The sequence below is a fragment of the Odoribacter lunatus genome, assembly GCF_943193135.1.
Classification (GTDB): Bacteria; Bacteroidota; Bacteroidia; order Bacteroidales; family Marinifilaceae; genus Culturomica; species Culturomica lunata.
Genome location: NZ_CALPCZ010000020.1, coordinates 1 through 45,301, shown reverse-complemented (window position 1 = coordinate 45,301; position 45,301 = coordinate 1). Strand labels below are relative to the sequence as shown.

The window sequence follows — 45,301 nt, the reverse complement described above, 5'->3', positions numbered from 1 at the left end:
AATGGAGGAGGGACACGCTCCAATAAATCTAATGGAAGGAATGGCGGGGGAGCTACGGATATTCGTTTAATAAAAGGAGAATGGAATGATTTTAATAGTCTAAAATCAAGGATTATGGTAGCAGGAGGAGGGGGAGGAAGCGATTATTTTGCTAGCTATGGTTCTAATGGTGGAGCTGCTGGTGGCTTAAATGGGTATGATGGTAATTATTACAGAAATAAAGGTAGTAACTCATACACGATTGCAAGAGGAGGAAGTCAAACAAGTGGAGGAAAAGGTGGCATTGGTGTTAGTAAGGGAAAAAGTGGGAGTTTTGGCATGGGAGGCTGTAGAACAGAATATTCCAATAATGGTTCATATGGTAGTGGTGGTGGAAGTGGTTACTATGGTGGTGGATACGGGCATTATAACCATTATGTTGCTGGTTCTGGAGCAGGCGGTTCGTCGTTTATTTCCGGACACAATGGGTGTGATGCGATAAACAGTGCGGGCAGTCATACCGGTCAATCTGTTCATTATTCCGGTTTATCTTTCACAAATACAGTGATGATTGATGGTACCGGTTATCAGTGGACAACAGTAAAAGGTAGTTATGTCGGGATGCCTAATTTCTCGGGAACAGGCACGATGACGGGAAATACCGGACACGGTCAGGTACGGATTACACCGTTGAATTAAGAGTGAAGAAATGGGATAATGGAGCAGTGGAAAAAATGATTTTTCCACTGTTCTATTTTAACCCATTTTTTTACTCCAAAAAATAAAGGATATGTTTTCTACTAAAAAAGAGGCTCTTTTTGCATCAAAAACATACTCTTTTTGTACTGAAAAGAGCCTCTTTTTTTCAAACGGAGTATCCATTTTCAATGAACGCCTGCAAAAGAACAAATAAGTATCTGATATTAAAAATATTAGCAATCACATTTAGATACATCCGGCTTAAAGACCAAATCCGTTATTTTTAAACCTATCGTTTTGCTACCGAAAACCTATCGTTTTTGTCTCAAAAACGATAGGTTTTTAACATGAAAATGATAGGTTTTTAAAAAAGGCGTATTTATTGACCGAAAAAACACACGATTTCATGATGAGAAATCAAAAAAGTCTGTTCGATGGTATTTAGAATACTTGTTTGTTTAACCACTCTGCCATAAAGCGGTCGTAAATAATATACCCGTCCGGAGATTTGTATATCAATTCGTTTTTTATCAGTTTTTTCAAAGCGCTGTTTACACTGCTCGCTGCTTTGAGATTGTATTTCGCGATAAAGTCTCCGGAATTAATTGCTTTGACACATTTTTCTGTTGCAATGGCTTTGAGGAGTTTGGTGTATCCGATGGGATATGCATTTAGCAGGTTTTCATAGGTATAGGCTGATTCTGCAATAATTTGTTCGATGGCATATCGGAGCATGGATGTGTCAATCGTACCGCTGTATCCGTAAATTCGGTTTAAAATAACTTGTATGTACCAGGTGTGCCCGCCAAATTGTGTATATAAAGTGTCAAAAATAGATGGAGATAGCGGTCTCCCTTGTTTTTCAAAAAACGAGTTGGCGAATTGATAATATTTTTCCTGGTCGATTGGGTTGATGGAAAGAATTTGTGTGCTTTGATAAAAAGGTTTCTTGGCGAAAAGAAACATTTCCTGCATGACATGTTGTTGGCTGCCGGCGAATATGAAGTTTACATTGGGAATAAACTGTATATATGAACGCAATAAAGCCTCAATGCCTTTTTCCGGGTATTCCGTGATTTGTTGAAATTCATCGATAGCAATGTAACAATGCTTGTCTGATGATTTTAAATAGTCAAAGATTTCTTTCAATGTGGCCTCTTCTGCTGAAGGCGAGAGGTGTTCAAGAATAACTTTGGGTATTCCGGTTACTTCGTCGAATGTGAATACCGGACGGCAGCTTTTAATAAATTGTGTGATACGGGAGAGTGCTTTTTGCGGTACGGAGTCTAATTGCCCTAAAACAGTGTTGGCAAGCAGACGGACAAATTCCCCTAAAGTTTGTGTCGGGTAAATGTCCATGTAAAGCGTGACAGTGTTTTCCTGTAGTTTATGTAGCTGGTGGAAAACATGTTTGATAAGCCCGGTTTTTCCGATACGCCTCGGAGCGATTAACGTGATATTGCGTCCGTTGTGAAGGGCGTCTACGATTGTTTTTGTTTCTTGTTCCCGGTCACAAAAATAGTCAGGGCTATAATATCCCGATATTAAAAAGGGATTATTCGGTTTCATTGTTATTGCGATTTATGCGTTACGTAAATTACGTAACGCAAATTTCGCAATAAAATATCAGACGACCAAATTAAATAAATTTGAATCCGAGCGTGAAGTTAAATGAGCGGGGAGCTTTGATAGTTCCGGCTTTATTGTCCTGAAATTTCTTCAAGCCTTTTTCATAGTCGATGTCAAATGTCAGTTTCCATGCGTCTACGCCGACACCGATTTTTCCGTTCCACATCATTTTGTCGTTGTCGATGTTCGTACCGAATTTACCGTTGTCCCATTTCAATTTTCCGCTGAAAGAGGCGACCGGTCCGAGATAAGCACGAAGTTTTACAATCGGAAGGTCCAATACATGCAATCCCACCATAACGGGAATGTCAAAAGAGTTGTATTTCAGATTGGTATTGCCTGATGCGTTGGTAACTTCTCCCTCTTTGTGGGCGTAGTTTAACGACGGTTCCAAGTATATCGGCCCCAGGTTCACGCGCACAAAGGCACCGACCATCCAGCCGGTATTGGAGCCGCTTTTCAGCACATGTCCGATGTCTTTTACTTTGATTTTTGTATTGGAGATACCGCCGTGGATACCGACATTAACAGGGGATTGTGCCATCAGGGCATAGCCTCCGATACAGAGTAAAATTGAGATAAGGATTCTTTTCATGTTTTATGATTTTAAATATATTTATTTGTTATTCGTTTTTGAAGCTGCAAAGTTATGTATTTCTTTTAAATTCGGAGAGAATAATTCCGGTTGCTACGCCTACATTGAGAGATTCGGTGGAAAAAGTGCTGTCGGCGAAGCTCGGAATGGTCAGTTTCTTGTCGATAAGAGCTTCAATATCAGCCCGGATACCTTTTCCTTCGTTGCCCATGACAATAAAGCCCCGGGAGGCAAGGGGCGTCCGGTAAATGTTGTCTCCGTGAAGAAAGGTTCCGTAACAGTGGAAGCTGTCGGAACGGTATGTTTGAATCAATGCGTTTAAATCCGTGTAGTGTACTTTCACTCTGAACACAGCGCCCATACTGGCTTGTACGCATTTGGGATTGTGGAAACTGGCGCAATCTTCGTCGCAAAAGACATGGCGGATGCCGAACCAGTCGGACACACGCAATATTGTACCCAGGTTGCCGGGGTCCTGTATGCCGTTCAAAAGCAGGGAAAGGCTCTGTTTTATCTCATCGGCGTTGTGGCGGTATTGCGGAATTTCGGCTAACGCCAGAACTTCCGGCAGGGATTGGAAATTGGAAATGGAGGCCATCTCCTTTTCGTCTACTTCCGTTACCTCCCGGTTGCCAAGAAGGTCGGAATGCTGCTCTGCCCAGTGGCGGTAAGCAAACAAAGAGTGGATTTTGAAATCGGATTGCAATAGTTCCCGCACTAATTTATCGCCTTCGATTTTGAATAGATTATATTTTTCTCTGAATTTCTTTTTTTCAAGGTTTTGGACTATTTTTGTTACATGTTTGCTAAGCATATTGTGAGTTTGAATCGTGTGAGGAGCTACAAATTTATAATAATTTCTGATAACTTGGAGAAGCGCGGCCTATATAAGGTGTTGCTGTTTGTTTTGGGAGTAGTGGCCTTGTATTCCTGTTCCCCTGTAAAGTATGTGCCTGAAAATGATTATCTGCTTGATAAGGTGACGGTGGAAACGGACATGAAAGAGCTAAACAAGGCGGATATAAAGAAAAATATTCGCCAGCGGCCCAACACCCGCATCCTCGGGGTCGCCCGTTTCCATTTGGGACTGTATAATTTAAGCGGGCGCAACGGGGAGAAGAAGTTTAACAAATGGTTGCGTAACATTGGGGAAGCCCCCGTTATCTATAATGATTTTCTGACGGAAAGAAGCAAGGTGCAGATAGAGCAATATCTTCACAACAAAGGCTATTACGAGGCAAAGGTTCGGGATACGGTAACCTTTAAAAAGAAAAAAGCAGCGGTATCTTATTTTGTCACTCCCGGCAGGCCGATGACAGTAGCGGAATTTGATTATAAGGACAAGTATAAGTACAATGAACAGGGATTGCGGGACACGGCAGCCGTGATGAAAGAGGTGCTTGCCGGAATGGAAAAGACATTGATAGAGAAAGGGAAACCGTTGGATGTCGATGTGCTGGAAATGGAGCGGGAGCGGATTACCCGGATGCTGCGGGAAAAGGGATATTTTAATTTTTCAAAGAACTATATTCAGTTTTACGCGGATACGAGTTTTGGTGTCTCCGAACAGGCAAGGGTGTCAATGAACCTGGTCGGCACGCCTGTAGACACGAATGCGTACAAAAAGTATAAAATCGGGAGGATTAACATTCACTTGGATTACGACCCGCTGGTATTTATGAAAGGGCGTGATTCGTCATATCTGGATACGACAATCGGGACGTACGGGATTACGTATAAGGAAAGATTGAAGATAAAGCCCCGTCTGATTGCAGAGACCATACAGTTTACGGCAGGAGAGGAATACAATGTGCGGAAAGTCATGGATTCGTATGCCCGTTTGCAGGCATTGAACCTCTTTAAATTTATTAACATCGTCTTTCGGGAAGGGCCGGACGACGAAGACGGAAAGACCTTATTGTGTGACGTACAATTGACCCCGATGAAACGGCAATCCTACAATATCTTCTTGGAAGGAACGCATAACTCCGGAAATATAGGGGTGGGGGGAAATTTGACGTACAATCACCTCAATCTCTTCCGGAGCGGTGAGAATTTAAGCCTTAGTTTCTGGGGTGCCTTGAAAAAAGAACGCTTTAATGAGGGAAAGATATTCAGTACGAAAGAAGTGGGCGTGGAGCTTGGATTGGTGTCGCCCCAGTTTTGGCTTCCCTTCCTGCGATTGGAAGATTTCCGCCGTAATTTTGCGCCTAAAACCTCCCTTTCCTTTTCTTTCAGTTATGAACATACGCCTTTTTACGACCGGAAAATTGCAGGAGCAAAATTCGGTTATCTGTGGCGGGAAACATACGGACGGTGGCGTTATAACTTTGATTTGGCGGATTTCAACTATGTGTTGATGGAGCGGGTTGATGCCGGATTTATTGACAGCCTTAGAAATGAATATGTGAAAAGTGCTTACAAAAGCCACTTGATTTTGTCTGCCGGATTTACGGGTGTCTATACGGACCAGGTGCTGAACTCGCCGGGGAGTTATAACTATTTTCGCAGTAGTATAGAAACTTCCGGTAATTTTTTGTGGGTATTGGATAAAGCATTTGGCGGACGCAAGATACAGAACGACGGGGAACGGTATTATGAGACTCTGGGTGTGCGGTATGCGCAATATGTGAAAGCGGACGGCGAATATCGTTTTAATCACTATATCAATCGTGCCAACACGATGGTATACCGTGTGTTTTTGGGATGCGGTTATCCTTATGGCAACATGAAAGTATTGCCGTTTGAAGAGGCCTTTTACGGGGGGGGCGCCAACGGTATTCGAGCCTGGCAGGCGCGTACGCTTGGACCGGGTTCGTATGTGGCGGAGAATAATTATCCGAATAGTGTGGGGGACTTCAAACTGGAGGCGAATATGGAGTATCGTTTTAAACTATTCTGGTTATTGGAAGGGGCTTTCTTTTTGGATATGGGAAACATTTGGAATATCAATAAATATGAAGACCGTAAGGGAACAGTGCTGGGAAGTGATTTCTACAAACAAATTGCTATGGGAACGGGTGCCGGGTTGAGGCTGGACGCTAATTTTTTCCTTTTGCGTTTCGATTGGGGCATCAAAATGCGTGACCCTTCCAAACCGGAACATCAGCGTTTTGTTTTGGTGAATAACGGAAAATGGATGAAACATACGGTTTTCAATATAGCCATCGGATACCCTTTTTAAACTGTAAGCATTATGTTGTCTACGATTGTTGCATATCTCTCCCTCTTTTTTCAGGTACTGGCTGCGGCCATTGCCATCAGCCTCGTCAAACGGACGAAATTTAACGCTTCCTGGATATTGATATCCATCGGCTTCCTGCTCATGGTAATCGCCCGCATGTTCGAACTCTTCCCGGCCGTATTTCCCGAACTCTATGAAGAACTCACCATCGTTCAGCACTGGCTCGGCTTCGTCATCTCCCTCGTATTGCTGATAGGTGTCTTCTACATCCGGAAAATCTTCCAGTTCCTCAGACGCGTCGAAGCGATACGGCGGGAAGCCGAAAAAAAAGTGCTGTCGGCCGTCATAAAAACCGAGGAACAGGAAAGACAGCGTTTCGCCAAAGAACTCCACGACGGACTCGGCCCCCTGCTGAGCGTGGTGAAAATGCTGGTATCGGGATTCGAAGTAAAAAACACGGCGGAAGTAAACGAGAAAATCAAACAAAACCTCAAACAGGCGGTGGACGAAGCGATTACCAGCGTCCGGGACATATCCGCCAACATCAGTCCCCACATCCTGAACAACTTCGGACTTAGGGAAGCCGTCGGCTCCTTCATAAAAAAACTGCGTCCGGCGGACGGCATCGACATAAAATTCTCCTCCAACCTGGATGACCGGCGCTTCGGTTACAACACGGAAGTTATCATGTACCGCGTCATTTGCGAATTGATAAACAACACTCTCCGCCATGCGGAAGCCGATACCATACGGATCGTGCTCCGCCTCGAAGAAGATATACTCTCTCTGGAATACTCCGACAACGGCATCGGCTTTGACGTAGGTCGCGAAACCGCCCGTCACGGTATGGGGCTGAACAACATGCAATACCGCCTAAAATCCGGAAACGGCGACATAAAAATAGAAAGTGAACGGGGAAAAGGAATGACCGCAAAGGCATTTATAAAATTGACGTAAACACATAAACAGCTGATTTATGCAAAAACTGAAAATCTATTTGGTAGACGACCATAAACTCTTCCGAGAAGGCCTGAAACTCCTCCTGTCCACCCAGGATTTCGTGCATCATATCTACGAGGCATCCAACGGCAGGGAATTTCTGGAAAACCTCTCCCTGGTCGATTGCGACGTCGTACTGATGGACATTGAAATGCCCGAAATCAACGGCATCGACGCCACGCGCGAAGCCTTGAAAATAAAACCCGGTTTGAAAATCATCGTTTTGTCGATGTATGGGGACGAACAATACTACTACCAGATGATTGACGCTGGAGCCAAAGGATTCATGCTGAAAAACACCGGCATAGAAAACGTCATCACCGCCATAAAAAAAGTGGCTTCCGGGGAAAACTTCTTTTCCGAAGAACTCCTGTTCAACATCCTCAACACCATGCGCGGTGCCAAAAACGAACCGGAAAACCGTGACAGCGAACTCTCCGAACGGGAAATGGAAATCCTCTGCCACGTCTGTAAAGGAAAATCCAACCAGGAAATCGCCGACGAACTCTTCATCAGCAAGCGCACCGTCGACAAACATCGCGCCAACCTTCTCAGCAAAACCGGCTGCCGTAACACCGCCGCCCTGGTCATGTACGCCATCAAAAACAAAATGATAGACGTATAAAACCATCCTTCTCTTTTTTTTGTTAAAATTAAGAATTCGTGAAACCGATTAATTGATTATTCGTTAAACATCTCATAAAAATGTTGTAGTAGTAAATTTTTACAAACTAAATACACGAATATGAGAAGATTAATCGGTTTTTTATCTCTCCTGTTTGTCATCGGCATACAGGTGAATGCCCAGACACGCACCTTGACGGGTGTCGTGACGGATAAAAACGACGGACAGCCCCTGCCGGGAGTGTCCATAATGATCAGAGGCACACAATTGGGTACATCGACGGATGCCCAGGGAAAATACAGCCTGGAAGTAAGGAATTCGGACGTGCTGGTATTCTCCTTTGTGGGGATGAGACCGCAGACAATACATGTGGGCGACCGCAGAACACTGGACGTCGCTTTGGAAAACGATGCGCAGAACCTCGATGAGGTAATCGTCACGGGATACGGCGTCACCCGCCGGAAAGCCTTTACCGGTGCCGCAACCACCGTCGGGACGGAAAACATCGCACAGAAAACCGATGCCAACCCCATCAAAGCGCTGGAAGGAACGGTGCCCGGCGTACAGTTGAACGTCGCTTCCGGACAGCCGGGGTCGCCCGCCACGATTTTCATCCGCGGACGTAACTCTTTGAACTCGGGCACACAGCCCTTGTACGTCATTGACGGAGTGCCGGTCACCGCCTCTTCCATGGGAATGCGCTCCTCGGAAGACCAGTCGCTGTCGCCTTTGTCCACCCTGAGCCCCTCGGACATCGAGTCCATGACCGTATTGAAAGACGCCACGGCTACATCCATCTATGGAGCCCGCGCCGCCAACGGGGTCATCGTCATTACGACCAAAAAGGGAAAAGCCGGCAAACTGCAGGCCAACCTGACAGCTAAATGGGGAATGGAAATGAAACCGGCCATCCCCAGCCGTTACAAACCCCTGAACGCGAAAAAATATACCGAATTGCTGACGGAAGGCATGCTGAACGATTACGACATGTACGGAGACTATGGCAACACGGCGCTCTACAACGAATACTTCTTCGGAGGCTACTTCCCCTACACGCAGGAAGGAATGACAGACATGCTCTATGCTTATCTCGACTACGACGGGAAAACGAAAACCAACTGGCTGGACGAAGTGACCCGTACGGGATTCGTTCAGGAATACAACCTCGACTTACAGGGAGGCGGCAACACGGGAACGGCGCCTAAATTCTACATCTCCTTCAACTACTTCGACAACGAGGCATTCGTAATCGGCAAAGACCTCGAGCGCTACTCCGGACGGATCAACTTCGCCCAGTCACCGAGCAGATGGGTGGACTACGGCATGACATTGAACCTCTCCTATACGAAAACCAACATGGGAGCGGGTGGAGGTTACTTCTCCGACCCGATTACACAGGCCTACCAGCAATCCCCTCTCTTGCCGGTAAAAGATGAAAACGGCGAATGGAACTTCAACACCCTGAACGGCTACAACCCCGTAGCGCAGCGCAGTGCCCACGGTGATAAAAGCACCGGCAGGCAATACCGGGCCATGTTCTCGCCCTACCTGACCATCCATTTCAGGGACGACCTGATGTTCACCTCCCGTGTCGGCGTGGATTACTATGATCTGAAAGAATTCGGATTCTGGTCCTTCCTCCAGCCCCAGGGAGCCGACATGCGGGGAATGGGAGAACAGGGAACCACCGAACGCACCTTGCTGAGCGTCACGAACACCCTGAACTACCTCAAATCATTCGGGGACCACAACCTCAACATCATGATAGGGCAGGAGGCGCAGAAAACAAAAGACAACAGCTCCTACCTCGCGGCTTCCAACTATCCCCTGATGAACAAAAACCAGGTAGCGAATGCGGCGGTGCCTTCCTCCGCGGCTACCAGCAAAGATGCGGTGGCGCTCGCCTCCTTCTTCATGAACGGACAGTATGACTACAAAAACAAATACTACTTCTCATTGAGCGCCCGGGCGGATGGCTCCTCCCGTTTCGGAAAAGACGACCGCTGGGCGGGATTCTGGTCGCTGGGTGCACGCTATCGGATTTCAGAAGAAGAATTCATGGAATCGACCAAAAACTGGATGACCAACCTTACCATCCGAACGAGTTACGGAACTTCCGGCAACCAGGACGTAGGCGACTCATGGTACGCTTCTCGCGACCTGTTCGGGTTCGGATACAACTACAACGGCCTCCCCGGAAGCGCTCACGAACAGCTGGGCAACAACAAACTGAAATGGGAGCAGACCAACAAATTCAACGTCGGGCTGGACATCTCATTCTTTGACCGGCTGACCCTTGAAGTAGACTACTACTACCACCGCACCAAAGACATGGTATTCATGGTACCGGTTTCCCGTACCACAGGTTTGCTCACCGTGCCGAAAAACATCGGCAAACTCGAAAACCAGGGTATAGAATTCACCCTGAACGCCAAAATATTGCAATTGTCCGATTTCAACTGGGACCTCACCTGGGTAGGCTCCCACAACAAAAACAAAATCGTCAGGCTGAGCACCGACAACCCCATCGAGGGCTCCATCACCATCGTGGAAAAAGGACGGGACATATACACCTTCAAAATGAAAAAATATGCTGGGGTAGACCCGGAAACCGGAGAAGCGCTCTGGTACCTGGGAGAAAGCGGAAACGAGACCACCAAAAACTACAACCTCGCGGGCAAACGCTACGTCGGGGCCGCCAGTCCAAAATTTCTGGGTAGCTTCATCAGCCGGATGAACTTCAAAGGCTTCGACTTCTCATTCCAGCTCAACTACTCCTTCGGGGGCAAAATCTACGGAGACAACCTGAGTTACGACGAACAGGTCGGCGGTTCCGGCTTCGATAACACCACCAACTACGTATACAACAACCGGTGGCAGAAACCCGGAGACAAAACCGACGTGCCGCGCTTCGTATTCATGAACGGCTCGGCTGCCAACAACGCCTCCACACGCTTCCTGATGAACGGGCGGTATCTGAAAATCCGTTCCATGTCCTTAGGCTACACCCTGCCCAAAGACCTCGTATCCAGAGCCTGGCTCTCTTCTGCCCGGATATTCATGACCGCCGACAACCTCTACACCTTCTGTGCGAAAAACTTCAGGGGATTCGACCCTGCGGGTATTGGTGCCAACGGAGTACAGTGGTGGAACTACCCGACACCCCGGAACATCATGTTCGGCGTCTCGGTGGGATTCTGAGCCGCTCCCGACAGAACATCGCAAACATATCAAACAAATCAATTAACAGAACACTATGAAGAAACTGAAATACTTATTCGCCTTGCCGGCAGTGCTGCTTTGCTCATGCAACGACTTCATGGACCTGAGCACCGAGCAGAACATACCGACCGAAGATGCCTACAACACCGTACAGGACGTCCAGAACGGACTGAACGGTATCTACTACGCCCTGGGACACTACTACTTCTACGGCAGGAATGTAATCGCCCTGGGTGACATCGCCGCCGACAACGCCGTGGCGAGTGCGGCTACGGGACACTTCCTCTCGCTGAACCGCTACAACTTCTCCGATACGGACGGCGACCTTAACTACATCTGGATAGGCGGCTACCGTGTGCTGGACAGAACCACCCGCACCATTCAGGGAGCTTACAGACTGCTGGAAAATACCGAAAACCACTACCTCTCCGAAACGGACATCGCCAGCCTGCACTCCTACATCTCGCAGAGCTGCGCCATAAGAGCACTGGCAGCCCATAAACTGGTGAACATATTTGCCTTACCCTACCGGAATACGCAGACCAACAGCCAGCTGGGAATCGTCGTCCTGAAAGACGAACCCATAGAAGCCTTCGACGTTGTAAAACGTTCCACCGTAGAAGAAACATACGCGCAGATACTCTCCGACATCGCGGAAGCCAAAGCGACCTACGCCTATGTAGACAACTACAACGCCGGCACGAACGAAGACGGATTGATACTCCTCGACCAGTACTACATGAACAAAGCTGCCATCTACGGTGTGGAAGCCCGCGTCTCTTTGGACATGGGCAACTATGCACAGGCAATCCTCGCGGCCGACTCCGCACTGACATTGCGGGCCGCCAATCCGGTCACCAACGAAGGTTACCTGAACATGTGGTCATCCACGGCTATCAGTGATGAAGACATCTTCACCATCGCCAAATCCGAAGACGACAACCTCTCCGCCAACGCCCTGAACACCCTCTACGGGAGCTACCGTTGTGCAGTCACCAGTGACCTTGTCCGCCTCTTCGGAGCCAACGACATCCGCCTGAAACTCATCTCCGGCACGCATCCCAAGAAATTCGACGGAATACCGACATCGCAGGCAGTGAACAACATCCCTGTATTCCGGGTGTCTGAAATGCACCTCATACTGGCGGAAGCCTACGCGCAGACCGGTGACATCGCGGCGGCCCAAGAACACCTCTTCTTCACCGCCAAGCGGAACACCGACCTGACCGAGGCCGACCTGCCCTCCGACAAAGACGCCCTGCTGGCCTTCATCGCACAGGAAAGAAGACGCGAACTCTTCGAGGAAGGATTCAGATGGTACGACGCCCGGCGTACAGGAGAACGGATAAGCGTATCGAACGGAGCCTATCAGAACTTCGATATAGCGGCATTCCTTTATCCCGTGCCGGCTTCCGAAATCAATGCCGGCTTCGGAGTAGAACAAAACATCGGGTGGGAGGAAACCCTGCCTGAATAAAAAACGTAACCTTGCTCTACGTGTTTTGTCAATCTTGCCCAACATACCTCAGGTAGGTTGGGCAAACCTGTTATGAGGGGAAAACATACATGAGAAAACCCGTCAAATACCTCCTGCGGATACTCCTGGCGGCAGCCCTGCTTCTTCTCGGCGCGCTCTTCTCCGTCTACCTGCCTGCCGTACAGCGGTATGCAAAAGGGAAAATCGTGGAATATGCGGAACGGGCGACGGGCGTAAAGGCGGACATCGGCGGCCTTTCGCTGAAATTCCCACTGCGCCTCCGTCTGGAAAAGGTATTTGCAGGGCGGAGCGACACCGACACACTGCTCTACATCGGACAACTGGACGCAGACATCGGTCTGTCGGGCGTCTGGAGAAAAAAAATCTCCGTCCGCGACCTCACTCTGCGGGAAGCCTACTTCCACCGGAAAGATACGCTTGTAGACGCCCGTCTGCAGGTGAAAATCGAAACCTTAAAAATCGGAATCCCCGAAATAGACTGGGGGAAAAAACAGGTGCGCATTACCGCCTTCGACCTGAAAAGAGGGGATGTTCTCTGGATCGCGGGGAAACAGGAAGCACCGGCTGACACCGTCGCCAGCGACCCGCCCGACTGGTCGGTCGAAATACAAAGCCTCCGGCTGGACAGCGTACGCTACCGGATGAGCACGGAAACCCTGCCGCAACTGGCGGCGGAAATCGGGGACGGCGAGGTCGTGAACGCCGCCGTCGATATAGGCCGGCAGCAGGTACGGGCAGATTCCGTCGCTGTGGCAGGGGGGATATGCCGGATAACGACGGCATCCACCTCCTGGTTTCTCACACGCATAGGCTTCCGCCTGAATGACCTATATGGCCGGGGACGCCTATGGCAGGCGGCATTGCAGAACCTGCAACTGAAGAGGAGGGAAGGCGGAGAAATAGAAACCATGCGGGGGAACATAGAAATCGGGGAAAAGAAAAGCGAGCTGGCGGGCGGATACATCCGGACGCCGAACACCGTCGTGCGCCTGGAGGCAGTTGCCGGAAAAGCCCTGAAAATAGACCTGGACGCCTCCCTCGGCATGAAAGACATCGCCCTCTTCTGGCAGGAAATGCCGGAACGGATGAAAACCGGAAGCGTGCAGCTGACGACCTCGGCGGAATACCGTGACGGATACGTTAAAATCGACCGTCTGGCACTCGGCATGCCCGGCACCTTCCGGCTGGAAGGACAGGGAGAAATGACCTCCCTGCAGGACTGGAAAGCCCTGACAGGCAACTTTTCCCTGCGGGGGAAGGTAGACCGTTCTCCGTGGATAGCAGGACTGCTGCCGGAAAAAATGACCCTGCCGCCCCGCATGCATATCGCCCTGGACGTAAAAGCCGATGAGGGAATAATAATGCCCGTACTGCGTATCGGTCAGAAAAACGGATACGTCCGGGCAACCGGCAGCTACAGTCTGCCCGAAGAAAAATACAGGCTGCACCTCCGGGCGGATACCTTCCCGCTGGCGGACTTCCTGCCTGCCGACTCGCTGGGAAAACTTACGGCGACTGCCGATATAGAGGGCAGGGGACTGTCGTGGACACAGGCGGACGCCCACGGGGTAGTTGATATACAGGCACTGGAATACAGGCGCCACCTCTACTCGGACATAAAACTGGTGGGGAAACTGGCGGATGCACACGTCGAAGCCGACCTCATAAGCCGGGACCCCGCCCTCCTCTTCGGATTCAAACTCCGGGCGGACTCGACAGACCGCCGATACACCTTTCGCATCGCGGGAGACATTGAAAAAGCCGACCTCCGGGAACTGAATCTCTCTCCGGAAAGACTGACCGTATCCTTCCGGACAGACATCGGGGCGACAGTCATATCCGACGAATACTATGCACTACAGGCGAACGTCAACCGGCTGGTGATAGACAACCGGCAGGGTTCCGGAAACCTCGGGGATGCGGAAATCGCCTTACAGAGCGACAGAAACGCCACGACGCTGGAGGCGACCTCCGGCGATTTCCGCATCACTTTTCGGGGCGACACCCTTGTCACCCGCCTTTCCGCCGGATTTGATGCACTCCTGACAGCCTTGCGGAAACAGCTCGGACACCGTGACCTGAACATGGACAGCCTGCGGAGCCTACTGCCCCGTTTTCACCTGGACGTAACGGGACGCACCGACAACATCGCGGGAAAATATCTCCGGACCAAAAAACTGGTATTCGACTCCGTGGCTGCGCAGATAGGCGCATCCCCGGAAGAGGGAATCCGCGCGCAAGTAGAAGTCATCCGCCCCCGCATCGGGACGGTGGACATAGACACCCTGACCCTGCATGTGCGGCAGGAGACGGGAATAGAATACGAGGCGGAAATCGTAAGCGACGGCGGAGCCATGAAAAACCTGTACCGGGTAGGCCTGTCCGGCGAAATAGTAGGGGACAGGCTGCGGGTGCTCCTTCACCAGCAGAACCGCGAAAAAAAGACAGGCGTAAACATCGGAGCCGACATCATCCGGGGAGACAGCAGCCTCACCCTCCGTCTCATACCCGATGCGCCCGTCCTGGGGTACACCTCCTGGACACTCAATACCGACAACGAAATACGTTTCTCTCCAGCCAGCCGCATTGAAGCCGACCTGCAACTCCGGAGCGCAGGGAAACTGCTCAGCCTGCAATCCGGCAAAAACGGGGGACGGCAGGAACCGCTGGACATCCTCATGGAAGGCATAGACCTCTCGGCACTCTCCGGTTCCATCCCCTTCATTCCCGATCTGGGAGGCTATCTGAACACCCGTATCGCACTCGACCTCGACGACGAACGACTGGAGGCCCGGGGGAAATGGAACATAACCGGTCTCCGGTGGGAGCAAAACGAAATAGGCGACCTTGCGCTCGACTTGAAATACTACGGCCTGAACCGCCGGGAAACCCGGCACACCCTCGACATGGACCTCCTGTCCGTCCCGCTGAACCTGGTGAACATCTTCATCCCCGCAAACACCGTTACAGCCTACGGAGAACTGCAGGGACAGATAAAAGCGGACGGTACCCCGGACTCCCTCGCCTTGGACGGGCAGCTCGCATTCCGGCAGGCAGCCGTCGAAACGCAATTCCTGGGCACACGCTATGGCATAGACTCTACCCGCATATCCTTGCGGCAGGGCACCCTCCGGCTGCAAAACTTCGGGCTGACCGCACCCAACAAAAAAAGACTCGAAATTACCGGCGACATCTCGCTGTTGCCGCTGAACGCTCCCGCCTGCGACCTGCAACTGCGGGCAGACGACTTCCAGGTGGTGAACGTAAAAAAGAACGAAACCTCGCTCGTTTACGGAAAAGCCTACGTTAATCTCGATGTCGCGCTCCGGGGACTTTTCAGCGCGCTTCAGCTCACGGGCAGCGTCGGCCTCCTGAACAGCACTTCGCTCGACTACGTGCTGCGCAACTCCGCCCCGGAACTCAGGGAAAACACCCGGGACATCGTGCGCTTCGTCTCCTTCGGCGACACCCTCCTCACCGACAAAGACCAGTGGACGAACCGCATCGAAACGGGCAGCTTCTCCATGAGACTGCTCGTCGAAATAGAAAAAAACGTCGGCATCAACATCAACCTCTCCGAAGACGGAAACAACCGCGTCGCCATACAGGGCGGCGGAAACCTCATATACACCATGAACCCCGAAAGCGGCAACGGCCTCGTCGGGAAATACGTGCTGAACGGGGGAACCGTGCGTTACGGCATACCGGTGGTGGGAGAGAAGACCTTCACCATACGGGAGGGAAGCAACCTCGAATGGACTGGAAACCTCGAAGAACCCGGTTTGCACATCACCGCCGCCACCGCCGTGCGGGTCAATGTCACCGAAGACAACAAAAGCACCCGCATCGTCAATTTTGAAGTACTGATACGTATCGAAGGAAGCCTGCGGCAGCCGCAGATAACATTCGACCTCACGGCGCCCAGCGACCAGGCCATACAAACCCAGCTGGCGGCATTCTCTGCGGAAGAACGCACGAAACAGGCGATGAACCTGCTCATATACGGCACCTACACCGCCCCCGGAACCGTAAACAACGGTGCCAATGCCGCAAACACCCTCAACAACTTCGTCGAAAAAGAACTCAACCAGTGGACCCGCAAATACCTTAAAAACACGAACCTCACCTTCGGCATAGACACCTACAACCAGATAGGCGCCGACGGACAGGAAACCAAACGGACGGACTACTCCTACCAGTTCTCCAAACAGCTCTTCAACGACAAAATCAACGTAAAAGTGGGAGGGCGCATCTCCTCCGACAGCGACCCCGGCACCAGCATGGAAGACAACCTCATAGACGACATCTCCATCGAATACCTCTTCAGCAAAAACAGGAACCTCTTCCTCAAAGCCTTCCGCCACACCAACTACGAAAGCGTGCTGGAAGGAGAAGTGACGCAGACCGGAATCGGAATCGTATGGAGAAAGAGCTTCCGGAAACTCGGTGAAATATTCAGAAGGAAAAATAAGCACAGACGGTGAAAAACAGCTACCTCATACTCCTGCTGGGAATGCTCCTCGCATCCTGTTCCACCACGAAAAAACTGGCGGACGGGGAAACACTGTACACCGGTGTCAAAAAAATAGAAATAACCGCCCCGAAGAGACTCCGGCTTGAAAGCCGGCAGAAAAATGCCGTGACCGCCCCTTTGTCCTATCCGCCCAACAACCCCCTTATATCGCCCTACTGGCGGACGCCCTTTCCCGTCGGGCTGTGGGTGTACAACTGGGACATCAAAAAGGAGAAAGGGTTGAAATGGTGGCTCTACCGCCGGCTGGCCAAAAAACCGGTGCTCATCGCCGACGTACAGCCCGAACTGCGGCTGAAAATGGTGGAAAACAACCTGAAAGACTACGGATTCTTCGGCATAGGGAAAGAATACGCCGTACATCCCCGGAAACGCAATCCCCGGAAAGCGAAAATCTCCTACCGCATCGAACTCTCCGAGCCTTGGCGTCTCGACTCCGTCGCCCTGTGGGAATGGCCCGACACCCTTGCGACCCATGTAGACCGCATCATGCCTAACACGCTTCTGACGAAAGGCAGCCAGTACGACGTAAACCTCCTGGAACAGGAACGCCAGCGCATCACGCAGTGGCTGCGCAACACGGGCTACTACTACTTCCAGCCCGATTACATCGAATTTCTGGCCGACACGACCCGGCAAAGAGGAAAAATCGACCTGCGCATTGTCCTCAAACAGGGCGTTCCGGAAATCGCCTTCCATCCCTGCCGGATACGGAACGTGGGCATCTCCTTCTCCGGTTCCGCCGGCGAAGGCAAACGCGACACCGTACGCCTCGACGGAATACGGCTCGACTACATCCCGCCCGAAACACTGAAAAACAGATTCGTCGTCCGGGCCATACAGATGCGCCCTGGGCAGCTCTACTCCGCATGGCGGCAGAACCGTACCCAGACCAGCCTGGTGCAGCTGGGCGTATTCAAATACGCCAACCTCACCGTCGCGCCCGCCGACACCGTCACCTCCCGCGCCCTCGACGTCAAAATAGACGCCGTGTACGCCCCGCCCGTGGAAACCGAGATAGAAGTGGACCTCTCCTCCAAATCCAACAGCCTCCTGGGACCCGGATTGACCTTAAGCCTGAGCAACCGCAACATGTTCCGCCGGGCAGAAACATTCGCCCTCAAACTCACGGGCGCCTACGAATGGCAGATAGGAGGGGCGGATAACATACAGGACAAAGGGCTCGTCAATTCCTACGAACTGGGGCTGAACCTCAACCTCACCGTTCCCCGGCTCGCGCCCCGCTTCATGAAAACCAACCCGGACAGGCAGGAGCGCAGCACCTTTCAGATAGGCACCGACTTCCTCAACCGGCACAGCTACTTCCGCATGGTGTCATTCTGGGGAAACGTGGCGTACGACTTCCACACCTCCCGGCGGAACAACCACACCCTCATCCCCTTCAAACTCACGTACACGCACCTGCTGAAAACCTCCCATGAATTCGACTCCACGCTGAACAACAACCCCGCCATCGCCCTGAGTTTCCGGGACCAGCTCATACCCTCCATGACATACACCTACACTTTCGACCGGGCGGCGACCTACCGGAATCCCGACCGCTTCTACTGGCAGACCTCCCTCACACAGGCGGGTAACATTCTCTCCGGCATCCAGTACCTCGCAGGAAAAAGGGAGAGCGGCAAAAAACTGTTCGGCAACGTTTACTCGCAATTCCTCAAACTGACCAGCGAAATCGTCGGCTACCGCAAGACATCCGACAACTCCCTCATAGCTCTGCGCTTCATGGGAGGCATCGGCTACGCGTACGGCAACACGAAGGTCATGCCGTACAGCGAACAATTCTACATCGGGGGAGCCAACAGCATCCGGGCATTCCGTATCCGCTCCATCGGACCGGGGAGTTTCCATCCCCGCACGGAAAGCGTGACCGCCTACCTCGACCAGACGGGGGACATAAAACTGGAGGCGAACATTGGCTACCGCTTCAAAATAGCCGGACGCATCTACGGCGCGCTCTTTGCGGACGCGGGCAACGTATGGCTTCTCCGCAAAGAAGCCGAACGGCCGGGAGGAGAATTCCGGTTAAAGGGACTGTGGAAAGAAATAGCCCTCGGAACAGGCACGGGACTGCGCTACGACATCACCTACATCGTCATCCGCGCCGACCTGGGAGTCGCTCTGCACGCCCCCTACGACACAGGAAAAAAAGGCTATTTCAATATCCGGAACTACGGATTCAAAGACGGACTGGTGCTGAATCTTGCCATCGGTTACCCCTTCTGACTTCCTTCTGAAAAATCCTTTACCAGCTTCAGAGGCTTCCCGTAAGTCAGCATCCGCCAGATCCATTCCAGCGGACCGAAACGGAACAGCAAGAGCCACAGACGGCAGAAAACGACCTGAAACGCAAACACCGCCAGCGCGACGGCCTCCGTTGCGCCCAATCCCAGCGAAGCACCCAGACCGAAACCGATGCCGTAAAACAGAAACATGCCGATGACGGACTGTCCGATATAATTCGTCAGCGCCATCCGTCCCGGAGCGGCGAGCCATTTCCACAAACCCCAACGACTGCGGGCGAGATACACCAGCCCCAGCAACGCCGCATAAGCGAAAGCAAGAGGGTAGACACTGACCGTATAAAGCAGCGTATGGACAGCCTTTCCCAACGGATACCCGCACACTGCACTCGTTGCGTAAACAACCGAAAGCGGAATGCCGGCAAGCATGCCGTATACGCACAGCTTTCTAAGCAGCGGTCTGTAAGCCTCCAGTTCGGCATAAACACGGTGCCGCCCGATAACGAACCCCGTCAGAAACAGCCCCATCACCTTGAAATAGCGGTTGCCGTCGATAAACTCGGACATGCGCTCCCACGCCCCCTGGATAAGAAACTCGAAAACCTGCCGGTAACTCTCCGCATCCCGGAGCCAGAAACCGAAATTCTCCTCCGTAATGCCGTACAGTCCGGCGTAATACCACCACTTGTCCACCGCCGGCTGCGCCAGCGAGATCCCTGTCACCTCCGAAAAAGCATCCACGACCACCGGCAGAAAAAGCAGCACGCCGGCCACCGTCAGAATCCGGCGGTCGGACATCTTGCGGAACAGCGGCAGCAGCATGCCCAGCACGGCATACAGCAGCAGAATATCCCCGCTCCACACGAACATCAGGTGAAGGAAACCGAAAACGGCCAGCAGCGCCATCCGGCGGTAAAAAATACGGAAACCGTCGGCGCCCCTCTCCGCAGCATGCGAGATGATAATTGAAAACCCGACCCCGAACAGCAGCGAAAACAGCGTGTAAAACTTACCGTCGACGAACAGATACTGCAAAAACCGCACTATCCGGTCTACCCCCGCACTCGGCATCGCCGCCGCCGTATCGGCGGACTGAAACGTATAGAGCGAAAACTCCGGATAATTCGCCAGACACACCCCCAGCAAAGCGAAACCCCGCAGCACATCGAGAAAAACATGCCGCTGCGCCCCGCTCATGGGCGCCATCGATAAATTCATATTCTTCATATAGATAACCGTTTCTTACAATTAAACCGACAGGCACACCGACGGCGAAGCCTTCCTGCCGTCCGCACTGGTCGCAAAAACATACACGGCAGCCTCTTCCACTCGCAAATGCTTGCTTGCAATCTTGAAACTCCTCTCGTCCGCTTCCCCGCGCACACCCAAAGAAAACAGCCGGTACTCCGGTTCACTTCGGGTACTCACAAGCACCCCGTACAACTTGTCATCCCGGAACCTGTTCGGGCTTTCCAGTCCCATCTCCTGCCGGGAGAACCGAACCGTCTGCTCTTCTGCATCCACAGTCGCAGTCACGCCCTCCGGCGCCTCCAGACTGCCGTCCGCCACCTGCAACCGGGTAAAATCGATTTCCCCCTGAAACTCCTGCGGTGCCCGCTTCTGTGCACTTACCGCCTTCTCCGGATTGATTTTAGTCACCGTCACCGCCGTATTCACATTCGCCCGGATAAAACCCTGCATGCCTGCCGGAAACCGCTTTTCCCCCGGAAAACCCGCCTGAATGACCGGCAGCAGATACCGTCCTGTCTTCACCACTGTCCCGAAAGCCTCGCAATGCCGTTTTTGCTGCTCACTCTTCCGGTTCGGCATGACCCCTTCGGAACGGCAGAACATTTGTCCGTCCCGTCCCTTATACAGGATGAGATGCCCCAGTCTCCCGCTGAACTTGCCCAGTGTACTTTTTACGATAGCCATATTGTCATGAAAATATCCTGTAAACAAATATAGCGATAAAATAAGAGAAATCCAAATGAAATCCGTAAAAGATACGGATCAACTCCATCTAAAAGCTTATTAAAAGATTATTATAACCTTATCAAAAGCTTATTTATAATAGGCTTTTAACACAGTTTTATTTGAATTTATAGAAAATATTTATAATATTTGTAGTGTAATTCAACCGTAATTAAACCTTATTTGTATGAAAGATACACCGTTGAATCTATTAAGGGAAATTGTGAAAGGAGGAGGCCCTATCCGGATGGGAGGCATGACATATTATGTGCGTAACGGCAAATTTCAGGCGTGTGCCTCTAAACGCGCCAAGCGGAAAGAAAGGACGGAGAAAGAGATTGCCATGAACAGCCGCTTTGCGGAAGTGCGGACACTCTGGAAAATGTACCGCCGGGCAATAGGAGAATTGCCCGTATGGCGGGTGGCTGCACGGGAAACGGGAGCGGCCAAAAGCGACAGCCTGTTCCACTCGTTCAACGGGGCATGCGTGCGGCCGCAGGAAGGCGTCTGGGCATTCTCCGCATTCCGTTTCGCTGCCGGATCGCTGGATATGCCGGTGCTGAAATCTGTTCGGCGGAAAGGATGGCAGGTGACCCTGGAGTGGGAAAACGACGGGGCGCAGGCGGAACTCCGGAAAAACGACAGAGTCTACGTGGGCTACTTTTACGACACCCAGCCTCGCGTGCCACAATTGGCAATCGTGGAAAACACCTGCCGGCAGGACGGCAAGGCGACAATCGACATTCCCTCCATGGGGCAGCCGTCAGACACCCCTCTGCATCTCTACCTCTTCTTCGGCTCCGCCAAAAACGACCGCTTCTCCCCAAGCGTCTACTGCCTCGCGGAGTAAGGCGGAAGCACTATCCGGAAATATAAAGAAAGGCGAGACAAATGTCCCGCCTTTAATGTTTTCAAAAAAGATAAGGGTGTTTCCAATAAGTTCAAAATTACATTAGTGTTGCTTTTGATTAACGGTCCATCCCTTGCTGACAAACCACAAACTGTCATCCACGTTCACAGCACCCGGCTTAAAACGAAAATCTCCTTCGCCAAAAACACGTCCCGGGGCGGCGTCAATCGCTGGACTTAATAAGTTTTTACGCAACAATTGAATATTACGTGTCACCAAATTATTCCAAATATCCACCGGCACCAGATAAATATTTTTAACATCTGGCCGGGACGCAATCATTCGTATAGTATCGGGATTCAATCGGTCAAATCCATTTCTTAACTGACTAAATTCAACCCGAACATCATTCTGTTCAATAAAATTATCATCCCCGTCATCTTTGCTGCACGCCCCCAGCGTGGCCGCCCCAATCGCTGCCATCATGCCCATGCGCGATAATTTATAAGAAAATTTTTTCATATACTTCATTTTTTTACCTTTTGTTTTAATTATGATTTTTTACTTTCCTATTCGCCGTGTTGTCATAGCCCACCGCATCAATATGTTGTTTCCAATGGGTCAAAGATACTAATTTGAGAGTAAATCACAACATCATTTTACCTATAATACAGAGCTGTTCTTTCGGAAAACTTCCATGTGCCCCCCAAAAACTATTTTACAAACGACCAATAATTTTCCGGCGTAATAACTTCATAAGTCGAACCCGGATAGGAATTGGCAAATGCTTTCGGTTGACTGTTCCTTGCTTTTCCATTCCATTTGAATTCAAAAGTACGCAGGACACCGTCCTGTTCTTCGATTAAGTCTATTTCCTGCTGCTCATGGGTACGCCAAAAGAAAAGTTGTGCAAAGTTACCGAAGTATGAATTACGTTTTATCCTTTCGCTTACCATAAGATTTTCCCATAAAGCCCCGGCATCATTTCTTAGTTCCAACGGAGCAAAATTGGAAAGAACGGCATTTCTTACCCCGTTGTCATAAAAATAGATTTTCTTCCCTTTCTTGATTTCATTCCGTAAATTCCGGCTAAAAGAATCCAGGCGAAACACAACAAAACATTTCTCCAGCAAATTAATATAATTTTCGACCGTACTCTTATCGACCCCCAAAAGATTACTCAACTCATTATAGGAAACCTCACTACCTAATTGCAGGGCTAATGCCCTTACCAACTTCTGAATAAGTTCGGGTTTCTTTATTCCCTTATAGGCAAACAAGTCTTTGTAAAGATAATTGTTAGTCAACGTCATTAACGTTCGCTTTGCATCTCCCGGTTCTGTTACCACTTCCGGATACAATCCATAAATCATACGGTTCTCCAATAACCTGTGTTCCTCTCTTTCGGAATTACTTTCAGCCAATTCCGGCAAAGAAAGAGGGAAAAGGTTGTATTCTATCAACCGACCTGTTGCCGGTTCGTTTATCTCGTCTGCCATATCGAGCGATGAAGAGCCTGTTACCACTACCTGTGTTTCCAGTTTCAAATCCCCAATCATTTTTAATGTCAGTCCAATATTCCTGACCCTTTGGGCTTCATCTATGAATACAAACTCATAGGGTGATAACAAATGTTTCAGTTCCGTGGTTGTCTTGCCTTCCAATAACAAAACATCATCTGCATTATCACAATTCAAGGACAATATTTTTTCTTTTCCCTCCTGTAATTCAGAAAGTAATGTAGTCTTACCTACCTGTCTTGCCCCCAACAATACGATTACTTTTCTGCGTTTGTAATCTGCCAGGATAGAACCTTTGATTATCCGCCTTATCATACTATTTTTCTTGCAAAGATATACAAAAACAAAAATATAACCGCTAAATTTGGCAAAATTCAGAGAGTATAACCACTAAATTTGGCAAAATTCAGAGAATAAAAACCGGACTATTTTTTGTATCATCATGACAAAACTATATGTAAACTATTTTCAGGGATAGTCACCCGTCCATCGAAGTCGGCTATTACACCATTTACAATGACTTCGTATCCGATCCGCGGCTTTTCGAGCAGAACAATGTGCTGTACCATTATCCGATTAACCACGAACGACTGCTAATCGGGCGGTTCTGTTCTCGACAAATTCTGAGCCTGTTATTTTTGAGATATTATCCTTAACTTTGCACTATAATATTTTTACGATATGAAAAAGATAGATTACGTTTTAATTACATTGGGACTGGCAGCGCTTGTTTTGGCTGCATCCTGTTCGCAAGCAAATCGGAAGGCGGATGCTGGTGATTCGGCTGTCATCGAAAACATCATGACACGTACAAGTGTCCGGCAGTTTACATCGCGCCCCATTGCGAAAGATACGCTTGAGATGATTGTCAGGGCGGGGATGGCTGCTCCATCGGCCATGAACAAACAGCCGTGGGCTTTCGTGGTGGTTACGGAGAAGGAGATGCTCGACAGCCTTTGTGCCGTACATCCTTATTCCAATCTTAAAACAGCCACGGCTGCCATCGTGGTTTGCGGAGACCTCGAAAAAGCCGGAAAGGATTTTGTCCGTGAGTATTGGATTCAGGACTGTTCGGCAGCGACGGAGAATATCCTGCTCGCCGCTCATGCTCTGGGGCTTGGTGCTGTCTGGTGCGGTGTTTATCCGAATCCGAACGTCCTGCCGCAGGTTACGCGTGTGTTGGGGTTGCCTTCCTGGGTTATTCCGTTGAACATCATTACGATGGGGTATCCTGCAGGCGAGTCTCAGCCCAAGGATAAATGGAAGCCGGAAAACGTGCATTATCAGAGATGGTAATGTGAAGCCGTTAGTGTCCGGTAAATAAAAGCAGGAATGAAGGAACGGAAAGACATCATCGTTGCCGATATTATCGGGCGGACAAAACCGGAGGTCGGGGAGGAGTATCTGGCTCATCTGCTCTGTCTGAACGGGTATTGCCGTTTCTTGTTCAACGGCAAGGAATTCGAATTGCATCCCGGTGACCTTTCCATTGTCCGCAAGCGCAAATTGGTCGAGGATGTGCGGCCGTCGGACGATTTTTATGCCAAAGTCATCTATGTCACGCCCGAATTCGTCGAGTTGTGCACGCCGTTGAGCAACTACGGCATGAAAGGCTCGTTGGCGCTGTTCCTCAATCCCGTGATGCACCTTACGCCTGAACAGCAAATAGTTTGTCGGCGCGATTTCGAGCAGCTTGAACAGCGGATTCGGGACACCGGACATCGCTTTTACCGTGAAATTCTTATGAATGCCATGCAGACGGCAATTCTTGATTTTTTCGATTTTCATGCCGGTCTTTATGGCGAGAGTGACATTTCCACGCAGAATGCCTCTATTATGGACCGTTTTCTCAAGATGCTGGAAGCGGGAACTTACCGCGAACACCGTGAGGTGACTTATTATGCGGATTGTCTGTGTGTCACGTCGAAGTATCTGTCGGAGGTATCGAAAAAGGTTAGCGGATACGCCGCCAATTATTGGATTAACCGTTATACGATTCTCGACATTACCCGCTTGCTTCGAAACAAGTCGCTGACGTTTGTTCAGATTTCCGATATGTTCGGTTTCTCGTCGCCTGCCTATTTCAGTCGCTACGTGCAGAATCATCTGGGGGTAAATCCGACGGAGTACAGGGAATGACTTTGCGGGAACCCTTGACGGGAAAATTCCGTAAAAAAGTCATTTTTTACAGAGTTTTTTATAACAGGATGTTGTCGGATTGCCACGAATTTTGTGGCTGAAAATTATAAAAAACGAGAGTTTATGAAGACAGTGAAACTGAATAACGGAGTAGAGATGCCGCAAATGGGTTACGGCGTCTATCAAGTGTCGCCCGCCGAATGTGAACGGTGCGTGGCGGATGCCCTGAGTATCGGTTACCGTATGATTGATACGGCGCAGGCTTACCACAACGAGGAGGGTGTCGGCAATGCCGTCCGCAAAAGCGGCATCGACCGCAAAGAGATTTTTCTCGTGTCGAAAGTGTGGATTTCCAACTACGGCTACGAGAAGGCGAAAGCCTCTATCGATGAGAGTCTGCGAAAGTTGCAGACCGATTACATCGACCTGATGCTGTTGCATCAGCCTTTCTGCGACCGTTACGGGGCATACCGTGCATTGGAAGAGGCATACAAGGAGGGAAAGCTACGTGCAATCGGCGTATCGAATTTTTATCCCGATCATTTCATCGACCTTGCCAGCAATGTGGAGGTGGTTCCGGCTGTCAATCAGGTGGAGACGCACGTGTTCGACCAGCAGATTGAGCCGCAGCGCATCATGGAGGAGTTCGGCACGCACATCATGTCGTGGGGACCGTTTGCAGAGGGACGCAACGATTTTTTCACGAATCCGCAGTTGGCTGAAATTGGCAGCAAGTACGGAAAGAGCGTGGCGCAGGTCGCTTTGCGGTGGCTCATTCAGCGTGGCGTTATCATTATCCCCAAATCGACACACATCGAGCGGATGCGGCAGAATATCGATATTTTCGATTTTGCGCTTTCGGATGAGGATATGGCTGCTATTGCCACACTTGACACGGGGCGCAGTCTTTTCTTTGACCACCACGATGCCGAAACGGCGCGTATGTTTATGGGGTGGAGATAAATAAGTAATGATATAAAAACAGGAAAAATGAAAAAGATTTTGATGACTTTGTTGGCAGTCGTATTTGTCGGTTCGGCTGCCTTTGCCCGGCAGAGCGAAAAACAGAACCGTGTGCTGGTCGTTTATTTTTCGGCTACCGGAACTACGGCGCAGGCGGCTGAAAAACTGGCGAAAGCTACCGGGGGAGAACTTTACGAAATCGAGCCTGAGAAGCGCTATACGAGTGCTGATCTGGACTGGCGCGATAAGCAGTCGCGCAGCTATGTGGAAATGCACGATTTGAAATATCGTCCCGCTATAAAGAAGAAGGAGGTGAATATGGCGGACTATGATACGGTTTATCTCGGTTTTCCCATTTGGTGGAATATTGCTCCGACCGTGGTCAATACTTTTATTGAGGCTTACGACCTGAAAGGCAAGACGGTGATTCCTTTCGCCACGTCGGGAGGCAGTACGATAGACAACAGCGTCAAGGAGTTGAAGAAGGCTTATCCCGCAGTAGAGTGGAAGGAGGGGAAATTGCTGAACGGAATGGATGTCGAAGCCATCCGCCGGTGGACGACTGACTGATAGAAGCCGCTTGGATTGTAGAAGCCGCCCTGCCGTTTAATCGGACAGGGCGGCTTTTCATTTCCGTAATCTCGAATTCCCAGGTATTATTCGGTTAGCTGCTTTCGGTGAGATTTCGGTATAAGCAATAAAAAATCCTGTAAATCATATTTACAGGATTTTTTTGTTTGTGTTTTGGCGGAAAGAAGGGGATTCGAACCCCTGATACCCTTTAGAGGTATACACGCTTTCCAGGCGTGCCAGTTCAACCACTCCTGCATCTTTCCATTTGTAGCGGTGCAAAGATAGGACAAAAAGTAAAAAACGGAAATTAAAAGGCAAAAAAAATGAAAGGAGGGTAGCCGGATAAATCAGAAATAAAGAGATGTGTAAAATAAATGTGAAAAAATTTAATATTTTTTCAATGTATATCGGGATAATTAACTAACATGAGCAGCATTATTTTATGTTGCTTTTTTAGTGTGATAAATGGTGTATTTTAGTTTTATCAAATTAATGTGCGTATTGTTTTTATTTAAGTGTTAAGTAATAAATAGCTAAAATCAGGATTATGGATAAAGAAATAATAATGCCTTATTTTCCTTATGGGATTCGGGTTGCAGCTGACGATAATAATAAAGAATCTTTCATGATAAAGGAGTTGCATTGCAAGTTTGTTCGGGTGGAGGATGATTGGAATAATAGTTTTACTATTCCTTATAGTTCGGAAATGTATAAGATTATTTTACATCCTATTACGGCGGAACACTTGAGCAAGCCTTTGCGTGTCAATAAACAGACGATGATAGTGTCCGATTATCTGTGCGAAATTGTATATGAGAATATTAAGGATTTGATACCGTCAAATGATTCGGATTGGTTAATAGATTTGATTGTTAGTTATTTTAATGATAGGACAATTTGTCCCTTTTCCAAGAAAATTATGAGTAAGATTTACTCAGTTTTATATGCTTTGCATTTCGATATGTTCGGTTATATTGACCAGGGTAAGGCCAGGAATATTTGCGAAATGGATTATAATTCGTATGAATATGATACGATTCTTTTGTAAAGGGTGTTTTATTGGTTTTGTTGCAGTAATTTCATTAATTTATCCAGTTTCGGAGCCATGATGATTTCCGTGCGTCGGTTGGAAGTACGTCCTTCGGCAGTGGCGTTATCTGATACCGGCATATATTCTCCTCTTCCGGTTGGCTGGATTTGCAGTGGCTGTACATGATATTCTTCTGTTAAGATACGTACAACGGAGGTTGCCCGGATTACGCTTAAATCCCAGTTGTCCTTGAATTGTACCGTATTAATCGGTTTGTTGTCCGTGTGTCCTTCGATGAATACATCGATGTCGCTCTGTTTGTTTAGAACTTCCGCTAGTTTTGCCAGGGCTTCTTTGCCTCGTTTGTCTACCTGGGCACTTCCGGATTGGAACAGGAGTTTATCCGACATGGCAACATAGATTTTTCCGTCGTGGCGGGTGACGCTCAATTCGTCGTTTCCGAATCCCAGCAAGGCATCTTGTACGTTCTCCAACAGGGAGCTGACTTTTTCATTTTGTAGATTAATCATTTCCTGTAATTCGCGGATGGTGGCTTCCCGTTCCTTTAGTTCGAGTGTTTTTTCTTCGAGTAAAGCATTGAGTTTTTCTTGTTCCGATTTATTGGAGAATAAAAGGCTGCGGTAAGCGCGTATTTTGCCTCCGAGTTCGACGGTGTCGTTTTTTAAGTTTTCTATTTGCCGGTCTAATCCCTCGTTTTTTTGGTTCGCATTGCCCAATTGTCCCCGCAGTGTTTCTTCTCTTTCAAGGGCAGCGAGACGGCCGTTTTCGGCGATAAGGTATTTTTTCTTGGATACGCATGAGGAGCATAGCAAGAGGATAAACAGTGTTATTCCGATAAAGTATTTCATCATTTTTACCAAATAAAATTGGGTGTTAATAAGTCAAAATTTCTACTCCCGTTTCTGTAATGAGAACCGTGTTTTCCCATTGTGCGGAGGGTTTGCCGTCTTCCGTCAGTACGGTCCAGTCATTTTCCGCGTCGATATATATTTCATAATTGCCCATGTTAATCATGGGTTCAATGGTAAAAATCATACCGGGTACGAGAAGCATGCCTGTTCCTTTTTTACCTACATGTTCTACTTCCGGCTTTTCGTGAAATTTCAGTCCGACACCGTGTCCGCAGAAGTCCCGGACAACAGAATATCCATGTGCTTCCGCATGGGTTTGAATGGCTTCACCGATATCACCTAAAAAGCCCCACGGTCGGGCAGCCGCTACACCTCTTTCCAGGCATTCTTTTGTTACTTCCACCAAGCGTTTGCAGGCGGGACGGACGTTGCCAATCATAAACATGCGGGAGGCATCCGAGTAGTATCCGTCTAAAATTGTGGAGACATCGACATTCACAATATCACCGTCCCGCAAGATTGTGTTTTTATCGGGGATGCCGTGGCATACTTCTTCATTGATGGAGGTGCATACGCTTTTGGGAAATCCTTCGTAATTCAAAGGGGCGGGGATGGCTCCATGCGAGATGGTAAAGTCATATACCAAATCGTCAATTTCCTGTGTAGACATTCCTTCGTGGATATGTTCGGACACATAATCGAGTACGCTGGTGTTGATAAGCGCACTTTTTTTGATACCTTCAATCTGCTCCGGTGTTTTAATCAGCTTTTTCGGGGGGACAATATGTCCCAAATGCCTGTAATGGCGCAGTTTTTCATCCAAGTCCGTTTTTTCCGGTAAACTTCCAAACAATTTCATTGTCCTTTAATTTCAAAGGCAAAAGTAGTGATATTTTTGTATTGTTATTCATTTATTATCCTTTAGTCTTTTCATGTTTTTACCTTTTTTATTTATATTTGCGTCGTTATGTGAGAATATGTCGATTCAATCGTAGCGCGGACATATTATTTTAAAGCGTTTAGCTTTATCCTTGTTCAAAGGACGACAAATTTGACGTAGAAGCAGTATTGATGTGCCGTTTGGTCGTACTTCTATTACGAGTAAGCTAAAGTTCCTACGCTTTGTTTGTTTATTATAAAGTCACCTTTCGGGAACTTTTAAGGTGCGAAGTAATTTCTTGGTATGAAAAAATTAATCAGGTGTGCCGGAATGCGGTGTTTACGGATGTCGTTTTGGTTTCTTTCCGTAACGATTCTTACCGGATTGTTTTCTTCACCCGTTCACGGAAATAATATCCGTGTAACGAGTAAACCCCGTGTCGTGAATATCGTCGGTGATACGGCCATTGTGGAAGTGAATGTTTCATGGGACAATTCATGGCGGGATGATTTTAACTGGGATGCTGCATGGGTATTCCTTAAATACAAGAAACGGGGCGCCACCGAATCCTGGCATCACGGCTATCTTGCCCACGGAGGTCAAGAAGCTATACCTCAGAGTGGTAATGAAGGTAGTGGCTATTCTTTCATGTACGGGCAAACAGGTTCCGGCACGAGTGCCAAAGTCACCGGCGTGTTCCTTGCACGGAATGCCATCTCCGAAGGTAACGTGAAAGCCCGCCTACGGCTTAAATGGCTGTTCAAGACCAACTCAAAGAAAACACTTTCTGCTGCAGACTTCGGTAGCGAACTGAATAAAATATATGTTGCTATCCATGCTATTGAGATGGTATATATTCCTTACGGAAGTTACTATCTTGGGGATAACTATTCTGCGTATAGTTTTGCAAAGTCAGGTGTTTCGCCCTGTCTTATTGATTCGGAAGATGCGATAACTTTGACTACCGTTAATCCGACGTCTACGTCCGTTACATTGCCTGCTGCTTTTCCCAAAGGGTATGCCGGTTTCTATATCATGAAGTACGAGACCAGCCAGGAGCAATATATGGAATTCTTGAATTCCCTGACGCTAACGCAACAGAAAGCGCATGTGGCAAACAATAATTTCTCTACAATGAATCGCGGGGATTATGTATTCGGGAGTGGCGGTTCTCCGACCCGACGGAATGGTATCGTTTTTATCGAGCAAAAGGAAGAAAGTGCACCCGCCGTATTCGGTAATAACCTTAATCCGGCCAATGACCTTTTCTCCCAGGATGATGGACAGACCCTTGCCTGTAATCATCTTTCTCCGTATGACATATTAGCATATTGCGATTGGAGCGGACTGCGGCCTATGAGTGAATTGGAATATGAAAAGGCATGCCGTCGTCCTTATCCACAAAAACCGGAAAAGGGAGAATATGCCTGGAACAGCAATAGCGGCGTTAATCCCTTGGCTAGTGAATCTGATTTACTTTATCTTGGCGATGAACGGGAGCAATCCGTTGACAAAGACCATAATGTGAATAGCGGAAACAACAATATTGGTCCTGTTCGGAGCGGATTGTTCGCAACCTCCTCCACCAATCAGACCCAATCCGGAGCCACTTATTGGGGCGTCATGGACATGGGCGGAAACTTAGGTGAACTATGCTATGCTGCAACGAGCTCCGGTAAGGGATTTGTCGCCAACAATGTTACTTACTCCCACGGTGACGGAGAACTGAATGCCGACGGCTCGACGGATATTTCCTCCAGCTACTGGCCAACCGCTGGCGCTGCATTCGGTTTTCGTGGCGGTAGCTATTACAATCCTGATAGTCTGGCATGTACTTCCTACCGAGGTACATGTTTAGGAAATAATTTTTCCTCTATAAACAATAGATACAGTAACCACGGTTTTCGGGGAGTGTATAGTCTTTCGGATATTGAAATCAATGGCGGAAAAATCAGTGCTCCATCGACGGGATGCTGGAGCGGGACGGATATTACCAATACGCAAAGTGCCTCTTGTCCCGATTTTCCGGACATGCGTTTTCAATACATATGGTACGTGAAGAAGCCTGGAAGCTCAACTTTTGAGTTGCTTAACAATGTTTCCGGAGCATCTTTAACAAATGCTCCTATTACAAATACTGGCACGTCTACAGTAACGTATCAGTTCAAGCGGGTTGCTACTTGTGCAGTGGGTGTCGCTACAAGTAACATTGTGACTATAAACCTGTTGCCAAAACCTTTCGCCCAATCGATTTATAATTTCGATGGTGGAAGTTCCGTTACACTTACCCAATATTGGGGTACAAACAGCTCTGCTGTATGGCAATTTGACGGTGCGCCGTCGTGGGCCTATATATCCAGCAAGTCTTCCAATTCTCTGACAATAGCGGGAGGATTGGTAAGTGCAGAATTCAAGATAAAAGCCCATATTACTCAATGTCCCTCGGATGTATTTTCCGCTACAATCAAAATCAGCGGCACTATTCCCTATCGAGGGCACATGGATAGCGTCAGACTGGCAGCAGGCAAATATAAGATGGAGTGTTGGGGAGCAGAAGGAGGAAGAGGATTTGCAAATTATAATAGCAATGGTAGTAAGTATAATTGTACATACGGTGGATACGGAGGATACGCCCAGGGAACCATAAATTTAAGCACCATTACTACTTATTATGTCTATGTCGGCGGGGAAGGAGGCTATAGTTACTCGAAAAGCGGAGGTAGTGGAGGCTGGAACGGTGGTGGAACCGGAGGGGGAGATGAAGGAGATGACTGTGGTGGTGGTGGCGGAGGCGGAACAGATATACGAAGAGGAGGCCAAGCTTTATCTAACCGAATTATGGTTGCCGGTGGTGGCGGAGGTTCTTCAGGTTATAGTAGCGCTAGTAAACCGTATTATAGTAAAGGTGGTACAGGAGGTGGAACTAGTGGCGGATATGGATCTTCTAATTCTTCTCAAACAGCCACATCTCCGGGTACGCAAACTTCTGGCTCACTTGGTTCTGGAAGTTCTGGAACGTATGGAGGAAACAATAATTGTGGTGGCGGTGGTGGTGGCGGTGGCTACCGTGGAGGCTACGGTGGTGCAAAAAATGTTGGCGGTGGAGGCGGCTCCGGGTACGTCAATACCAGTATTTTCAGTAATTCCTCCATGTCCAATGGTTCGAGAAGTGGTAACGGTCAAGTCAAAATTACACCAACCAGTTAGAGATTGCAAGGTGTGAAAATTTAAAAGTAAAAGAGTTGAAAAGGATTATTCTTTTCAACTCTTTTACTTTTTGCAAACTTGCTTAAAATGTTGTAGTTTTACGCCCTTTGATAAGTAGATTTAAAGTCAACGTTTTTTATGGAGTGGATTCATACTTTGTTATTTGGTACCGGAATAGGACATTCGATTTTGTTAATTTCTGTGGTCGTTTTTGTCGGGATTCTTTTAGGTAAAATTAAGATTGCAGGAATATCGTTGGGTATTACATGGATTCTTTTTGTCGGGATTATTTGTAGTCATTTCGGTTTCCGTATGGAGCCGAATGCTCTTCATTTTTTACAGGAGTTCGGATTGATTTTGTTTGTGTATTCGGTGGGTTTGCAGGTCGGACCGGGATTTTTCTCGTCGTTTAAGAAGGGAGGTGTTACCTTGAATGTGTTGGCGACAGGGGTTATTTTTCTCGGTGTGCTGACGACTTATATTATTTATTTGGTGACGGGGTTACCGATTACGACGATGGTGGGTATTTTGTCGGGAGCTGTGACGAATACGCCCGGCTTGGGAGCGGCACAGCAGGCTTATTATGATATGAAGGGTGTGGAGTTGCCTTCTATTGCCATGGGGTATGCAGTGGCTTATCCGTTGGGGGTAATCGGTATTATTTTGGCTATTGTGTCAATTCGCTATATTTTCCGTATATCGTTTGAAAAGGAAACGGAGGCAGCTTTGAGTTTGGCTACCGAACAGATGTCAAAGGCTACGCATGTGTCTTTGCGGGTGAAGAATCCTGCTTTGTTCGGAAAGGAGATTTCGGAGGTGGCTTCGTTGATAGATAAGAAGTTTGTGATTTCGAGAATATTGCATGTGGATGAGGAGTTGGAGATTGCCCAGCCCCGGATGCATCTGGAGAAGGATGACAGGTTGTTTGTCATTGCTTCAAAGCAGGATTTGAATGCAATTATCGCTTTTATCGGTGAGCGGATTGAGATGCACCGGGCGGAGTGGGAGAAGCTGGATGATAAGTTGGTTTCCCGCCGTATTGCGATTACGAAGAGTGAGATTAACGGAAAGACGTTGGGCCAGTTGAATCTGAGAGCTGGTTTTGGTGTCAATGTTACGCGAGTGAATCGTGCGGGGTTGGATTTGGTTGCCCATACAGGATTGCAGTTGCAGTTAGGAGACCGCCTGACGGTGGTGGGGATGGAGAAGGATATTATGAGTGTGGAAAAGGTGTTGGGTAATTCGCTCCGTCGTTTGCGGGAGCCGAATTTGGTACCAATCTTTTTGGGAATTGCGTTGGGTATTCTGCTGGGAAGTATTCCTTTTGCTTTTCCGGGAATTCCGCAGCCGGTGAAGTTAGGTTTGGCGGGGGGACCTTTGATTGTGGCCATACTGATCAGTCGTTTCGGGCCTCATTATAAGCTTATCACCTATACTACCATGAGTGCCAATTTCATGTTGCGTGAAATCGGAATCTCTTTGTTCTTAGCGTGCGTGGGATTGAATGCAGGACAGGGATTTGTGGATACGGTGGTGCATGGCGGTGGTTTGGCTTGGGTGAGCTATGGTTTTATCATTACTTTTTTGCCGTTGATAATCATCGGGGTGATAGCCCGGTGTGTATATAAGATTAATTATTTTACGATTATGGGGTTGATTGCCGGTAGTACAACCGATCCGCCTGCGTTGGCTTATTCAAATGCCACGGCGGGTAATGACATGCCTTCGGTGAGTTATGCTACGGTGTATCCTTTGACGATGTTTTTGCGGGTATTGACAGCTCAGGTGTTGATTTTGATGTTTGCGTAAGAGTGGTTAGTCGATATGAAAAATTGTCAACAATGTGAGGGTGGTTTGTGTTATAGCCATTTTTCTATTATTCTTATTCAGACATTTACATCTTCCGATATAAGTGTACCGAAAGGTGAGTCTTTTCTTTGTTCGGTGGTGGAGGGGAATATTGATGAGCAATTATTTACACATAAGGAGAAAATAGTTGAGCGTTACCAACTGCCGGGATTTAATATTAAGATTGTAACGGAAACCTCACGTCCGATAACCTTGGAAGGGTATGTGCATGTGTGGGCTGCTGTTTTTTTTGATGCTACAGTGCAAATTTCCTATCGGTTGGTGGTTCCTTGTGAGGAGGAAATTGATGGAACGAAGTTTTGCCGGATTTCTTGTCCGCTGACGACAGATGATTTGATTGCTATTGCAGGCGTTGTGCAGGGAGTAGAGCATTGGATTTATGATGTCAAGAAGGCAAGACAGGAGATTGACGGTTCGTTAAAAACAATGGAGATAAAAGGATTGCGTTTCGATAAAAAGTCTTTTTATTGTGAGCAGGATGTTTTTGTAGAAAATGTTGATTTTGAAGAGGTTCAAAGGCGTTATCGCGGGATTTTCGATAAAGTGAAGCCAGATGATTTTCGTTATGGAGACCATAATTATATTTTGATTGATGTATGGGAGACGGTTGGTCATGGCGGAAAGCTTAGTTTTGATACGATGGAGGAGGCGGAGATAATCGAGCATATTGAGAAGTATCATCGGTCGGAGCTTATCGGGTTGATGACACTTTATCCGGAGGAGTGGCCTTACCGTATGGAAAGTGCTTTTGAAGAGGTATGTGGGAAGAATATTGCCATAGATACGGATGATTTGGTGTTGGCGAATGAGAATGTTGCCGTTGTTTTTGGAACGTATGGAAAACGTGGTGGTGAGGCGCCAACGGATTGGGTTCAGCATTTAGGACGACGGGACCGTTATCATGTCAGTTGGCCGGAATATTTGGTATTGTTGGAGATACTGTTGGCAAAGAAGCATTTGTTGAACTATGTTCAGAATAAATATATTTATAATTCTCAAAAGGCGACAGATGACAATGCATATAAGATGATTGACCAGAATGCCCGTTTGAGTGTGAAGTTGTCCAATATGGTGCTACAGCTTAATTTAGTGCGTTATCTTCGCTATATGTCACATAAGCATATGTATAATAAGACTGCGCATTGTTTGAAGATTGAAGAGGAGGAACGTCAGTTAAATGAGACAATTGAACGGATTGACAAGTCATTGGATAATATAAACAATGCAATGGAGATAAGGCAGTCCAATGATACAAAGTATATTTTGTTTTTTATTTCTGTCGCTTCTCTTTTCGGAGTACTGTTGCAGGGGAATGAGGTGCCGGTGTTTTCCCGTTGGTCTAAGGAAATTGGTGAGAATGTTGCTGTCAGTTTGGTATTAATTACTTGTTTTTGTATTCTTTGCGGTATACTTGTATTTACGAAGATGATTTTGGGCTATGTCAGAAAATGGAAATCGCATAGGACGAAGAAAAAGTTTTAATTAGTATGTTATGATACGTCCTTATATAGATGCAGATAGAGGAAGGTTATGTGAATTTTTTTTCAATATTATTGAGAATTATAAAGAGTATATTTCTCATGGTGAGATGCAGATGGGTGTTGCTTTGGATTGTGGGTGTTTAGCTCCTGATGCACGGCAGAAATGGTTGGAGTATTTGGATAGGCAGGTAGCAGAACTTTGCAATACGCTTTTGATTGATGAAGAAGATGGGAATATAAAGGGTTTTATTCTTTTTGGTGTGACAATGGATGGTGGAGAGGATTTTGGTGTGGTTTTCGATTTGTGTATTGCGCCGAATGAAAGAGGAAAGCATCGGGGAAAGCGTTTATTGCAATGTGCCCTTGATAGTTTTCGAGAACAAAGGGTGAAAGATTGTTACTTGGAATCAGGAGTAAATAATCATGGAGCTCATTTGTTTTTTGAAAAGCAAGGGTTTTACCAAGTTTCAGCTGTATTTAAGTTGAAATTATAATCATGATTTTTATTTATCTTTGGGGACGTGAATAACTATTAATATTTTCATATATGGAACAAGAAGAAGTGAAACAGAATTCATTGCCGGAGAATGCTTACCGGGAGTTGAAGCCGGGGGAGGTGTATAAGCCGATGATGCCTGCCAATACGAATCCGAAAGAGGTGACGGTTTATTCGGTGGTGTTTGGTATTATTATGGCTGTTGTGTTTTCGGCTGCCGCTGCTTATTTGGGATTACGGGTTGGGCAGGTGTTTGAAGCGGCTATTCCTATTGCTATTATTGCCGTTGGTGTCGGTAATCTGGCGAAGAAGAATAATATGCTGGGACAGAATGTGATTATTCAGTCTATCGGTGCCAGTTCGGGTGTGATTGTGGCAGGTGCTATTTTTACGTTGCCGGCTCTTTATATTTTGGAATTGGATGCTGCTTTTTATCAGATATTCCTTTCTTCTTTGTTTGGCGGTTTGCTGGGAATATTGATGTTGATACCGTTCCGGAAGTATTTTGTGAAAGATATGCATGGTAAGTATCCTTTCCCGGAGGCGACGGCAACAACGGAGGTGCTTGTTTCCGGAGAGAAGAAAGGAAATCAGGCGAAGCTGTTGGCCGTGAGTGGATTGATAGGAGGTTTGTATGATTTTTTTGTGAGTACATTTGGGTGGTGGACAGAGAATATTTCGACCCGAATTGTGGGTTGGGGTGAAATGTTGGCAGAGAAAACGAAGGTGGTTTTTAAAGTGAATACGGGTGCGGCGTTGTTGGGATTGGGATATATTGTGGGGTTGAAGTATGCAGCTATTATTTGTGCGGGTTCGTTTGCTGTATGGTTTGTGCTGATACCGTTTATCAGTTATTTTGCAGACGGTCAGACGATAGCCGTAGGGGAAGGGGTGACGACGTTGATTCGGGATATGTCGCCGGAGGCGTTGTTTTCCAATTATGCGCGTCATATCGGTATAGGGGGGATTGCAATGGCAGGAGTTATCGGTATTATCCGTTCTTCGGGGATTATAAAGAGGGCGTTGGGTTTGGCTGTGAGTGAGTTGAAGGGGAAGAAAGAGACGACGGAAGCGACAGAACGGACCCAGAAGGATTTGTCGATGAAATTTATTATGACGGGAATTTTGGCGACGTTGATTACGACGTTTTTGTTTTTCCGTTTCGGTGTGTTGGGGAATTGGTTTCAGACGACAATAGCACTTTTGATTGTGTTTATTATTTCTTTTCTTTTTACGACAGTTGCTGCAAATGCGATTGCGATTGTGGGTACGAATCCGGTGTCTGGTATGACGTTGATGACGTTGATATTGGCATCGTTGGTATTGGTGAGTGCCGGTTTGAGCGGTACGAGCGGAATGATGGCGGCGATGGTTATCGGAGGGGTGGTTTGTACGGCATTGTCGATGGCAGGAGGTTTTATTACGGATTTGAAGATTGGTTACTGGCTTGGAACGACGCCGGCCAAACAGGAGGCGTGGAAGTTTTTAGGGACGGCCGTGTCGGCAGCAACGGTAGCGGGTGTGATGATTATTTTGAATAAGGCTTACGGATTTGTTGGAGAGGGTGCGATGGTGGCACCGCAAGCGAATGCGATGGCGGCTGTGATACGTCCTTTGATGGAGGGCGGGGCTACTCCGTGGATGTTGTATTTTGCCGGGGCGGCGTTGGCTTTGATTTTGACGATGATTGGCGTGCCTGCATTGGCTTTTGCTTTGGGTATGTTTATTCCGTTGGATTTGAATACACCGTTGTTAATCGGCGGGTTGGTGAGTTGGTATGTATCTACTCGCAGCAAGGATGAGGCGGTAAATAAAGCTCGTCGTGAAAGGGGTACGCTGATTGCATCCGGTTTTATTGCCGGAGGAGCATTGATGGGTGTAGTGAGTGCTGTATTGAAGTATGCCGAGATTGATTGGTTCATTCAGTGGAGTGGAGCCGAGTGGTTGGCAGTGGTGATGTATGTTGTTATTATCGGCTATTTGATTTATGATGCCTTGCGGGCGAAACCGGAGGGAAAGTAGTATTTGTGGAATTTAATGGAACAGTTAGTTATGGAATTGAAAGAACGTTTTTTGAAATATGTGGGATTCGATACACAAAGTAATCCGGAGAGTGAAAAATTCCCTTCTACCGATAAGCAGTTGGTGTTGTTGAAAGCGCTTGCGGAGGAGATGAAGGAATTGGGAATGACAGAGGTGGAGATGGACGGATACGGGTATGTGATGGGGACGATTCCCGCTTCTCAAGGGTATGAAGATAAGAAGGTCATCGGATTTATTTCGCATGTGGATACGAGTCCCGATATGAATGGGGCGAATGTGCATCCGCAGGTGATTGAGAAATATGACGGCGGGGATATTCGTTTGAACGAGGAATTGACGATGACGGTGAAAGAGTTTCCGGAGCTGTCTTTTTTCAAGGGACATACGTTGATTACGACGGACGGTACATCACTGCTGGGTGCAGATGATAAAGCCGGTGTGGCGGAGATTATGACGATGGCGGAATATTTGCTGACACATCCGGAGATTAAGCATGGAAAAATCCGTATTGGTTTCACGCCGGATGAGGAAATCGGCCGTGGAGTGGATTTCTTTGATGTAAAACGCTTCGGGGCGGCATTTGCCTATACGGTGGATGGAGGTTTTGAAGGGGAGTTGGAGTATGAGAATTTTAATGCGGCGGGAGCAAAGATTTTGATACAGGGACGCAATATTCATCCGGGCTATGCCAAGGATAAGATGATTAATGCTTTGCAGGTTATTGCGGATATTCATGCGCAGTTGCCCGCGTGGGAACGTCCGGAGCATACGGAAGGGTATGAGGGTTTTTATCATCTTATCGGTGTGAGCGGCGGAGTGGAGAGAGCGACGGCGGAATATATTATCCGAGACCATTCGCGTGAGAAGTTTGAAGCAAAGAAACGTTATTTGCAAGAAGTGGTGGCTTTCATTACGAAGAAGTATGGGGAAGGGGTGATAACGCTTGATTTGAAAGACCAGTATTATAATATGCGTGAGATGGTAGAGCCTCATCCGGAGGTGATAGATATTGCCATGAGAGCGATGGAGGAAGCGGGAGTGACACCTTTGGTACGTCCGATTCGCGGAGGTACGGATGGTGCCCGTTTGTCTTACATGGGGTTGCCTTGTCCGAATCTGTTTACCGGAGGAATGAATTTCCACGGGAAATATGAGTATTGTTCTCTGACGACGATGAAGAAGGCGGTGAGAACTCTGCTGAATATTGTTAAGATTTGGGCGGAGTAGCTGGGTTCCTTTTTCTGCCGGACATACACCATCTGAGGTAGAAAGGGCGGCCTATGTACCATAATATGGATAGGCTTTCCCGTGCGATTGACAAATAAAAAGGAAGATTGTCCTGTATGTTTTGCCACGTGTTATTCTTTTCTTCCGGATTTTGCTTTCTTCGATAGCGCCGTGGAAAGAATAGGGTGTTTATGGCGGAAAGTAACAGACTGCCCGAATGTTCCTGTATGTCTTCCCAATCGGAGGAAAGAAGAGTGCGTGTTTCTTTGTATTTATGCCTGAGTTCCTGCCGTTTCTGGTGAAGTTTCATCAATGGTGTCGGTCGTTTGATTCTCGTTTTCATGGTTCATTAAGTTTAAGGCTTCTTCTTTGGCTGATTCTTCTTCTTCGTCCAGGATGGAGGCGATAATCAGGTTAGCAACGGCAAGCCTGATATATTTTTTCCGATAATAGACAATGAACAAGATTATCAAATAAATTAAGGTTACAATGAGGAATCCGACAGATAGTCTGCCTGTTATTTCTCCGAGGAAGAATCCAAGGGCAAAGAACATAAAAAGAATGAGGAACAGGCCGAGCAGGAATAAAATGAGACTATGTGTAAGAGCCGCACATATTTTTGCGGCTCTTTCACATGTGTTTAATTTCAATAGTTCGAGTTTTATCCCGACATAGGAGAATATCCGTTCTTTGAAATTGTTTAAAATCTTTTCAGATTCTTTTCTCATACCTTAATAGGCTTTGCTTTTGGTTTCTTCGGTGTTTTTGTTTGTATTGAAAGCACCGGCAGCTTTGTTTTGATACTCTTCGGCTTTTTCTTTTGCTTTATATCCGAATTCTTCTACTTTGTTTTTTGCTTTTTCGGCAAATTCGTGGACACCGTGTTTTACTTTTTCTCCGGCAGCTTCCAGGTTTCTTTTGATTGCACTTTTGTTTTTAATAATCAGATAGGTTGCACAGGCTCCGATTAGAGCTCCGAATAGCAATCCCGGTACTAAATTTGAATTTTCGTTTCTCATAATTTTGTTGTTTAAAATTGTACCATATCAACGATACCGGGAGAGAAAAGGTTGGTGTTTTAAGGCTATTTTAGGAAGAATACAGATACTTTATTTGTTTTTGATAAGGAGTTAGGTATGTATAATTTAAAGGAGAGTAGTTTTATATGGCTTCATACGACATATCATGAAACATTTCATAACATTTTAAAGCACCTTTCAGCATAAGTATTTGTTCTGAGTCCAATTCTTCTTTGCGTTGCATTAGGTATTTTATAAGAAAAGCACTGACTACTTGGGCTTCTGCCAGGAACATTCGGCAAGCGCTCTTGTCACGTTTGGAAATATCTCCACGATAGTTATAATTAAATCCGTAACAGGTTCGGCATATTTTTAAAATTTTACACTCCATACATTCTGGAGGAATTAATTTCACATGATCGCAGAAGTCCATTGTTTTTAAATCTTCTGTAATATCTTTTCCATGTACAAGAGGGACAAACATATGACAAGGATATTTTTTTCCGTCGATATCATAAGCACACATAGTTGTTCCTGTACCACAATTTTTAAGAGGAAGTTTTCCTAGGTTATCATCCAATAACTCTCCATATAACCGATAGAAAATCGGTGCAGGCGTCTTATCCGGATGAGACAAATAATAAGCGGCAATTTTTTCTAATTCCCGTTTATAAATAATTTCATCACCTAATTTCCAGGGATTCCCAACAGCCAAAGCTCCCGACACACGATATCCTTTTTCCAATAGATATATCATATTTTCCGCAAAATGGGGTAAAGAATACTCTGAAACGGTCATTTTCAGATATTGTTCCGGCCAGTTTCGCGTAACAAAATCAATGGGCAGTTCTCCCGTATGACATCCACGATTTCCAGCTTGAGTATCCTCTTTACCATCAACGGATAAAATCAACTCGACCAAATCTTTATGCTGTACAAACCATTCTTTTTTATCATCTGAAAGAAGAGTTCCGTTTGTTGTTACAGAAAAATAGAAACTCTCCTCATAATTTTGTGCAATGGTCCATTCTACTAATTCTCGAAGTAATTCAAATTCTAAAAGAGGCTCTCCTCCGAAAAGATCAAATTTGAGATAATCTGTTTCTGGATGAAGGCGTAAATCTTTCATTTCCTGCTGGACTATAGAACAAGCAACTTCTAAAGACATTTTTTTATTGCTCTTATGTTTTTCAAAACAATAAACGCAATTCAAGTTACAGGCATGCGTTAGAATCATGGCAATAATACGTCCTTTTTTCTTTTTTAATTTTGCAACCATAATGTATTAATTTATGAAGAGGCAGGGAAACTGCCTCTTCTGATTACGGGATGATTCAGCCTACAATACCTTCACAGCCCAATCCACAAAAACTACAACCAGCGGAAATCACGTCTTTTTCTACTTCCTTAGTGATTTTAGCACTTGCTGTTACCAAGTTCATTGCTTCTTGTAATAAAGATTCATCTACTTTCATAATAAATCCTCCTTTATTTAGTTAATAATTAAATAGGACAGGCTTCGAGCCTGTTTTTCTTTATGAATAAGCCATAAATAATAATCGTATTTTAGTTACCCAACCCATTTATCGTTCTCCCATAGCCCTTCTTTTATTGTTCCATCAGCATATTTCATGATTCCATACCCATCTCTTCCTTTGGCATTCCATTCTCCTTCATAGACCTCGCCATCCGGCCATGTAATTTTCCCTTTCCCTACGCGGAGCCCGTTTCCGAATTGTCCCTCGTCAATTTCTCCATTAGTCCATTTCATTACTCCGTATCCATTTTCGAGATAATCTTTCCATTCTCCCTCATAAATATACTCCGACCGTGTGATTCTACCGCGTCCTGTCAGTTCTCCGCTATTTTGGTATTCTGCTTCATAGGTACAGTCGTCGGTTTGTTTAACTACCTTGAAATACGTATTTGGATTTTGAAAAATCGCTTTCCCGTTTTCTATTACTGCTAGTTTGACGCAACCGTTAGGTTCGGTTATTTTAGTGGGACCATATAATTTCCCGTTTTCATTTGTTTGGGTTTCCCATTTTTCTCCATTGGGATAATACATGATTTGTTTCCCATATTGCTGTCCGGTAGCATAGTAATTTTCTATGGTAAGTCCATTTTTATATTTCCACACACCTTTTCCACAAGCTTCTCCGGGTTCTTGCCATTCGCCAAAATATTCACTGCCGTCGGGAAAAGTTATTCTGCCTTTTCCGTAATGTTCTCCATCACGAAATTCTCCGGAATGTATGCGTCCGGAAGGTAAATATAAAGTACCTTGCCCATTCCAATCACCATTACTCCATTCGCCTTTATAGACAACACCATTTGAGTAATATTTTGTTCCTCTACTTGGCATATCGTCCTCCCATTCGCCTTCATAGCGTTCGCCATTGGCCCATGTATATACTCCATAACCTTCTTTTTTCCCATAGTAAACATATCCTTCATAAACATCGCCGGAATTGGGACCATAAGATGAGAATACATAGCGACCTTTGCCGTGTGCCATGCCATTGTGGATATCTCCATTCCAAGAATTTCCATTTGAGTCACGTCTCGAACCGTCTCCGAATAATGCACTTAAAATTCCCATAGTATTCAACGAAAATATCAGTTGTTTTTATTAAACAAGGCTTTTATGCCCATGCCTAATAGTTTGAAAATTCCGCCCACCAGCCAGATACACAGATTAAAAAGCATTTTGAAAATCCAGCCGAATAATTGAAGTATCCAGCCTAACATTGTTTCTATAATATCTCCTTGTGCCATAATTTTGTATCTAATTCTTTAGTAAGAAAGATTTGTCTATTTATTCATTCGTTATTTTCCCTTCTTCTTTTTTGCGAGGACCGCGGCGGGCAACCTGGTCGCGGGCATAAGTGACGGCTTCATTGATTTTGGAACAGAGAGTGGCGTATTTTTCGGCACCGTAAACAATGACATAAGCATTGATAAGGGTGGCCAAATTCTGAAATAGTTCTTGTATGGCTTGGCGGGTTTGCTTTACTTGACCGGAGAGTTTTGTAGAATTGTCGGTTTCCCGATTGATAAATAGCTGGTCGAATTCCGTAGCAGCGCTTTTAAGGATAGCCACCCATTCGTCGAGATGCAATAGGGTAATTAAAGCTTTATTGTCAGATGCCTCCAAATCACCCAATAGATTAACCAGAACACCGGATTCTTCCAGATAGGGCAAACGGTCAATGGATTTTCCATATTTTTCGATTACGGCCTGCAATTTCAATGCTGCATCGGCTTTCTCTGTCTCAGGATAGACGGTATAGGATTTAATGATATTGAGCAACGAACGTAAGGCATTGTCTCGTTTCTTATCGGCATCGCTCAATTTAGCAGATAATATATTTCCCCGTTCAAGCACTAATACTTCATCATATGTTTTCAGTTTTTCTTCAAATACTTTGGAAAAGTCTGCCAATTTGAGTTCTTCTAAATTTTCATTTTTCAAATAGATCAGCACGTTTGACATTACTTGGAAATGTTCCAAATTGCGTAGCATCGTTAAATTGGTTGAAGTAATCATAATCTTATAATTTAAAGTTTGTATTCTGTCATGTGGAGATTGCTTCCTCCTAAAATTGAAACATTTTGCAGCAATTTGTCAATTGGCTTGTTTTGAATCCTGCAATTTGCAGGAACTTATTTTTACCTATTTTTTCTTTCTTGCATTTTGTTTTAAGAAAAAAATAGCTTGAAATTTTGTCCTGCACTTAGCTACTACACTTTTTTGCTTGTTTTCACATCACCGCAATTTGTTTTATACATAGTTGAGTATATATTTTTCTTTCGTTTATTTAAAATCTCTTTCTTGGTTATTATTTTTAAAACCTGCCTACCAAGCAGGTATAAGCTGATTATTTTTTATATTTCTTTCTTCAGATGTATTAATATGATTTTATATTTTTA

Annotated in this window: 38 protein-coding genes, 1 tRNA gene and 1 pseudogene; 21 read left to right on the top strand and 19 right to left on the bottom strand. The window is 47.0% G+C overall.

What is annotated here, in order from left to right:
- On the top strand, positions 1-678 hold a 678-nt coding region (locus NFR61_RS08360; protein ID WP_251622973.1), incomplete at its 5' end, for a glycine rich domain-containing protein.
- 441 nt (positions 679-1,119) lie between these two features.
- Here NFR61_RS08360 and NFR61_RS08355 read toward each other — a convergent pair.
- The 3 genes from NFR61_RS08355 to NFR61_RS08345 form a co-directional block, all read right to left on the bottom strand.
- Positions 1,120-2,247: an AAA family ATPase gene (locus tag NFR61_RS08355; RefSeq protein ID WP_251622971.1), complete on the bottom strand. Its 1,128-nt coding sequence runs from the start codon at positions 2,245-2,247 to the stop codon at positions 1,120-1,122.
- Positions 2,248-2,317: 70 nt separating this feature from the next.
- Positions 2,318-2,902, bottom strand: a complete 585-nt coding sequence (locus tag NFR61_RS08350; protein WP_251622969.1) for a porin family protein — start codon at positions 2,900-2,902, stop codon at positions 2,318-2,320.
- Between the two features lie 52 nt (positions 2,903-2,954).
- Entirely contained in the window at positions 2,955-3,716 is a 762-nt protein-coding gene (locus NFR61_RS08345; protein WP_251622968.1) for a TrmH family RNA methyltransferase, read from the bottom strand.
- A 54-nt stretch (positions 3,717-3,770) separates the two neighbouring features.
- On the opposite strand from NFR61_RS08345, the gene tamL (NFR61_RS08340) reads away from it, so the two are divergent.
- The 5 genes from tamL (NFR61_RS08340) to NFR61_RS08320 all read left to right on the top strand — a co-directional run bounded on the left by tamL (NFR61_RS08340) (position 3,771) and on the right by NFR61_RS08320 (position 12,409).
- Positions 3,771-6,086 (top strand): translocation and assembly module lipoprotein TamL, encoded by a 2,316-nt coding sequence (tamL, locus tag NFR61_RS08340; protein WP_251622966.1) that lies wholly within the window; start codon positions 3,771-3,773, stop codon positions 6,084-6,086.
- Positions 6,087-6,098: 12 nt separating this feature from the next.
- A complete protein-coding gene (locus tag NFR61_RS08335) occupies positions 6,099-7,043 on the top strand; it encodes a sensor histidine kinase (RefSeq protein WP_251622964.1) in 945 nt (314 codons plus the stop codon).
- Positions 7,044-7,062: 19 nt separating this feature from the next.
- Complete coding sequence (locus NFR61_RS08330; protein ID WP_251622962.1) at positions 7,063-7,710, top strand: response regulator transcription factor; 648 nt, start codon at positions 7,063-7,065, stop codon at positions 7,708-7,710.
- A 120-nt stretch (positions 7,711-7,830) separates the two neighbouring features.
- On the top strand, positions 7,831-10,911 hold the full coding sequence (locus NFR61_RS08325) for a SusC/RagA family TonB-linked outer membrane protein (RefSeq protein WP_251622960.1): 3,081 nt from the start codon (positions 7,831-7,833) through the stop codon (positions 10,909-10,911).
- Between the two features lie 55 nt (positions 10,912-10,966).
- The gene (locus tag NFR61_RS08320; RefSeq protein ID WP_338150542.1) at positions 10,967-12,409 is read left to right on the top strand and encodes a RagB/SusD family nutrient uptake outer membrane protein; all 1,443 of its coding nucleotides are present in this window, start codon (positions 10,967-10,969) and stop codon (positions 12,407-12,409) included.
- Here NFR61_RS08320 and NFR61_RS08315 read toward each other — a convergent pair.
- A complete protein-coding gene (locus NFR61_RS08315) occupies positions 12,328-12,834 on the bottom strand; it encodes a hypothetical protein (RefSeq protein ID WP_251622959.1) in 507 nt (168 codons plus the stop codon). The genes NFR61_RS08320 and NFR61_RS08315 overlap by 82 nt on opposite strands.
- Before the next feature lie 291 nt (positions 12,835-13,125).
- Here NFR61_RS08315 and NFR61_RS08310 point away from each other — a divergent pair, with 291 nt between their 5' ends.
- Both NFR61_RS08310 and tamL (NFR61_RS08305) read left to right on the top strand, forming a co-directional pair.
- Positions 13,126-16,914 (top strand): translocation/assembly module TamB domain-containing protein, encoded by a 3,789-nt coding sequence (locus NFR61_RS08310; protein ID WP_251622957.1) that lies wholly within the window; start codon positions 13,126-13,128, stop codon positions 16,912-16,914.
- Positions 16,911-19,208 (top strand): translocation and assembly module lipoprotein TamL, encoded by a 2,298-nt coding sequence (gene tamL, locus NFR61_RS08305; RefSeq protein ID WP_338150541.1) that lies wholly within the window; start codon positions 16,911-16,913, stop codon positions 19,206-19,208. The genes NFR61_RS08310 and tamL (NFR61_RS08305) overlap by 4 nt, the downstream gene beginning before the upstream one ends.
- On the opposite strand, the gene NFR61_RS08300 is transcribed toward tamL (NFR61_RS08305), so the two are convergent.
- Together NFR61_RS08300 and NFR61_RS08295 are read right to left on the bottom strand one after the other, a co-directional pair.
- Positions 19,196-20,023 (bottom strand): DUF418 domain-containing protein, encoded by an 828-nt coding sequence (locus tag NFR61_RS08300; protein ID WP_251622951.1) that lies wholly within the window; start codon positions 20,021-20,023, stop codon positions 19,196-19,198. The two genes, tamL (NFR61_RS08305) and NFR61_RS08300, sit on opposite strands and share 13 nt — an antisense overlap.
- Positions 20,024-20,473: 450 nt before the next feature.
- Positions 20,474-21,160 carry a hypothetical protein gene (locus tag NFR61_RS08295; protein WP_251622949.1) on the bottom strand — a complete coding sequence of 229 codons (687 nt, stop codon included), beginning with the start codon at positions 21,158-21,160 and terminating at the stop codon, positions 20,474-20,476.
- Between the two features lie 226 nt (positions 21,161-21,386).
- On the opposite strand from NFR61_RS08295, the gene NFR61_RS08290 reads away from it, so the two are divergent.
- Entirely contained in the window at positions 21,387-22,049 is a 663-nt protein-coding gene (locus tag NFR61_RS08290) for a hypothetical protein (RefSeq protein ID WP_251622947.1), read from the top strand.
- 102 nt (positions 22,050-22,151) lie between these two features.
- Here NFR61_RS08290 and NFR61_RS08285 read toward each other — a convergent pair whose 3' ends face one another.
- Together NFR61_RS08285 and NFR61_RS08280 are read right to left on the bottom strand one after the other, a co-directional pair.
- A complete protein-coding gene (locus NFR61_RS08285) occupies positions 22,152-22,571 on the bottom strand; it encodes a hypothetical protein (protein ID WP_251622945.1) in 420 nt (139 codons plus the stop codon).
- Between the two features lie 191 nt (positions 22,572-22,762).
- Positions 22,763-23,884 carry an ATP-binding protein gene (locus NFR61_RS08280; RefSeq protein ID WP_251622943.1) on the bottom strand — a complete coding sequence of 374 codons (1,122 nt, stop codon included), beginning with the start codon at positions 23,882-23,884 and terminating at the stop codon, positions 22,763-22,765.
- A gap of 167 nt (positions 23,885-24,051) precedes the next feature.
- Here NFR61_RS08280 and NFR61_RS11260 point away from each other — a divergent pair.
- From NFR61_RS11260 to NFR61_RS08260, 5 genes and pseudogenes are all read left to right on the top strand, one after another.
- Positions 24,052-24,183: pseudogene (locus tag NFR61_RS11260) on the top strand (CatB-related O-acetyltransferase); the annotation flags it as partial.
- Positions 24,184-24,250: 67 nt separating this feature from the next.
- Positions 24,251-24,865, top strand: a complete 615-nt coding sequence (locus NFR61_RS08275; RefSeq protein ID WP_251622941.1) for a nitroreductase family protein — start codon at positions 24,251-24,253, stop codon at positions 24,863-24,865.
- A gap of 36 nt (positions 24,866-24,901) precedes the next feature.
- Complete coding sequence (locus NFR61_RS08270) at positions 24,902-25,708, top strand: AraC family transcriptional regulator (protein WP_251622939.1); 807 nt, start codon at positions 24,902-24,904, stop codon at positions 25,706-25,708.
- A gap of 123 nt (positions 25,709-25,831) precedes the next feature.
- Positions 25,832-26,671 carry an aldo/keto reductase gene (locus NFR61_RS08265; protein ID WP_251622937.1) on the top strand — a complete coding sequence of 280 codons (840 nt, stop codon included), beginning with the start codon at positions 25,832-25,834 and terminating at the stop codon, positions 26,669-26,671.
- Positions 26,672-26,698: 27 nt separating this feature from the next.
- Entirely contained in the window at positions 26,699-27,241 is a 543-nt protein-coding gene (locus NFR61_RS08260) for a flavodoxin (protein WP_251622935.1), read from the top strand.
- 175 nt (positions 27,242-27,416) lie between these two features.
- Here NFR61_RS08260 and NFR61_RS08255 read toward each other — a convergent pair.
- Positions 27,417-27,507: transfer RNA gene (locus NFR61_RS08255), tRNA-Ser, on the bottom strand.
- Positions 27,508-27,791: 284 nt separating this feature from the next.
- On the opposite strand from NFR61_RS08255, the gene NFR61_RS08250 reads away from it, so the two are divergent.
- Positions 27,792-28,292, top strand: a complete 501-nt coding sequence (locus NFR61_RS08250; RefSeq protein ID WP_251622933.1) for a hypothetical protein — start codon at positions 27,792-27,794, stop codon at positions 28,290-28,292.
- Positions 28,293-28,300: 8 nt separating this feature from the next.
- Here the strand turns inward: NFR61_RS08250 and NFR61_RS08245 are convergent, their stop codons facing one another.
- Entirely contained in the window at positions 28,301-29,143 is an 843-nt protein-coding gene (locus NFR61_RS08245) for an OmpA family protein (protein WP_251622977.1), read from the bottom strand.
- Between the two features lie 25 nt (positions 29,144-29,168).
- Positions 29,169-30,005: a type I methionyl aminopeptidase gene (map, locus tag NFR61_RS08240; protein WP_251622931.1), complete on the bottom strand. Its 837-nt coding sequence runs from the start codon at positions 30,003-30,005 to the stop codon at positions 29,169-29,171.
- A gap of 324 nt (positions 30,006-30,329) precedes the next feature.
- Between map and NFR61_RS08235 the strand changes: the two genes are divergently transcribed.
- The 6 genes from NFR61_RS08235 (at position 30,330) to pepT (ending at position 40,349) form a co-directional block, all read left to right on the top strand.
- Complete coding sequence (locus tag NFR61_RS08235; protein ID WP_251622929.1) at positions 30,330-33,233, top strand: glycine rich domain-containing protein; 2,904 nt, start codon at positions 30,330-30,332, stop codon at positions 33,231-33,233.
- A 138-nt stretch (positions 33,234-33,371) separates the two neighbouring features.
- Complete coding sequence (locus tag NFR61_RS08230; RefSeq protein ID WP_251622927.1) at positions 33,372-35,042, top strand: putative transporter; 1,671 nt, start codon at positions 33,372-33,374, stop codon at positions 35,040-35,042.
- Positions 35,043-35,057: 15 nt separating this feature from the next.
- Complete coding sequence (locus NFR61_RS08225; RefSeq protein WP_251622920.1) at positions 35,058-36,584, top strand: hypothetical protein; 1,527 nt, start codon at positions 35,058-35,060, stop codon at positions 36,582-36,584.
- A gap of 10 nt (positions 36,585-36,594) precedes the next feature.
- A complete protein-coding gene (locus tag NFR61_RS08220; protein ID WP_251622918.1) occupies positions 36,595-37,077 on the top strand; it encodes a GNAT family N-acetyltransferase in 483 nt (160 codons plus the stop codon).
- Positions 37,078-37,130: 53 nt separating this feature from the next.
- Complete coding sequence (locus NFR61_RS08215; protein ID WP_251622916.1) at positions 37,131-39,101, top strand: OPT family oligopeptide transporter; 1,971 nt, start codon at positions 37,131-37,133, stop codon at positions 39,099-39,101.
- Between the two features lie 30 nt (positions 39,102-39,131).
- Positions 39,132-40,349, top strand: coding sequence for a peptidase T (gene pepT, locus NFR61_RS08210; RefSeq protein WP_251622975.1), 1,218 nt, complete (start codon positions 39,132-39,134; stop codon positions 40,347-40,349).
- Here the strand turns inward: pepT and NFR61_RS08205 are convergent.
- The 8 genes from NFR61_RS08205 to NFR61_RS08170 form a co-directional block, all read right to left on the bottom strand.
- Positions 40,330-40,692 carry a hypothetical protein gene (locus tag NFR61_RS08205; protein ID WP_251622908.1) on the bottom strand — a complete coding sequence of 121 codons (363 nt, stop codon included), beginning with the start codon at positions 40,690-40,692 and terminating at the stop codon, positions 40,330-40,332. The genes pepT and NFR61_RS08205 overlap by 20 nt on opposite strands.
- A complete protein-coding gene (locus NFR61_RS08200) occupies positions 40,622-41,077 on the bottom strand; it encodes a hypothetical protein (protein WP_251622906.1) in 456 nt (151 codons plus the stop codon). The genes NFR61_RS08205 and NFR61_RS08200 overlap by 71 nt, the downstream gene beginning before the upstream one ends.
- A gap of 3 nt (positions 41,078-41,080) precedes the next feature.
- Positions 41,081-41,368, bottom strand: coding sequence for a YtxH domain-containing protein (locus NFR61_RS08195; RefSeq protein WP_251622904.1), 288 nt, complete (start codon positions 41,366-41,368; stop codon positions 41,081-41,083).
- Between the two features lie 142 nt (positions 41,369-41,510).
- The gene (locus NFR61_RS08190; protein WP_251622902.1) at positions 41,511-42,647 is read right to left on the bottom strand and encodes a radical SAM protein; all 1,137 of its coding nucleotides are present in this window, start codon (positions 42,645-42,647) and stop codon (positions 41,511-41,513) included.
- Positions 42,648-42,702: 55 nt separating this feature from the next.
- Positions 42,703-42,843, bottom strand: a complete 141-nt coding sequence (locus tag NFR61_RS08185) for a hypothetical protein (RefSeq protein WP_251622898.1) — start codon at positions 42,841-42,843, stop codon at positions 42,703-42,705.
- Positions 42,844-42,938: 95 nt separating this feature from the next.
- Positions 42,939-43,970 carry an MORN repeat-containing protein gene (locus tag NFR61_RS08180; RefSeq protein WP_251622894.1) on the bottom strand — a complete coding sequence of 344 codons (1,032 nt, stop codon included), beginning with the start codon at positions 43,968-43,970 and terminating at the stop codon, positions 42,939-42,941.
- Positions 43,971-43,987: 17 nt separating this feature from the next.
- On the bottom strand, positions 43,988-44,146 hold the full coding sequence (locus tag NFR61_RS08175) for a hypothetical protein (protein WP_251622891.1): 159 nt from the start codon (positions 44,144-44,146) through the stop codon (positions 43,988-43,990).
- A 40-nt stretch (positions 44,147-44,186) separates the two neighbouring features.
- Complete coding sequence (locus tag NFR61_RS08170) at positions 44,187-44,918, bottom strand: DUF6261 family protein (protein WP_251622888.1); 732 nt, start codon at positions 44,916-44,918, stop codon at positions 44,187-44,189.
- Between the last annotated feature and the right edge of the window lie 383 nt (positions 44,919-45,301).

Coding starts and splice junctions, on each gene's coding strand:
- NFR61_RS08175 (WP_251622891.1), bottom strand. CDS start 44,146: ATGGCACAAGGAGATATTATAGAAACAATGTTAGGCTGGATACTTCAA.
- NFR61_RS08170 (WP_251622888.1), bottom strand. CDS start 44,918: ATGATTACTTCAACCAATTTAACGATGCTACGCAATTTGGAACATTTC.
- NFR61_RS08235 (WP_251622929.1), top strand. CDS start 30,330: ATGAAAAAATTAATCAGGTGTGCCGGAATGCGGTGTTTACGGATGTCG.
- NFR61_RS08190 (WP_251622902.1), bottom strand. CDS start 42,647: ATGGTTGCAAAATTAAAAAAGAAAAAAGGACGTATTATTGCCATGATT.
- NFR61_RS08250 (WP_251622933.1), top strand. CDS start 27,792: ATGGATAAAGAAATAATAATGCCTTATTTTCCTTATGGGATTCGGGTT.
- NFR61_RS08245 (WP_251622977.1), bottom strand. CDS start 29,143: ATGAAATACTTTATCGGAATAACACTGTTTATCCTCTTGCTATGCTCC.
- NFR61_RS08355 (WP_251622971.1), bottom strand. CDS start 2,247: ATGAAACCGAATAATCCCTTTTTAATATCGGGATATTATAGCCCTGAC.
- NFR61_RS08260 (WP_251622935.1), top strand. CDS start 26,699: ATGAAAAAGATTTTGATGACTTTGTTGGCAGTCGTATTTGTCGGTTCG.
- map (WP_251622931.1), bottom strand. CDS start 30,005: ATGAAATTGTTTGGAAGTTTACCGGAAAAAACGGACTTGGATGAAAAA.
- NFR61_RS08180 (WP_251622894.1), bottom strand. CDS start 43,970: ATGGGAATTTTAAGTGCATTATTCGGAGACGGTTCGAGACGTGACTCA.
- NFR61_RS08205 (WP_251622908.1), bottom strand. CDS start 40,692: ATGAAAACGAGAATCAAACGACCGACACCATTGATGAAACTTCACCAG.
- NFR61_RS08275 (WP_251622941.1), top strand. CDS start 24,251: ATGAAAAAGATAGATTACGTTTTAATTACATTGGGACTGGCAGCGCTT.
- NFR61_RS08225 (WP_251622920.1), top strand. CDS start 35,058: ATGAAAAATTGTCAACAATGTGAGGGTGGTTTGTGTTATAGCCATTTT.
- NFR61_RS08220 (WP_251622918.1), top strand. CDS start 36,595: ATGATACGTCCTTATATAGATGCAGATAGAGGAAGGTTATGTGAATTT.
- NFR61_RS08295 (WP_251622949.1), bottom strand. CDS start 21,160: ATGGCTATCGTAAAAAGTACACTGGGCAAGTTCAGCGGGAGACTGGGG.
- pepT (WP_251622975.1), top strand. CDS start 39,132: ATGGAATTGAAAGAACGTTTTTTGAAATATGTGGGATTCGATACACAA.
- NFR61_RS08230 (WP_251622927.1), top strand. CDS start 33,372: ATGGAGTGGATTCATACTTTGTTATTTGGTACCGGAATAGGACATTCG.
- NFR61_RS08320 (WP_338150542.1), top strand. CDS start 10,967: ATGAAGAAACTGAAATACTTATTCGCCTTGCCGGCAGTGCTGCTTTGC.
- NFR61_RS08185 (WP_251622898.1), bottom strand. CDS start 42,843: ATGAAAGTAGATGAATCTTTATTACAAGAAGCAATGAACTTGGTAACA.
- NFR61_RS08215 (WP_251622916.1), top strand. CDS start 37,131: ATGGAACAAGAAGAAGTGAAACAGAATTCATTGCCGGAGAATGCTTAC.
- NFR61_RS08290 (WP_251622947.1), top strand. CDS start 21,387: ATGAAAGATACACCGTTGAATCTATTAAGGGAAATTGTGAAAGGAGGA.
- NFR61_RS08200 (WP_251622906.1), bottom strand. CDS start 41,077: ATGAGAAAAGAATCTGAAAAGATTTTAAACAATTTCAAAGAACGGATA.
- NFR61_RS08270 (WP_251622939.1), top strand. CDS start 24,902: ATGAAGGAACGGAAAGACATCATCGTTGCCGATATTATCGGGCGGACA.
- NFR61_RS08195 (WP_251622904.1), bottom strand. CDS start 41,368: ATGAGAAACGAAAATTCAAATTTAGTACCGGGATTGCTATTCGGAGCT.
- NFR61_RS08350 (WP_251622969.1), bottom strand. CDS start 2,902: ATGAAAAGAATCCTTATCTCAATTTTACTCTGTATCGGAGGCTATGCC.
- NFR61_RS08285 (WP_251622945.1), bottom strand. CDS start 22,571: ATGAAAAAATTTTCTTATAAATTATCGCGCATGGGCATGATGGCAGCG.
- NFR61_RS08300 (WP_251622951.1), bottom strand. CDS start 20,023: ATGTCCGACCGCCGGATTCTGACGGTGGCCGGCGTGCTGCTTTTTCTG.
- NFR61_RS08345 (WP_251622968.1), bottom strand. CDS start 3,716: ATGCTTAGCAAACATGTAACAAAAATAGTCCAAAACCTTGAAAAAAAG.
- NFR61_RS08325 (WP_251622960.1), top strand. CDS start 7,831: ATGAGAAGATTAATCGGTTTTTTATCTCTCCTGTTTGTCATCGGCATA.
- NFR61_RS08335 (WP_251622964.1), top strand. CDS start 6,099: ATGTTGTCTACGATTGTTGCATATCTCTCCCTCTTTTTTCAGGTACTG.
- NFR61_RS08280 (WP_251622943.1), bottom strand. CDS start 23,884: ATGATAAGGCGGATAATCAAAGGTTCTATCCTGGCAGATTACAAACGC.
- NFR61_RS08330 (WP_251622962.1), top strand. CDS start 7,063: ATGCAAAAACTGAAAATCTATTTGGTAGACGACCATAAACTCTTCCGA.
- NFR61_RS08265 (WP_251622937.1), top strand. CDS start 25,832: ATGAAGACAGTGAAACTGAATAACGGAGTAGAGATGCCGCAAATGGGT.